We start from the raw sequence: 57,671 nt of genomic DNA, 5'->3' as shown, positions 1-57,671 counted from the left end.
TCCCCGACATCAAGAACCTCACCGACGAGCTGGCCTCGTTCCGGCCGACGCTGATCCTCGGGGTGCCCCGGGTCTTCGAGAAGGTCTACAACGCGGCCCGCGCCAAGGCGCAGGCGGACGGCAAGGGCAAGATCTTCGACCGGGCCGCCGACACGGCGATCGCCTACAGCCGGGCGCTGTCCACCCCGCAGGGCCCCTCGCTCGGGCTGAAGCTCAAGCACAAGCTCTTCGACAAGCTGGTCTTCGGCAAGCTGCGCGCGGTCCTCGGCGGCAGGGGTGAGTACGCGATCTCCGGCGGCGCCCCGCTGGGCGAGCGGCTCGGCCACTTCTACCGGGGCATCGGCTTCACGGTCCTGGAGGGCTACGGCCTGACCGAGTCGTGCGCGGCCACCGCGTTCAACCCGTGGGACCGGCCGAAGATCGGCACGGTCGGCCAGCCGCTGCCCGGCTCGGTGGTCCGGATCGCGGACGACGGTGAGGTGCTGCTCCACGGCGAGCACCTGTTCACCGGGTACTGGAAGAACGAGTCGGCGTCCGCCGAGGCGCTGGCCGACGGCTGGTTCCACACCGGGGACATCGGCACGCTCGACGAGGACGGCTACCTCGCGATCACCGGCCGCAAGAAGGAGATCATCGTCACGGCGGGCGGCAAGAACGTCGCCCCGGCGGTGATCGAGGACCGCATCCGCGCCCACGCCCTGGTCGCCGAGTGCATGGTGGTCGGCGACGGCCGCCCGTTCGTCGGCGCGCTGGTCACCCTGGACGAGGAGTTCCTGAGCCGCTGGGCCGAGGAGCACGGCAAGCCGGCCGGGTCGACGGCCCTGTCGCTGCGCGAGGACGCGGAGCTGCTGGCCGAGGTGCAGCGGGCGGTGGACGACGGCAACGCGGCGGTGTCCAAGGCCGAGTCCGTACGCAAGTTCCGGATCCTGCCCGCCCAGTTCACCGAGGAGGCGGGCCACATCACGCCGTCGCTGAAGCTGAAGCGGAACGTGGTGGCGAAGGACTTCGCGGACGAGGTGGAGTCGATCTACCGCGCCTGAGCGGTGTGAAGCGGAACGTACGGGAATGGGGCCCGCGCCATGGATGGCGCGGGCCCCATTCCCGTACTCACAGCAAGGTCCTGAGCTTCTCCGCCAGCAGGTCCCAGCGCCACTTCTCCTCGACCCAGGCGCGGCCCCGCTCCCCCATCCGCCGCCGCAGCTCCGGGTCGCCGAGCAGCGTCACGATCCGGTCCGCCGACTCCTCGGCGCTGCCGCCGCGCACCACCCACCCGGTCTCGCCGTCGAGCACCGCGTCCGGGGCTCCGCCCGAGTCCCCGGCCACCACCGGCAGCCCGGTCGCCGACGCCTCCAGGTAGACGATCCCGAGGCCCTCCACGTCGAGCCCGCCGCGCCGGGTGCGGCACGGCATCGCGAAGACGTCCCCGGCCCCGTAGTGCGCGGGCAGCTCCGCCCACGGCACGGGCCCGGTGAACCGCACCGAGTCCTCCACCCCGGTCTCCACCGCGAGGCGCTCCAGGTCCTTGGCGTACGGGCCGCCGCCGACGATCAGCAGCACCGCGTCCGGGATCTGCGCCAGGATCGCGGGCATGGCCAGGATCAGCGTGTCCTGGCCCTTGCGCGGGACCAGGCGCGAGACGCAGACGACCACCGGGCGGTCGGAGAGCCCGAGGCGGGCGCGGACCTTGTCGCCGCCGGAGGCCGGGTGGAAGGTCTTCTCGTCGACGCCCGGCGGCAGCTGCACCATGCGGGCGGCCGCGTCCGGGGTGAGGGCGGCGGCGATCCGGGAGCGGGTGTACTCCCCCAGATAGGTGATCGTGTCCGTGGACTCGCCGATCCTCCGCAGCAGCTGCCGTGAGGCGGGCAGCTGGGCCCAGCCGGCCTCGTGGCCGTGGGTGGTGGCCACCAGCCGCTTCGCGCCCGCGCGGCGCAGCGCGGGGGCCATCAGGCCGAGCGGGGCGGCGGCGCCGAACCAGACGGAGGTGCAGCCGTGTTCGCGGAGCAGGGCGGTGGCCCGGCGGGTGACGCGCGGGGTCGGCAGCAGCATCGTCGTCCGGTCGCGGACCACGGTGAACGGCTGCTCGGCGTCGAAGGCGGCGGTGGCCGCCGTACCCTCCTCTCCGCGCTTCCAGGTGGAGGCGTAGACGACGACCCGGTCGGGGTCCAGGCGCAGCGCCATGTTGTGCAGGAACGCCTGGATGCCACCGGGGCGGGGCGGGAAGTCGTTGGTCACGATCAAGGTCTTGTCCATCGCGGCTGACAGTACCGAACGGCCGCGCTTCACCGCTGACGCCCTCGCCCCCCGGCATCATGGGCCGCCGGACCCAGGTCGGAACGGTGAGGGCGGCGGCGATGACGGGACGACGGGCACCCACCGGCGTACGACTGCTGCCGTACGGACTCCTGCCGTGCGCGGCCTGGGCGCTGACCCGGGCCGCGCTGCTGCTCTGCGTGTTCGGGGTGTTCACCCTGGGCAGCCTCGATGTCACGGTGGACGTGTCGGTGATCTACCGGGGCTGGTACGACGTGCTGCTCACCGGCACGTACCCGCTGCACGACGTCACCTGGCAGTACCCGCCCGGCGCCGCCCTCGCGGTCCTCTCCCCCGCCCTGCTGCCCTTCTGGGAGTACGCGAGCGCCTTCTACGCCCTCGTGCTGCTCTGCGACGCGCTGGTGCTGGGGCTGCTCCTGTACGCGGGGCGGCGGCCGGGGATAAGGGCGGCGGGCGCGTGGGTGTGGATCGTGGGGGTGCCGCTGCTGGGGCCGACCGTGTACGCCCGCTACGACCTGATGGTGACGGCGGTCGCGGTGGCGGCCCTGCTGGCGGGGGTGCGCCACCCGCGGGTGCTGGGGGTGCTGGCCGCGTTCGGGGCGCTGCTGAAGGTGTGGCCGGCGCTGGTGCTGGTGGGGGTCCGGCGGGGGCGGCCGACCCGGGCGGCCTGGTCGGCGGCGGCGCTGACGGCGGCCGGGCTCGGTGTGGGCTTCGCGCTGTGGATGCCGGGGGCGTACGCGTTCCTGGCCTTCCAGCGGGACCGGGGCCTGGAGATCGAGTCGCTGGGGGCGCTGTACTTCCACCTCGCGCGGCACGTCGGCTGGGAGGGGCGGGTGGAGCTGCACTACGGCTCCATGGAGTTCCTCGGCCCGCATGTGGAGCCGGTCTCGACGCTGGCGCTGGGGCTCGCCGTGGTGGCCCTGGGCTGGCTGCTGGTGTGGCGGCTGCGGGCCCGTACGTTCGCGGCCCACACTCCGGCGCAGGCCGCGTTCACGGCGGTGCTGCTGTTCACCACGACGAGCCGGGTGATCAGCCCGCAGTACGTGGTGTGGCTGGTCGGGCTCGCGGCGGTCTGCCTGGCGTTCCGGGGCGGCGGGATGGTGCGGCCCGCCGTGCTGGTGCTGGTCGCGGCGGGGGTGACGGTGCTGGAGTTCCCGGTGTACTTCGCCGAGGTGGTGGCGAGCGACTCGTGGGGCGTGACGCTCCTGTTCGTACGGAACGGGCTGCTGGTGGCGGCCTCCCTGCTCGCCGCGCGGGAGCTGTGGCGGGAGACGGTGCCGGGGGCGCGGTCCGGGCCGGGCGCCGGTGCGCGTGCGGCGCGCGGGGATCAGCCGAGCCGGGAGCTCAGGTAGTCGCGCCAGTCGGCGGTGAACTCCTCGGGCGTCGTGGCGAGCACCGATCCCATCGCCTGCTCCACCGCCCCGTCCCGCCCGGGATGGGCCCCGACGGCCGCGTAGAAGGCGGTCAGCTTCTCCTTGCCCCACCGCTCCGCGATGAGCTCGCAGGCCATCCAGGCGCTCTCGTAGGCCCGGGCGAGCTCGGCGGGGTCGCCGTCGAAGCCGAAGTCCTTGTCGACGGGGAGTCCGACGGGTACGTCACCGGCCCGGACCGCGCCCGTCAGCTCCGGCGCGATGAGGTCGGGGGTGCGGTCCTCCCCCCGGTAGGCGGCCCAGTCGGCGAACCCCTCGGAGAGCCAGACCGGGGTGGCCGCGGAGGTGCTGGTCCGGGTGGCGACGTGGGTCGTCTCATGGGTCAGGACGACCCGCTGGCCGAAGCTGCCGAGCGAGGCGTAGGCCTCGGGGTTGACGATCACCCGGTCCGCGAGGGCCGGTCGCTTCCCGGTGGCACCGGCCTCGCCGGTGGTGACGGCGGCGATCCCCCGGTAGCTGGTCTCAGGGGAGCCCAGGAGCCCCGCCATTGACTCCACGGAGTCCGGGACGAGCACGACCACCCGGCGGGCCCAGGGGCGGGGCCAGGCGTCCGATACGGCGGGTACGGCGAGGTCGACGGTGTCCGCGACCTGGCGCAGCTCCTCCTCGGGCCTTCCGACGCCCAGGACGAGGCTGTGGGCGCCCCGGACGACCTCCACCTCCCCCTGGTGCCAGAGCTGGTCGGAGGCGCCCTTGGCGGGCCGGTCGGCGCTGACGTACCACCGATCCCCGTCCCGCATCAGCTCCAGGGTGCGGCGGGTGGCGATGGGCGCGGTGTCGTACCCGTCGATCCGGTAGCGCAGCTCCACCTCGGTGGTGGCCCACTCGCCGTCCTGCTCGGTGATGTCCTTGACCTCGTACGCCCAGGACTTCAGGGGTACGTCGGCGAGGTTGGCGAGCTCGGTGCGCTGGGCGGCCCGCAGCTTCACGGCGTCGGGGGCGAGGGTGTCGAGGTAGCCCGCCGGGTCCCGGGCGAGGACGGCGGCGGCGCGGCGCTCCAGGGTGGCGTCGATCTCGCGGACGGTGAGGGAGGTGGCGGCGTCCCGGTGGCCGGCCGGGGCCACGCAGGCGGAGGCGGTCAGCAGGGCGGCGAGCACCAGGCCCGCCGCACGCCGACGCCGCTGAGGGCGTCTCCCCCGCGCACCACGTCCTCGTACGGCCACCCTGCCGATCGTACGGTCAGATCCGGGCGGGCGGTCGGCAGGGCGGCCGGATCCGGGCGGTGGTCAGATCCGGGTGACCGAGGAGACGGGCATCATGCCGACGGGGTCGTAGCGGATCGGGGCGCCCGGGTAGGGGGCGTGGATGACCTGGCCGTTCCCCACGTACATGCCGATGTGGCTGGCGTCGGCGCGGTAGGCGACCAGGTCGCCGGGGAGGGCCTGGGAGAGCGGCACCATGCGGCCCGCGTACCGCTGGGCCTGCGAGGTGCGGGGCAGGCTCACCCCGGCCTGGGCGTAGGCCCACTGCATGAGCCCGGAACAGTCGAAGCCGGAGGGCCCGTTGGCGCCCCACACGTAGGGCTTGCCGAGCGCCTGGCGGACGGCGGCCACGGCGGACATCGCGCGGGCCGATCCCGGGGCGACGCCGGAGAGGTCGGGGGCGCCGTCGCGGCCGGAGCGCGAGGCCCGGTCGAAGGAGGCGCGGTCCTCGGCGGGCAGGGAGTTCAGCAACTGCCGGGCCTGGCGGAGCTTGGCCTCGACGGATCTCTTGTGGCGGGTGACGGCGGCCCGGTTGCGCTCCAGCTCGGTGAGGGCACGGTTCGCTTCGGAGCGCGTCTGGGCGACCTTGCGCTGGGCGTGCCGGAGCTTGTCCAGGGTCAGCGCCTGGCGTGCGCCGGCCCGGTCGAGGGCGGCCGCCCGCTCCAGGTAGGTGTCCGGGTCGGAGGAGAGCAGCAGCGCGAGCGCCGGGTCGATGGAGCCGGTGCGGTACTGGGCGCCCGCCATCGCGCCGAGGGAGTTGCGCATCCGGTTGATGGAGTCCTGGCCGCGGGCCGCCGCGTCCTGGGCGCGGTCCGCCTCGCCGCGCAGCCGCTCCACCCGCTCCCCGGCCTCGTTGAAGAGTTCGGTGGCCCGCTCGGCCTCGCCGTAGAGCCGGTCGACGGCGGCCTTGGCGCTCTCGCGGGTGTCCTTCGGGTCGGCGCTCGCCGGGGCCCCGGTCAGCGTCGCGGCCGCGGTGGCGGCTGCCGCCGAGATGACCGTGACGCGGACGCTCCGATTGAGGCCGGACTGTGTGGGACGGCGATGGGACACCACAGGAAGCCGCACTCCCTTCCGCTGACGCAGTTGACGCAGGAACGCGCGGCCCCATGCCGCCCGGGACGGGCGGACCGATGAGCGGGAGCCGCACAGCAGCCAGACAGTAATCGGACGACTACCGGGCGGCCAAAGACCTCGCCGGTGGCGGAAGGGGCGTCGAACAGCGCTGCCCCGCCGGTGACCTCGGTCTCCGGCGGGGCAGGGCGTCAGCGTGGGGTGGGGCGATTCCCTCGTTCGGGCGTCGCTCCGGTCGGGCGTGGCGTCAGATGCGGACGCCGAACTGGAAGGTGCCCATGTAGTCCATCGACTCGTAACGGACGACGGTGCCCGGCTTGGGGGCGTGCAGGATCTGGTTGTTGCCGGCGTAGAAGCCGACGTGCGACAGGCCGTTGAAGAAGACCAGGTCGCCCGGCTTGAGCTGGCTGCGGCCGATCTTCACGCCGTCGTTCTGCTGGGTGTACGTGGTCCGGCTGATGTTGACGCCGGCCTGGGCGAAGGCCCATTGGGTCAGCCCGGAGCAGTCGTAGGAGTTGGGGCCCGAGCCGCCGGAGACGTACGGCTTGCCGAGCTGGGTGGCGGCGGCGCTGAGGGCGGCGGCACCGCGGTTGGACGCGGGGGCCTCGTTGCCGAGCTCGACCCGCTCGCTGGAGGCGCGGCTGGCGCGGTTCTCCTCCTGCTGGATCTTCGCCCGCTCGGCCTGCGTCAGGCTGTTGAGCAGCCGCTGCGCGTCGGCCAGCTTGCCCTGGTACTTCTTCTTGTTCTCGCCGAGCGCCTTGCGGACGTCGGCGAGGTCGCCGAGCTTGTCCTGGGCCTCCTGGCGCTGCTGGGCCAGGGTGCGCTGCTTGGACTGGATCTTCTGCAGCGACTCCGTCTGCTTGACCGTCAGCTGGTCGAGCGCGGAGGCCTGGTCGAGGAAGCTGTCCGGGTCCGAGGCGAGGAAGAGGGCGACCGAGGGGTCGATACCGCCGGAGCGGTACTGCGCGGTGGCGATCGAACCCAGCTCGCCGCGGAGGCTGTTGAGCTCGTCCTGACCGCGGGCGACCTTGTCCTGCAGCGCGTCGACCTGCTTCTTGAGCTTGTCCTGCTGCTCCTTGGCCCCGTTGTACTTCTCGGTGGCCGCCTCGGCCTCGTGGTAGAGCTTGTCGACCTTCGCCTTGACTTCGCTCTTGCTCGGCTTGGGGTCGGCGTGGGCGGCCTGGGAGGACAGGGCCACGGCCGCGGCGGCGGTCGCGGTGAGCACGGTCACGCGGGTGCGGCTCGGCTGCTTGGGACGACGGTGGGACGCCACGAAGGCGAGCTCCTTCTTCCTCGAGCCGCCTACCGGGCTGTGGGGGACAAGATCCCCGGCTCCGTGCAGATCACGGACTAGGCGGTTCCTTCGCTGCCACCCCGGATGGGTGATCTACCGTGCGAAGGTTCGAGGCCTGACCCTAGTGACCATCTTGTGATCAGTTCAAATCCTCACAGGATTTTTCTTGTCACATCAGGCACTTCTTTACTCTCACCGCACCACGTGTAGCGATGACTTGACGGTACGTTCCCAAAAATCCGGCATGCCACACATGTCGTACATCTGTTTCTAGACGCGCGAAAGGCGCTTCAGGAGCAAGACGGACGCGACGGGCCGGGCACCGGCCTTGGCCACCCCGTCCGCGACCTCGCGGTCGGTGGAGACGACCACCACGGGCCGTCCCGGCGGTTCCGCGCGGGCCAGTTGACGGATCAGCTCGTCCGCGGTGACCCCCGCCTTGCTGAACAGCACCCGCACCCCGCGCGGCGGGGCGAGCAGCACCGGAGCGGCCAGTTCGGCGCCGTCGAAGACACAGGTCATCTCGGCGCCGGTCTGCGCGGCGAGCACCGAGAGGCCGCCCAGCAGCCGCAGCCGCTGCTTCTCCAGCGGCATCTGCGGATAGCCGGTCTTGGTGACGTTGTAGCCGTCCACGATGAGATGCGCCTGCGGGAGCGCCAGCAGCTGGTCGAGCAGCGCCGGATCGGTGTCCGAAAGCGCCCTGGCGGCAATGTCCTTGGGCGACATCCGACCCGGCTCCACCGCGTCCACGCTGTCGGCCGGGCGGGCCGTCACCGGGGGCAGGGCCAGCTCGCGCCGGAGCCCGGAGGCCGCGTCCAGGACCGTGTCGAGGAGCAGCCGCAGCCGCATGTCCTCCATCGAGCGCCCCTCGCGGGAGGCCCTTCGGCCCGCCTCCAGGGCCGCCTCGGCCTCACCGAGCCTGCTCTTGAGCCGGCGCGACTCGCTCTCGGCGGCGGAGAGCTGGGCGGCCGCCTCGGCCCGCTGGGCGTCGGCCTCGGCGGTGGAGCGGCGCAGGGCGGCCTCCCCGCGCTTCACCTCGCTCAGTGCGGAGCGCAGTTTGCGGTGGAGCGACTCGGACTCCTTGCGGGCCGCGTCCAGCTCGGTGCGCAGCCGCTCGGTCTCGCTGCGGGTGTGGGCGCGCGCCCGCTCCAGCTCCTCGCGCAGCTGCACCAGTTCGCGCCGGCTCTCCTCGTCCACCCGCTCCGCGTCGGCGCGCTGGACCTCCTCGCCGGCCGCCTCGACCAGCTTGACCCACCCCGTCGGGCGCAGCACATAGGCGGCGGCGGCCACATCGACGGGGTCGGCGGCGGCGGGCGGCGAACCCGCCTCCAGCGCACCGGCCAGCTCCGGCTGGGTCTGGCTCAGCCGCTCACCGATGCGCTGCCGGAAGAGAGGATCGCTCTCCAGGGCGGCGGCCATCGCGTTCCCGGCGAACTTGGCCCGCCGGGTCGGGGTGAACCGGGCATACTGCCGCAACTGGGCGGGGAGTTCGGCGACGGTGAGGCCGCCGAAGGCATCCGAGACCAGGGCGACGACCCGCCGTCGTACACCTTCGGGCAGCGGGCGGTCGAGCGCCTCTGCACCGCCGTCGGCCGCATCGGCCGGTTCGGCGCCGCTGGTCGGCTGATCCACCGTCCGTCACCCCATAGATATGTCTGTCGGTGCGCTCCCTCAGGAGGCGGCACCCGGCCTGTCCACCAGTTCGATCTGGTCCACCGCGTTGCACCAACGGCAGCGGACCGACTCGATGGTCTCACTGACCACCTCCCGCTCCTCGACACTGGACTCACCGGCCAGGTCGAGATGGACGTACTCCACGACCTTGGAGGAGCGCGTCACGTCGAAGCGCGTGAGATTGCCGCACAGGGTGCAGCGCCAGCGGGTCCCGTCGGTCGGCAGGGGAACCGTCGTCATCGTTGCGTCCTCTTTCGTCGTCTGGCGGAGAGCGCGCCGGGCGCGCCGCCGCGTCTCTTCCTGTCCTACGTCAAGGATCTCGCGGTGCGCCGTCGAACTGCGGAATTCCTGGCGTAACCCTACGGCCTCGCGTATAGGCATCGGCACGGCGAGGCGCTCCGTCCCGTTCTCCCCCGGTACGTCATGCTCTGCACATGATCGACGGGCGGCAGTTCGACTGGCGGGCCACGGCCGGGAGGGTCCGGGACAGCGCGGCGGGCGGGGCGCCGGTGACGTACGGGCTGATCGCCCTGTGCTGCGCGGTCTTCCTGATCAGCCCGCTCTCCGGATTCGGCGGCGCCGCCTACGGGAGCCAGGACGCGCTGCTCGCCGCGCAGGCCGGGTACTTCGAGCGGTGGGGGGTGATCCCGGCCGAGCTGTGGGAGGGCTCGGCGCGCGCCCTGCTCACGCCGTTCACCGCGCTGTTCGTCCACGGCAGCTGGCTCCACCTGCTGGGGAACCTGCTCTTCCTGTACGTGTTCGGGGCGATGGCCGAGGAGCGCATGGGCCGGGTGCAGTTCGCCCTCTTCTACGTGGGGTGCGGCTACCTGGCGCTGGTCTGCTACGCGGCGGTGCACGCGGACTCGGGGCAGACGCTGGTCGGCGCGTCGGGCGCGATCTCGGCGGTGCTCGGCGGGTTCCTGTACCTGTTCCCCAAGGCCCGGGTGACCAGCCTGTTCCCGTTCCTCTTCTTCCTGCCGCTGCGCTTCCCCGCCTGGATCGTGCTGGTCTTCTGGTTCGGTCTCCAGTGGGCGGCGGCCCAGGCGGCGGACGCCGGGCCGGGGGTGGCGTATCTGGCACATGTGGCGGGGTTCGCGGCCGGGTTCCTCTACGCCTGGGGGCGCTACCGGGGTGGGGCTAAGGTGAAGGTTCCAGCCACGGCCACCGAGGGAGACAGCCAGCCGTGATCACCGCGATCGTGCTCATCAAGACCAGCGTGGACCGGATTCCGGAGATCGCCGAGGCCATCGCCGCGCTGGACAGTGTCAGCGAGGTCTTCTCCGTCACCGGCACCTACGACCTGATCGCCATGGTCCGGGTCGCCAAGCACGACGACCTCGCCGATGTCATCCCCGGCCGGATCAGCAAGATCCCGGGCGTCGAGGGCACCGACACCCACGTGGCGTTCCGTACGTACTCCCAGCACGACCTGGAAGCGGCGTTCGCCATCGGCCTCGACGCGTAGGGCAAGCCTTTCGGCCGGGGAGGGGCGGTGCGCCCGTCCCCGGCCGAGGTGTTTCCGTACGTCCGTCCTCAGACCTGGGCGGCCGTGCCCCGGTCCGGGACGCAACGGCCGTCCTCGGTGCGGTACTTCCACTGGGCGCCATCGCTGACCAGCTCGGAGACCGCGCGCAGGAACCGCTCGATGTGCTCGTCCGGCGTACCGGCGCCGAAGCTGACCCGGATCGCGTTGAGGGACCGCTCGCCCGGCTCAGCCTCGGGGGCACCGCACTCGCCCGGGTCCTGCGGGTCGCTGCCGAGGAGGGTGCGCACCAGCGGGTGGGCGCAGAAGAGGCCGTCGCGGACGCCGATGCCGTACTCCGCGGAGAGAGCGGCGGCGAAGTGCGAGCTGTTCCAGCCGCGCACCACGAAGGAGATGACGCCGACCCGGGGGGCGTCGTCGCCGAAAAGCGAGAGCACCTGGACCTCGGGGACCTCGGCGAGCCCCTCGCGGACCCGGCTCACCAGCTCCTGCTCCCGGGCGACCAGGTTGTCGAAGCCCGCCTCGGTCAGGGCCTTGCAGGCGGAGGCGATGGAGTAGACGCCGATCACGTTGGGCGAGCCGGCCTCGTGGCGGGCGGCCGTGGTGTGCCAGTCGACGTCCACGCCGCCGTCGGCGCGCCGGGCGACCTTGCGGGAGGCGCCGCCGCCGGCGAGGTACGGCTCGGCCGCCAGCAGCCAGTCGGAGCGGCCGGCCAGGACGCCGGAGCCGAAGGGCGCGTACAGCTTGTGGCCGGAGAACGCGACCCAGTCGACGTCCAGTTCGGCGATGTCCACCGGGTGGTGCGGGGCGAGCTGGGCGGCGTCCAGGACGATCCGGGCACCGTGTGCGTGGGCGGCGGCGGCCAGTTCCTTCACCGGCCACAGCTCGCCGGTCACGTTGGAGGCGCCGGTGACGCAGACCAGGGCGGGGCCGTACGGGTCGCGGTCGGCGAGCGCCCGCTCCAGGGTCTCGACGGCCTGGGCCGGGGTGCGGGGCGCGTTGAGGTAGGTGACCTGGGCGTCGCGCCAGGGCAGCAGGGAGGCGTGGTGCTCGGTCTCGAAGACGAAGACCTGGCAGCCGGCCGGGATCGCGGCGGCCAGCAGGTTGAGGGAGTCGGTCGTCGAGCGGGTGAAGACCACCTGGTCGTCCGCGCGGCAGCCGAGGAACTCCGCGACGGTGCGGCGGCTGTTCTCGAAGAGGTCGGTGGAGAGCTGCGAGAGGTATCCGGCACCGCGGTGGACGCTGCCGTAGTACGGGGCGTACGCGGCGACGTCGTCCCAGACCCGCTGGAGGGCCGGGGCGCTGGCGGCGTAGTCGAGTGCGGCGTAGGTGACTTCACCGCCGGTGACGAGCGGAACGGTGACATCCTGGCCCAGAACGGGCAGCGGGGCACAAACCGACGGGTCGATGGCAGCGGTGGAGACAGACATGGCGAACTCCCGTAAAAGGCAGGCGAAATCCGGCGCCGGCGGGTACGCGGCAGCGCAGGAGAGGGAAGGAAAAGGGGTGCGCTGAAGAAGGGCGTTCAGCCCGGGGCAGGAAAAGCCCTGGGACGAGCCCTAACGCATTCGCTTGCTCACAAGAGGCTCCCTAGGGACCAGGACCCCGGGGGCTGGCGTCCACTGGACGCCGAGGGGCCCGCGCTTGCCGCAGACCTCGCTGCCTACGGCCTGGTCTTCACCCGGGGCACCCCGCCACGGACGGAGGGTTGCCGGACAGCGGGCCGGGGCCGTAGTCGCTGTCACTCATGACCTGCGCAGCATCTTGCCATATGTATGCAGACGCGCAAGGGCGCAGTCCGGCATCCGGACTGCGCCCTACGTCACACTCTGCGTCCCTCAGGCGTTACTGGCCGCCACCCACCGTTCCAGGGCGCGTTTGGCCGCCCCGGAGTCGATGGCCTCGGCCGCGACGAGGATCTTCGCCGCGATCTGCTCGGTCAGCGTGCCCGGTCCCGGGTCGAGCGCGACCAGCGCCGCCGCCGAGTTGAGCAGCACCGCCTCGCGTACCGCGCCGCCCTCGCCGTCCAGCAGGCGGCGGGCCACATCGGCGTTGTACGAGGCGTCGGCGCCGCGCAGCGCCTCCACAGGGACCAGCGGGAGGCCCACGTCGCGCGGGTCGAAGGGCTCCTCGCGCACCGTGCCGTCACGGACCACCCAGACCCGCGAGGTGGCGGTGGTGGTCAGCTCGTCGAGGCCGTCGTCGCCGCGGAAGACGAGCGCCGAGTTGCCGCGTTCCGCGAGGACGCCCGCGACGATGGGCGCCATCTTGGCGTCGGCCACGCCGATGGCCTGGGAGCGCACCTGGGCCGGGTTGGTGAGGGGGCCCAGGATGTTGAACGTGGTCTGCGCACCGAGCTCCCTGCGGGCCTTGGCGGCGTGCCGCAGGGCGGGGTGGAACTTCACGGCGAAGCAGAAGGTGATGCCCGCCGCCTCGGCGACCTCGACCACCCGTTGCGGGGTCAGCTCCAGGTTGACGCCGAGCTTCTCCAGTACGTCGGAGGAGCCGCTCGCCGAGGAGGCGGCCCGGTTGCCGTGCTTGACGACCTTGGCGCCGGTCCCGGCGATGACGATCGCGGACATGGTCGAGATGTTGACCGTCTTGGCGAGGTCGCCGCCGGTGCCAACGATGTCGACGGTGCGGCCCGGCACATGGATGGTGTTGGCGTGCGCGTACATCGCGCGCACCAGACCGGTGACCTCCTCGACGGTCTCGCCCTTGGCCCGCAGCGCCACCGCGAAGCCGGCGATCTGCGCGTCGGTCGCCTCGCCGCTCATGATGCGGTCCATCGCCCAGGCGGTCTCGTCGGAGGAGAGGTTCTCGCCGCGCAGCAGGGGGTTCAGCAGGCCGGGCCAGGAACGGTCCGCCACGCTGTCGCCGCCGTTCGGGGTCACAACGTTCATGGTCCGCTCCAGGGGTCCACAGCCGGTAAAGAGTCGGCTCCACCCTATCCAGCCGCCGGGACCGCGAAGAGCCCCGTCCATCGAATGGACGGGGCTCCCGCTGTGGCGAACAGTTCGGACGATCAGTGGTGGCCGTGGCCCTCGCTGATCTCCTTGTACTCCTCCGCGGTGGGCTTGGCGATCTGGTTGTTCTCGCCGAAGTAGCCCTTGCTGAGCTTGGCCCGGACCTTCTGTACCGGGGAGATCTTGCGCTTGACGCCGTTCTCGTCGACCTCGGGGCCGAGCTCGACCGGCTTGTACTGCTCGTGCGCGGTGAGCGTGTGCAGCTGCCCCGGGGAGAGCGGCTCGTGGATCTCCACGAACTCACCGTGCGGCAGGCGCTTGATGATGCCGGTCTCGCGACCGTGCAGCACCTTGTCCCGGTCACGGCGCTGGAGGCCCAGGCAGATCCGCTTCGTGACGATGAACGCGATGACCGGTCCGGCGAAGAAGAAGATCCGGACGAACCACGAGATGGCGTTCAGCGACAGATGGAAGTGCGTGGCCCACAGGTCGTTACCACCGCCGACGAGGCCGATGAAGTACGCCGTGATCCAGGCGACGCCGAGAGCCGTACGGGTCGGGGCGTTGCGCGGGCGGTCCAGGATGTGGTGCTCGCGCTTGTCCCCGGTGATCCAGGACTCGAGGAACGGGTAGACCGCGGGCAGCGAGAGCACCAGGCCGAAGAGGACCAGCGGGATGAACACACCCAGGTTGAGCGTGTGACCCCAGAAGACGATCTCCCAGCCCGGCATGACACGGACCAGACCCTCGGCGAAGCCCATGTACCAGTCGGGCTGGGCGCCGGTGGACACCTGGTCCGGGCGGTACGGGCCGAGCGCCCAGATCGGGTTGATCGTGGCGATGGCCGAGATGATCGCGATGATGCCGAAGACCAGGAAGAAGAAGCCTCCGGCCTTCGCCATGTAGACCGGCAGCAGCGGCATGCCGACGACGTTCTTGTTGGTCTTGCCGGGACCCGCGAACTGCGTGTGCTTGTGGTAGAAGACCAGGATCAGGTGGGCCACCAGCAGCCCGAGCATGATGCCCGGCAGCAGCAGGATGTGGATCGAGTAGAACCGGGCCACGAAGTCGTGGCCGGGGAACTCGCCGCCGAACAGGAACATCGAGATGTACGTACCGACGATCGGCACGGACAGGATCGCGCCCTGGGTGAAGCGGACACCTGTACCGGAGAGCAGGTCGTCCGGGAGGGAGTAGCCGGTGAAGCCGGTGAACATGCCCAGCACGAAGAGCAGGAAGCCGAACAGCCAGTTGACCTCGCGCGGCTTGCGGAAGGCGCCCGTGAAGAAGACGCGCATCATGTGCACGAACATGCCGGCCAGGAAGATCAGCGCGGCCCAGTGGTGGATCTGCCGGACGAGCAGACCGCCGCGGACCTCGAAGCTGATCTTCAGCGTGGAGGCGTAGGCCTCCGACATCCGGATGCCCTGCATGGGCTCGTACGGGCCGTGGTAGACGACCTCGTTCATGCTCGGCTGGAAGAACAGCGTCAGATACACACCCGTGAGGATGATGATGATGAAGCTGTAGAGCGCGACCTCACCGAGCATGAAGGACCAGTGGTCCGGGAAGATCTTGCGCATGTTGGCCTTGGCCAGGCCGTAGATGCCGAGCCTGCCGTCAGCCCAGTCGGCGACCCGCTCGCCCGCGGGTGCCTTGCGCTGTCCCGCCTGGCCGGCGGACGGGGTGGTTGTCTCAGTACTCATCCGCGCTCCCAGAAGGACGGGCCGACGGGCTCGTCGAAGTCACCGAGCGCTTCGAGGTTGCCCTCGCTGTTCACACCGATCCGCAGCTGCGGAAGCGGGTGGCCGGCCGGACCGAAGATGACGCGGGCGCCGTCGGAGAGGTCGAAGGTGGACTGGTGGCACGGGCAGAGCACGTGGTGTGTCTGCTGCTCGTACAGGCTGATCGGGCAGCCGACATGGGTGCAGATCTTGGAGAACGCGACGATGCCCTCGTGGGCCCAGTCGCGCTGGCGCTTGTCCTTGATGTCGTCCGGCTCGATGCGGACGATCATCAGGGCCGCCTTGGCGATCTGCGACTGGAAGTCGTGCGCGTCCTCCTCCAGGCCCTCGGGCATGGCGAAGGTCAGCGAGCCCACGGCGACGTGCTCGGGGCGCAGCGGCTCCATGGTGTTCATGTTGACGAGCAGCTTGCCCTTGGCCCACAGGGTGGACCGGAGCTTCTTCTCCGGCAGCGGACCGAGGTCGCGCAGCAGCACCACACCGGAGAGCGGCACCAGGGCCAGCGCGCCGAAGAGGGTGGTGCGGATGAGCTTGCGACGGCCGATCGCGGACTCCTGGGCACCGGCCTTGAAGTCGGCCATGACCTGGGCCTTGACTTCGGCCGGCGCCTCGATCGGGTGCCGTTCGGCCGGGACCTCGACGTCGGACATCAGGGTGCGCGCCCAGTGGACGGCGCCCGCGCCGATGAAGAAGAGGGCGAAGCCGAGCGTCAGTCCCAGGGAGAAGTTGAGCGCGCTCACATGGCCGAAGGGCCAGATGTAGACGATCTTGTCCACCGGGAAGATGACGTAGGCGGCGATGAAGCCCACCGTCGACAGCATCGAGAGGACGAACATGAACGCGACGGCCCGCTCGGAGCGGTTCGCGGCGCGTTCGTCGAGGTCCTGGATGCGCGGCTTGTGGGCCGGCAGCCCCGGGTCGGCGAACGGGTCGTCCGTACCCTCCACCGCGCCGTGCGCGGTCTCCTGCACCACGGGCAGGTTGTCTTCTGGAATCTGTTGGCTACTCATGACTTCTTGGCCTTAGCGGTGTGGGCCGCGACCCAAATGGCGATGGCGACGAGGGCGCCGAGTCCGAAGATCCAGGCGAACAGGCCTTCACTGACCGGACCCAGACCGCCGAGCTCGAGGCCACCGGGGCTCGCGGTCTCCTCGCCGTTCACGGTCTGGATGTACGCGATGATGTCCTTCTTCTGCTGCTCCGGCATCGTCGTGTCGGGGAAGGAAGGCATGGACTGCGGGCCGGTCTGCATGGCCTCGTAGATGTGCTTCGGGCTCACACCTTCGAGGTCAGGGGCGTACTTGCCCTTGGTGAGGGCACCGCCCTTGCCCGTGAAGTTGTGGCACTGGGCGCAGTTGTTGCGGAACAGTTCGCCACCCTTGGCGACGTCCGCGCCGGCCGGGTCGACCTGCTTGTCGTTCGGCGTGATCGGACCGGCGCCGAGCGACGCGACGTACGCCGCGAGCTGGTCGATCTCCGCCTGGGTGTAGATGACCTTCTTCTTCGGTACCTGGGCGCCCGGCTGCTGCGCGGGCATACGGCCCGTACCGACCTGGAAGTCGACGGCGGCGGAGCCCACGCCCACGAGGGACGGCCCGTCGGTGGTGCCCTGACCGCCGGTTCCGTGGCAGCTGGCGCAGCCTACGGTGTAGAGCTTCTTGCCCTCGTCGATGGCGAGGGACTGGGCGGTTTCATCGGCCTGCGCCTTGCCCGCAGGCGCAAACGCGGCGTACAGCCCCCCGGTAGCCGCCAGCGCGAGGAGTAGTACGACGACCGCCGCCAGCGGATGGCGTCGTCGTGCGGAGAGCTTTTTCACGGATTACCCCGGTGTCAGGATCTTCTGCGTCGATGGTGGGTGGGTGCGAGCCCGGTTACTTGATCATGTAGATCGTTGCGAACAGGCCGATCCACACCACATCCACGAAGTGCCAGTAGTAGGACACGACGATGGCTGCGGTGGCCTGGTCGTGGGTGAACCTCTTGGCTGCGTATGTCCTGCCGAGTACCAGCAGGAAGGCGATGAGGCCGCCCGTCACGTGCAGGCCGTGGAAGCCGGTGGTCAGGTAGAACACCGAGCCGTACGGGTCGGACGACAGGGAGAGCCCCGCGTCCTTGACCAGCTCGGTGTACTCCAGGACCTGGCCGCCGATGAAGATCGAACCCATCACGAAGGTGATGATGAACCAGGTGCGGAGCTTCTTCACATCGCCCCGCTCGGCGGCGAAGACGCCGAGCTGGCAGGTGAGTGAGGAGAGCACCAGGATCGTGGTGTTCGTGGCCGAGAACGGGAAGTTCAGATGACCGGCCATCTCCTTCCAGTAATCGGGTCCCATCACCGATCGCAGGGTGAAGTACATCGCGAAGAGGGCCGCGAAGAACATCAGCTCGGAACTCAACCAGATGATGGTTCCGACGCTGGTGAGGTTCGGCCGATTGACCGACGGGTGCGCGTGCCCGGTTTCTACTGTCGTTGCTGTCGCCACGACCGACATTATGTCGGTCGCTTATCCCGCCCTCACTCCGGGGGGTGCCGTTCGGTGTGTCAGTGCCGTGTGTCCTGCCCGAACGGCCCATCGAATCGGTGTCCTTACCGGTGCTGACGGGCGGTCGGGCGGAGTACGATCCGCGCATCGGTTCATGCCCCGAGAGCCCCGAAGACACAGCTGTCACGGAGGAACAATGCAGGCGACCGCCACGGTCCTGGTCTACAGCGACGACGCCAACATCCGCGAGCAGGTGAAGCTGGCGACCGGCCGCAGGCCCGCCGCCGACGTGCCACCGGTGCGGTTCCTGGAGTGCGCGACGCTTCCGGCCGTCCTGGCGGCCCTGGACGCCGGCGGGGTCGACGTCTGCGTCCTGGACGGCGAGACGGCCCCCATCGGCGGCATGGGCGTCTGCCGCCAGATCAAGGACGAGATCTTCCACTGCCCCCCGGTCCTGCTGCTGATCGGCCGCCCGCAGGACGCGTGGCTGGCCACCTGGAGCCGGGCGGAGGCCGCGGTGACGCTGCCGGTGGACCCGGTGGAGTTCGCCGACGCGCTGGCGGCGCTGCTGCGCGCCCGGCTCGCCGTGGAGGCCTGAGAAGGCCCTGTGAGCCCGTGAGGAGCGCCCCGCGGTGCGGGGCGCTCCTTCTGTGCTCCGTCAGACGTGCGGGCGCAGCCGTGCGGCCTGGAGCGTCTGCGGGCTGTCCGGCACGCCTTCGTTGAGGGCGCTGCCCTTCTGCCACTTCTCCCAGGAGAGGTTCCAGTCGCCGAACCCGTTGTCGAACGGGGTCATGGTCTCCCCCGCGCTGCCGACGACCTTCACGATGTCGCCCTGGCGCACGGTGTCGAAGAACCACTCGGCGTTGCCGGTGCTCATCCCGGTGCAGCCGTGGCTGACGTTGGCGTTGCCCTGGGAGCCGGTGGACCAGGGCGCGGCGTGCACGTACTCACCGCTCCAGGTCACCCGGGTGGCCCAGTAGACCGGCAGGTCGTACGACTCCGAGGAGCCGGCGGCGATGCCGATGCTCTCCCCGCGCATCCGTACGAACTGCTCCTTGGCGAGGATCACCTTGACGCCGTTGCGGGTGGAGAAGCCGGGCTTGCCGGTGGTGACCGGAATGGTATTGATCACTTCTCCGTTGCGCAGGACCGTCATGGTGTGGGTCGAGGCGTCGGTGAGGGCCTCGACGCGGTCGCCGGTGGTGATCTTCAGGGGCTTGGCCTCGGCCCCGTAGAGGGCGTTGGTCACCTTGATGCCCGTGAGGTTGGAGCGGACCTCGATGGTGGCGTTGGCGGGCCAGTACTCCTGGGGCCGGTAGTGGAGATTCTTGTCGTCGACCCAGTACCAGGCGCCGGTGGCGGCCGGGGTGGAGCGGACCTTCAGGGCGCGCTCGACGGTGGCCCTGGAGGCCTTGTCGGTGACCGGAGCGCTGAGTTCCGCCGTGATGGGCTGTCCGACGCCGTAGGTGCCCGTCTCCGGGCCGAAGGCGACCTTCAGCAGCTTCTTGGGCGAGGAGGTGTCGAAGGAGAGCGTACGGGTGCCGGGGGCGCCGTCCCCGTTCTCGGTGGAGACCCTGACGGTGTATCCGGTGCCGGCGGCCAGCGGGGCGGTGGAGCGCCACCGCCTGCCGTCGGCGGAGAGCTCGCCCGCCAGGTGGCGGCCCCCGGTGTCCACGGCGCTCACGTCGGTGATGCGGCCGTCGTCACCCTTGACGGTGACTTCCAGGGGCTTGTCGGGGTCGGCCTTCCGGTTCTTGGTGGGGCCGTTGAAGGAGACCTGGTCGCCCGCGTCGTACGGCTTCGTCGAGAGCGGGTTGCCGTCGGGCGAGCCACAGGCGGTCGCACCCGCTGCGAGGGTCACGACCAGCAGGGTGCAGCTCACTACGGTGCGCATGCGCGGCGTGTGGTTCATGCAGCCCACGCTAAGAAGATTCATCCGTTCCAGCGCGTTCTGTGACTGCAAACGAGCGAAGGGCCCGTGTCGCCTACTGCGACGCGGGCCCCTCGTGGGGTAGTGCGGTGTCACCCACCGGTGGGTGTCACTGGGTGCGGTTCTCACCCCGGTAGTACTCGAAGACCCAGCCGAAGAGGCCGATCAGGAGCAGCGGAGCCGAGAAGTACATCAGCCACCAGCCGAAGACGACGCCCATGAAGGCGAAGGCGCCACCGACGGCCAGGGAGAGCGGCTGCCAGCTGTGCGGGGCGAAGAACCCGAGCTCGCCCGCCTCGTCGGCGACATCTGCTTCCTTGTTGTCCTGGGCCATGGCGTCGACCCGGTTGGCCGTGAAGGCCAGGTAGAAGCCGATCATGACCGAGAGCCCGAAGGCCAGGAAGAGTGCCGTGGTGCCGACCGGCTCCTTCGACCAGACGCCGTACACGACGGCCATGCCGAGGATGAAGACGCTCAGCCAGATGAACAGCTGACCCTGGATCTTCACTTGCCTGCCTCCTTGCCGCCGGCGAGGGCCTTGTCCGACTCGGAGTGGTGCTCAAGCTGTTCGAGCGCCGCGATCTCCGGGTGGTGCAGGTCGAACGCCGGGGATTCGGAACGGATCCGCGGCAGGGTGATGAAGTTGTGGCGCGGCGGCGGGCAGGAGGTCGCCCACTCCAGCGAACGGCCGTAACCCCACGGGTCGTCGACCTCCACCTTCTTGCCGTACTTGGCGGTCTTCCAGACGTTGTAGAAGAACGGAAGCATCGACAGGCCGAGCACGAAGGACGCGATCGTGGAGATCGTGTTCAGCGCGGTGAAGCCGTCGGCGGCGAGGTAGTCCGCGTAGCGACGCGGCATTCCCTCGGCACCGAGCCAGTGCTGCACCAGGAAGGTGCCGTGGAAGCCGACGAACAGCGTCCAGAAGGTGATCTTCCCGAGCCGCTCGTCCAGCATCTTGCCGGTGAACTTCGGCCACCAGAAGTGGAATCCGGAGAACATCGCGAAGACCACGGTGCCGAAGATGACGTAGTGGAAGTGCGCGACGACGAAGTACGAGTCGGAGACGTGGAAGTCCATCGGGGGCGAGGCCAGGATGACGCCGGTCAGACCACCGAAGGTGAAGGTGATGAGGAAGCCGACGGCCCAGAGCATCGGTGTCTCGAAGGACAACGACCCCTTCCACATGGTGCCGATCCAGTTGAAGAACTTCACACCGGTTGGCACCGCGATCAGGAAGGTCATGAAGGAGAAGAACGGCAGGAGCACGCCGCCCGTCACATACATGTGGTGCGCCCACACCGTCACCGAAAGACCGGCGATGGCGATCGTCGCGGCGATCAGACCGATGTAGCCGAACATCGGCTTGCGGCTGAATACCGGGATGACCTCGGAAATGATGCCGAAGAACGGCAGGGCGATGATGTACACCTCTGGGTGTCCGAAGAACCAGAAGAGGTGTTGCCACAGCAACGCGCCGCCATTGGCGGAGTCGAAGATATGTGCCCCGAATTTCCGATCCGCCTCCAGCGCGAAGAGCGCGGCGGCGAGAACCGGGAAGGCGAGCAGGACCAGGACACCGGTCAGCAGGACGTTCCAGGTGAAGATCGGCATGCGGAACATCGTCATGCCGGGGGCGCGCATGCAGATGATCGTGGTGATGAAGTTGACCGAGCCGAGGATCGTGCCGAATCCGGAGAAGGCCAGACCCATGATCCACATGTCGGCGCCGATGCCCGGCGAGCGGACCGCGTCGTTCAGCGGCGCGTAGGCGAACCAGCCGAAGTCGGCGGCGCCCTGCGGGGTGAGGAAGCCGGCCACCGCGATGAGCGAGCCGAAGAGGTACAGCCAGTACGCGAACATGTTCAGCCGCGGGAACGCCACATCGGGCGCACCGATCTGCAGCGGCATGATCCAGTTCGCGAACCCGGCGAACAGCGGCGTCGCGAACATCAGCAGCATGATCGTGCCGTGCATCGTGAACGCCTGGTTGAACTGCTCGTTCGACATGATCTGCGTGCCGGGACGGGCCAGCTCGGCGCGCATGAAGAGCGCCATGAGTCCGCCGATGCAGAAGAACGCGAACGACGTGACCAGGTAGAGCGTACCGATCGTCTTGTGGTCAGTGGTGGTCAGCCACTTGATGACGACGTTTCCCGGCTGCTTGCGCCGAACCGGCAGCTCGTCCTCGTACGAGTCGTCTGCTGGAGCGGCACCCTGAGGTTCGTTGAGGATGCTCACAGTTGGTTCTTCTCCGCATTCCTGGCCGGGTCCGTCTGCTCGATGCCCGCCGGCATGTAGCCCGTCTGACCCTTTTCAGCCAGCTCCTTGAGGTGCTGCTGGTAACGCTCCGGGGAGACGACCTTGACGTTGAAGAGCATCCGGGAATGGTCGACGCCACAGAGCTCGGCGCACTTGCCCATGAAGGTGCCCTCCCTGTTGGGAGTGACCTCGAATACGTTGGTGTGGCCCGGGATGACGTCCTGCTTCATGAGGAACGGCACCACCCAGAAGGAGTGGATGACGTCACGCGAAGTGAGGACGAAGCGGACCTTCTCGCCCTTCGGCAGCCACAGGGTCGGACCCGGGTTGCCGTTCTGCGGGTTCCGGGTACCGGGGATGCCCGCGTCGTAGACGCCGGTGGCGTCCTGCGGGAAGTCCTTCTGGAACTTGTCCGGGATGGCCGCGAGCTCCTTGGGGACCTCGCTGCCCGCAGCGGGCTGGCCTTCCACCTTCTCGATGTAGTTGAAGCCCCAGCTCCACTGGTAGCCGACCACGTTGATGGTGTGGGCGGGCTTGTCGGAGAGCTCGAGGAGCTTCGACTCATCACGCGCGGTGAAGTAGAAGAGCACCGAGACGATGATGAGCGGAACCACTGTGTACAACGCCTCGATGGGCATGTTGTACCTGGTCTGCGGAGGTACCTCCACCTTGGTCCGGCTACGCCGGTGGAAGAAGACGCTCCACAGGATCAGCCCCCAGACAAGGACACCCGTGACGAGCGCTGCCGCCCACGAGCCTTGCCAGAGGGAGAGGATCCGAGGGGCCTCTTCCGTTACCGGGGTGGGCATACCGAGGCGGGGAAAATCCTCCCAGTTGTATGAACAACCGGAGGCCGTCGCCAGGACCAGGCCCGCAGTCAGCACCTGCGGCAGCTTCCGCCGCATCGGGCGCCGCGACGAGCGGTCGGAGCCGTTGGGACTCACGTAGCGCCTTCCCGAGAGTCTCGCCCGCACGGTCGGCGCGCCCGTCTCTCTGGTCGGTCGCCGTCCCTGTCGCGGGCAGGGGTTTGGATGTTTATGCGGACCAAACCCTACTGGACGCTATTTGGGGTCGCGCGGGGAGGGTGCCCAACGCGCCGCCCGACTCCCCGAAGGGGTGGAATCCGGGCCTCCGGGGGCCATCTGACGGCCTCTCTCCCGGCCGGGCGGGCAGCCGGGCGCCGGGGCGGGACCGGCTGCGGGCTAGCGTGGCGGCGTGCCCTACTTCGACACCGCCTCCGCCGCCCCCCTGCACCCCGTCGCACGCCAGGCGCTGCTTGCCGCGCTCGACGAGGGCTGGGCCGACCCCGCCCGCCTGTACCGCGAGGGGCGCCGCGCCCGGCTGCTGCTGGACGCGGCCCGGGAGGCCGCGGCGGAGGCGGTCGGGTGCCGTCCGGACGAGCTGGTCTTCACCTCTTCGGGGACGACCGCCGTGCACGCGGGAATTGCCGGGGCTCTTTCGGGGCGTCGGCGTGTCGGCCGCCATCTGGCCCTCTCCGCGGTCGAGCACTCCTCGGTGCTCCATTCGGCGGCGGCCCACGGGGCGGCGGGCGGATCGTTCACGGAGGTGCCGGTGGAGCGGTCGGGGGCCGTGGACCCGGCGGCGTACGCCGGAGCGCTGCGGGCGGACACCGCGCTCGCCTGCCTCCAGTCGGCCAACCATGAGGTGGGGACCGAGCAGCCGGTGGCCGAGGTGGCCGCGCTCTGCGCCGAGGCGGGGGTGCCGCTACTGGTGGACGCCGCCCAGTCGCTGGGCTGGGGGCCGGTGGCGGGCCGCTGGTCGCTGCTGACGGCGAGCGCGCACAAGTGGGGCGGGCCCGCCGGGGTCGGGCTGCTGGCGGTACGCAAGGGGGTGCGGTTCGCCCCGCAAGGCCCGGCCGGGGAGCGGGAGTCGGGCCGGGCGCCGGGGTTCGAGAACCTGCCGGCGATCGTGGCGGCGGCGGCCTCGCTGCGCGCGGTACGGGACGAGGCGGCGGCCGAGGCGGTGCGGCTGCGGGCGCTGGTCGGCCGGATCCGGTCGGTCGTGGCCGGGCGGGTGGGCGATGTGGAGGTGGTCGGTGATCCGGAGCGGCGGCTGCCGCATCTGGTCACCTTCTCCTGTCTCTATGTCGATGGAGAGACCCTCCTCCACGAGCTGGACCGGCACGGATTCTCCGTATCGTCCGGTTCGTCCTGCACCAGCAGCACCCTGGAGCCGAGCCATGTGCTCAAGGCGATGGGGGTGCTCTCGGAGGGGAACGTCCGGGTGTCGCTGCCGATGGGCACGGCCGAGGCGGACGTCGACCGATTCCTGGACGTGCTGCCCGGACTGGTCGCGGAGGTACGGGAGCGGCTCGGCGCCCCGGTCTCCGCTCCCCCCTCCCCCGCGCCGGTCGCGTCCCTGGTGGTCGACGCGCTCGGCCGGCGCTGCCCGATCCCGGTGATCGAGCTCGCAAAGGTGATCGGGGAGGTATCGGTGGGCGCCACGGTGACGGTGCTCGCCGACGACGAGGCGGCGCGGCTCGACATCCCCGCCTGGTGCGAGATGCGCGAGCAGGAGTACGTGGGCGAGGAGCCGGCGGACCGTGGCTCGGCCTATGTGGTCCGCCGGCTCAGCTGACCGGGTGCGCTACTTCAGGTGCTGCTGGACCTCGGCGGCGGCCTCGTGGCCGTACGCCTTGGTGAAGCGGTCCATGAAGTGGGTGCGGCGCAGGGTGTACTCCTGGGTGCCGACCGTCTCGATGACGAGCGTGGCGAGCATGCAGCCGACCTGGGCGGCGCGCTCCAGGCCGACGCCCCAGGCGAGACCGGAGAGGAACCCGGCGCGGAAGGCGTCGCCGACGCCCGTCGGGTCGGCCTTGGTGTCCTCCTCGGGGCAGCCGACCTCGATGACCGGATCGCCGACCCGCTCGATCCGCACACCGCGGGAGCCGAGCGTGGTCACCCGGTGGCCGACCTTGGAAAGGATCTCCTCGTCGCTCCAGCCGGTCTTGGACTCGATGAGCCCCTTCTCGTACTCGTTGGCGAAGAGGTACGTGGCGCCGTCCAGCAGGATGCGGATCTCGTCGCCGTTCATCCGCGCGATCTGCTGCGAGAAGTCCGCGGCGAACGGGATGTTCCGGGAGCGGCACTCCTCGGTGTGGCGGAGCATCGCCTCCGGGTCGTCCGCGCCGATCGAGACGAGGTCGAGGCCGCCGACACGGTCGGCGACGCTCTTCAGCTCGATCAGCCGGGCCTCGCTCATCGCGCCCGTGTAGAAGGAGCCGATCTGGTTGTGGTCGGAGTCGGTGGTGCAGACGAAGCGGGCGGTGTGCAGCACCTCGGAGATACGGACCGAGCCGGTCTCGACGCCGTGCCGGTCGAGCCAGGCGCGGTACTCGTCGAAGTCGGATCCCGCGGCACCCACGAGGATCGGCTTGGTGCCGAGCAGACCCATGCCGAAGCAGATGTTGGCGGCGACACCGCCCCGGCGCACATCGAGGTTGTCGACCAGGAAGGAGAGGGAGACCGTGTGCAGCTGATCCGCGACCAGCTGGTCGGCGAAGCGGCCGGGGAAGGTCATGAGGTGATCGGTGGCGATGGAGCCGGTGACTGCAATACGCACGGGGAGGCTTCTCCTGCGGAAGGCGAAGGGCCGAGGTGCGCCCTCCGGGACGGCGTGACAGTTCACGCTACCGGGTGAGCTCTCCGGCCGGGAAAAGGGAAAACTACCCGATAGTAGGGCTTTCTACCTGAGCGTGACCGTGGTTACGGTGCGGATATGTCGAAGCACACCGCATCGCGAGAGTCCCGAGAGTCCGAAGTGAGCCTGGCCGAGCTGCGCGGGGACTGCGCGCGCATGGCTCCGCACTGGACCGCCCCCGTGAAGACCGCCACCACGCCGGTGAAGCCGTCGCTGATCCACGGGGTGACGGTGCCGCCCGCGTCGGCGCGGCTGATCGACGCGATGTCGGAGTACGGGGACTGACGACTTCGGCGTACGGGGACTGACCACTGCGGCGCGTTTTTCGGCCGGAACCGTACGGGCTCCGCGCCCGGTTCGCCGTCGCGCGGGAACCGCATGCTCCTCCGCTCCGTCCCACCGGTGTCCCCGTCCGGGGGCACGCGGTAGTGGACGCGACGGCAACGCAGTCGAAGGAGCGATCCGGTGAGCACCGAGCGACCCGACAACGACGTGACCGGCCCCCGGCGGCGACGTCCGCCGCTCGCGGTGGCCTCGGTGGCGGCAGCGGTGCTGCTGGCCGGGGGCGGCGGGGCCTACTGGGCCTCCACCGCGTCCGGCGACGGCGGCGCGGCGGACAGCTCCGCCGCCCGCGGCAAGGCCCCCGTACTGGCGCTGGACGCCGCCGAGGCGGGTCCAGCCACACCCGGCGACCCGAGCACGCCTCCCCCCGGCATCGCACCGGGCGAACCGGATCCGAACGGTCCGCCCGTGGTCTACCGGGCGGCGGGCCAGCTCCCCGACGGTCCGGACGAGGCCGCGGTCCACCGGGCCACGGGCACGGTCGCCCCGGCGGAGGTCGCCCGGCTGGCGAAGGCGCTCGGCATTCCGGGGACCCCGCGCACCGAGGGCGCCTCCTGGGTGGTCGGCGACGAGGACGGGCCCGGCGCGCTCCTGAAGGTCACCAAGCAGGCCCCGGGCACCTGGACGTTCGCCCGCACCACCCCCGTGAAGCCCTGCGACCCGGGCAAGATGTGCGCGAACCAGAGCCCGCCGGAGGCGGGCGGGCAGCCGGTGAGCGAGAAGGCCGCGAAGGCCGCCGCGGCGCCCGTGCTCAAGGCCGTCGGCCAGGACGACGCGGCGCTCAACGCGGGCCAGCTCATGGGTGACGTACGCGTGGTGAACGCCGATCCGAAGGTGGACGGGCTGCCCACGTACGGCTGGTCGACCGGGGTGCAGATCGGCCCGGACGGCAAGGTGGCCGGGGGCAGCGGGCAGCTGAAGGCGCTGGAGAAGGGGGACACCTACCCGGCGATCGGGGCCGACGAGGCGTTGAAGCAGCTCAACGAGGCGAGCAGGGCCAAGGGGGACGGGGGCAAGGACATCGGCGGCTGCGCCACTCCCGTACCGCTGGAGGGTGAGCCGAAGCCCTCGGTCCTGGAGTGCGTGCCGCCGGACGGCAACCGGGCCCCGGTGGAGCAGACGGTCGAGGACGCGGTGTTCGGTCTGGCCCTGAGTTACGTCGACGGCCGGCAGACCCTCGTACCGTCGTGGCTGTTCAGCGTCCGCCAGGGTCCGGGCGGGCCTGAGAGCACGGTCACGCAGATCGCGGTGGCGCCGGAGTTCGTCGAGAAGCCCACGGCGCCGACACCTTCGGGCGACCGGAAGACGACCTCGTACGCGGCCGACGGCCGGACGCTCGAAGTGACCTTCTGGGGCGGTGTGTGCTCCACGTACACGGCGAGCGCCGAGGAGAGCCCGGGGCAGGTGCGGATCTCCATCGCGGAGAAGCCGCAGAAGAACGGCGCCTGCATCATGATCGCCAAGGAGCTGAAGCGGACGGTGACGCTGGATGCGCCACTGGGTGACCGCACGGTGATCGACGCGGCGAGCGGGGCGACGGTGCCGCGCAGCTGACGCGCCCGTACGACAGGAACACGACGGCGGCCCCGGGAATCACTCCCGGGGCCGCCGTCGTACGTCTCTGTTCTCGCAGCGGTTAGCTGAACGAGTCGCCGCAGGCGCAGGAGCCGGTGGCGTTGGGGTTGTCGATCGTGAAGCCCTGCTTCTCGATGGTGTCGACGAAGTCGATGGAGGCGCCGCCCAGGTACGGGGCGCTCATCCGGTCGGTGACGACCTTGACACCCTCGAAGTCCTTGACGACATCGCCGTCGAGCGAACGCTCGTCGAAGAAGAGCTGATAGCGCAGGCCCGAGCAACCGCCGGGCTGGACGGCGACGCGCAGCGCCAGGTCCTCGCGGCCTTCCTGCTCCAGCAGGCCCTTGACCTTGGCTGCGGCGGCGTCGGACAGGAGGATGCCGTCGCTCACGGTGGTGGTCTCGTCCGATACGGACATCTGCTTCTCTCCCGGGTTGTACGGACTGCTTGCCGACGGTTCAACCGCCTCAGCGCCGGATTCATTCCGGGCCAAGCGCTTGTCTGTTCCTTTTCATGCTCGCACACCCGGCCGCTCGGGGGATGCGTCACATCGACGCTATCGGCATCGTCAAAGTGACACGAAGAAGCTATGATAGATAACGTCAAATAGACGAAAAGGCGCGTTCGCAGAAGCGCAGAGCAGAACGCAGAGAAGAAAGGGTGCGTGACGTGACCACGGCCCAGCCCCTGGACGTACAGCCGACACCCCTCGCGCTGCTGCTGCTCGGCCGCGAGGCCGACCCGAGGAGCGAGCGAGGCGTCGAGTGCCCCGGCGACCTCCCCTCCCCCTCCGACCCGGACCTGGTCGCACGCGCCCGTGCGGCGAAGGAGAAGCTCGGGGACAGGGTCTTCGTCCTCGGCCACCACTACCAGCGCGACGAGGTCATCCAGTTCGCGGACGTCACCGGCGACTCGTTCAAGCTCGCCCGTGACGCGGCCGCGCGCCCGGAGGCGGAGTACATCGTCTTCTGCGGTGTGCACTTCATGGCCGAGTCGGCGGACATCCTGACCACGGACGCCCAGGCGGTCGTGCTGCCGGACCTGGCCGCGGGCTGCTCGATGGCCGACATGGCCACCGCCGAGCAGGTCGCCGAGTGCTGGGACGTGCTGACCGAGGCCGGGGTCGCCGATCAGGTGGTGCCCGTCTCGTACATGAACTCCTCCGCCGACATCAAGGCCTTCACCGGCAAGCACGGCGGCACGATCTGCACCTCGTCCAACGCGAAGCGGGCCCTGGAGTGGGCCTTCGAGCAGGGCGAGAAGATCCTCTTCCTCCCCGACCAGCACCTGGGCCGCAACACGGCCGTGCGGGACATGGGGCTGGAACTGAAGGACTGCGTCCTCTACAACCCGCACAAGCCGAACGGCGGCCTCACCGCCGAGCAGCTGCGCGACGCGAAGATGATCCTGTGGCGCGGCCACTGCTCGGTGCACGGCCGCTTCTCGGTCGAGTCGGTCGAGGACGTACGGGCCCGCATCCCCGGGGTCAACGTGCTGGTGCACCCGGAGTGCAAGCACGAGGTCGTCGCCGCGGCGGACTACGTCGGCTCGACGGAGTACATCATCAAGGCCCTGGAGGCGGCCCCGGCCGGCTCGAAGTGGGCCATCGGCACGGAACTGAACCTGGTCCGCCGCCTGGCGAACCGTTTCGCCGCGGAGGACAAGGAGATCGTCTTCCTCGACAAGACCGTCTGCTTCTGCTCGACGATGAACCGGATCGACCTGCCGCACCTGGTCTGGACCCTGGAGTCGCTGGCCGAGGGCAAGCTAGTCAACCGGATCGAGGTCGACCCGGAGACGGAGAAGTACGCGAAGCTCGCCCTGGAGCGGATGCTGGCGCTGCCGTAACGGGTGCCGCGTCCTACCGCCGGGAGCCCCGGTATGCCGCAGGTCGGCGTACCGGGGCTTTTCGCTGTTGAACAGCCCCTTCGGCCCCTTTCGGGCGGAGGGATTCTTCGCCGTACGACCCCCGCCCCCTCCTCCCCGTAACTACGCTGCTACTCACCGCAGCGAACGTTCACGCGGGTGGTACCGACAAGGCTGACCGGAATGTACGGCGAGGACGGTGGGGCGGGCATGAGTTACGAGGACCGTGGGGCGGGCATGGGCGACGAGGCGCGAGGTGCGGGGGTGGGGGCCGCAGCCGACCGGGGTCTGCCGCAGGTGGAGGAAGAGGTACGGAGCCGGCGCGCCGTCGCCGAATGTGACCCCGCCACCGGCCTGCCCGGCCTGGCCGCCGCCCTCGGTGAGCTCTCCGCGCTCCGTGCCGGGGCCGGGGACCGGGAAGGGGCGCTGGCCCCGGCGAAGGAGGCCGCGCGGATCTACGCCGAGCTCGGCATGAAGCGCCCGGACCGCTTCCAGGCGGAGCTGGCGCAGGCCATGGGGGCCCTGGGCGACCGCATCGCCGACACCGGGGACCGGGCGACCGCCGTGCCGTTCGCGAAGCAGTCCGTACGGCTCCAGCGGGAGCTGGTCGAGGAGGAGGAGCCAGGGGCGTCCGTGCCGGCGCTCGCGGAGTACCTGCTGAGCTACGCCGGGCATCTGGCAGGTGCCGGGGAGGCGGTAGAGGCCGTGCCCCTGGCCGAGGAGGCGGTCGGTCTCCTGCGGCGCCTCGCCGAGGAGGATCCCGAGGCCTTCCTCCCCCGGCTCGCCGCCGCCCTCCACGGCCTCGGCGGCCACCGTGCGACGGTGAGCGACACCTCCGGGGCGGTCGAGGCGGCCCAGGAAGCATGCGGCCGCCTCCGCGAGCTCGCCGCGCAGCGGCCGGGCGCCTTCCGTCCGGAGCTGGCCACGGCGCTGGACGGCCTGGCCGGTCACCTGGACAAGGCCGGCGATGTGGCGGCGGGTCTCCGGGCGGCGGAGGAGGCCGTCGCCCTGCACCGCGAGCCGGCCGCACAGCGCCCCGAGGCCTGCCGCCCGGGCCTCGCCGCCGCCCTCCTCACGCTTGCCCGGAGCCTGGCCTCCACCGGCGGGCCGGAGGTGGCGCTGCCACCGGCGCGGGAGGCCGTCGACCTGCTGCGGGAACAGGGGGACGCCTTCCTGCCCGACCTGGCCCACTCCCTCCAGGCGCTCGGCACGCACCTGGAGCGGAGCGGCGACGCCGAGGGGGCCGTGGAGGCGTTCTGGGAGGCGGTGGCCCTCCACCGGTCCCTGGCGCTGGAGAGCCCCGGCACCTCCGACGCCTCCCTGGTCTCCGCTCTGGACGACCTGACCCGGGCTCTCGCCGCCGGCGGCGAGCACGCGGCGGCGATCGAGGAGTACGACGAGACCGTCAAGGAGTTCGCCTCGGCCGACCCGGCGACCGCCCGGCGCCTGGGCGTCGAGCGGAGCGCCTTCCTGCTGCGCTGCCCCGCGCCCTGGCCCGCGACCGGGGTGGCCGAGCTGGTGACGTGGCTGGACGAGGATCCGGAGGCGAGCGGCGGCGCGGACACCGTGACCGTACGGGCCCGGCAGGCGCTGCGTTCGTACGGTGACATCGAGGCGGTGCACACGGCCTGGGAGGAGGAGACCTTCACCTCCGTACCGGACTGGCTCGCCCTGCCGCCGGAGACCCTGGACCTCGTCAGCTCCTGGATGTTCGCGCCGAACTGGCCCCGGTCACGCGACTTCTGGTCCCGGAACGCCGATGTCCTCGGCGGCGAGGAGACGGCGGTGGCCCTGGAGGAGCTGGCGATCCTGGACCCGCACGGCGCCCAGCGGCACGCCCTGCTCCGCGCCGCCGTCCTCGCCCACGGGGTGACCGCCGCCTACGATCCGCTGATCCTGTCGGAGCAGTTGGCGGAGTGGCTGGAGTGCGCGGACTGGAAGGAGTCGCGGGCCTACCTGCAGGAGCACCCGCGCCTCCTCGCCGTCCAGCCGCCCGACGACACCCCGCTGGCCCACGTCGCCATGCTCGACATCGGCCGCACCGAGGGCCTGGACGCGGCGTACCGCCTCGTGGAGGACCGCGAAGCCCTCCAGGCCTACGTGGACCGGGCGTTGGAGGCCGGGGACGGCACCGCGCTGATGCACGGCGGAGGCATCGAGGGCCAGGTCTTCCGCGACCGGCTCTCCTCGCTCACCCACGCCCAGGTGGCCCTGGTGCTCTCGGGCGGGACCGAGGGCTTCGACCCGGACGACCTGGCCGCGCTCCGCCACAAGTCCGACGAGGAGACCCGCGCCCGGCTGGTGAGGGAGACCGTCGCCCTGAGCGCCCGCCACCCCGAACCGCACGGGGAGACATGGCTCCGGATCATCCGGGCCCTCGGCGGGGACGCCTGACACACAGGGGCCTGCCCCGCGCGGGTGCGCGGGGCAGGCCCCTGTTCCGAACGGCAGGCGGCTACACGCCCGAGGGCTCCGTCTCGCGGGCCTCCTCCGGCTCCGGCTGCGCCGGGACGCCCGCCTTGGCCGCGCGCTTGGCGGCCTTCTTCTTGGCGCGGCGTTCCTTGCGGAGCTCGACCATCGCGTACAGGGTCGGGACCAGCAGCAGCGTCAGCAGCGTGGAGCTGATCAGGCCGCCGATCACCACGACGCCCAGCGGCTGCGAGATGAAGCCGCCCTCGCCGGTGACGCCGAGCGCCATCGGGAGCAGGGCGAAGATGGTCGCGAGTGCCGTCATCAGGATCGGGCGGAAGCGGTGGCGGCCGCCCTCGATGACGGCTTCGACGATGCCGAGGCCCCGGTCGCGGTACTGGTTGATCAGGTCGATCAGCACGATCGCGTTGGTGACCACGATGCCGATCAGCATCAGCATGCCGATCATCGCGGGGACGCCCAGCGGGGTGCCCGTGATGAGCAGGAGGGCCAGGGCGCCGGTCGCCGCGAACGGGACCGAGACCAGCAGGATCAGCGGCTGGATGAGCGACCGGAAGGTGGCCACCAGCAGCATGAAGACGATCGCGATGGCCGCCAGCATGGCGAGGCCGAGCTGCATGAAGGCTTCGTTCTGGTCCTCGCTGACGCCGCCGATGGTGGCGGTGGCGCCCTCGGGGAGGTCCAGGGCGTCGATCTTCGACGCGAGGGTGGTGCTGACCGCGCCGGTGTTGTCGCCGACGGGCTTGGCGGTGATGGTCGCCGCCCGCTGGCCGTCGATGCGGGTCATCGAGACCGGGCCGGGGACCAGTTCGACCGCGGCGATGTCGCCGAGCTTCACCGGGCCGAGCGGCAGGGCCTTCAGCTCGGCCATGGTGGCGGCCGGGCGGGCGGACTTGATGACGATGTCGCGCTCGGTGTCGTCCAGCGTCGCGGTGCCGGCCGGGGTGCCGCGTACGGCTCCGGCGACGATCCCGCCCAGGGTGGTGGAGTCGAACCCGGCGGCGGCCGCCTTGTCGTTGGCCGTGACGGAGATCCGCGGGACGCTCTGCGCCAGGTCGCTCTGGACGTCGGTGACGTCCTTGATCGTGGCGACCTCGGTGCGGACCGCCTCGGCGGCCTTCTTCAGGACGTCCCCGTCGGACGCCTTGACCACGACGCTCAGGTCCTGGGAGCCGAAGCCGTCGCCCGCAGCGATGGTGGTGTCACCGATGCCGTCGAGCTTGCCGAGGGCCTCGTCGATACGGTTCTGGGCGTCCTCGTAGTCCGCCGCGTCCTTCAACGTGACCTGGTAGGACGCCTGGTTGGAGCCCGTACCGCCGCCGAAGGCCGCCATGAAGCCGGAGGAGCCGACGGTGACCTGGTAGTCCTTGACGCCCTTGTCGTCGGTGAGGACCTGCTCGACCTTGCGGGCCGCCTCGTCGGCGGCCTGGAGGCTGGTGCCGGGTTCCAGCTCCTGCTTGACGGTGAGCACTTCCTGCTCGCCCGCGTCGAAGAAGTTGGTCTTGAGCAGCGGCACCATGGCGAAGGTGCTCAGCAGCACCGCGGCGGCGATCACCAGGCTGGTGACCCGGCGGCGGGTCGCGAAGCGCAGGACGGGGACGTAGATGCGCTGGAGCTTGCTGGCGGCTTCCTTCTCCTCCGCGAGGCGGCGGGCCTCCGCCGCGTCCTCGGGGGTGCCCTTGGGGGCGCGCAGGAACCAGTACGAGAGGACCGGGACCACTGTGAGCGAGACCAGCAGCGAGGCCAGCAGCGCGGCGGTGACGGTCAGCGAGAACGAGCCGAAGAGCTGGCCGACCATGCCGCCGACCAGCCCGATGGGCAGGAACACGGCGACGGTGGTGAGGGTGGCGGAGGTGACCGCTCCGGCCACCTCCTTGACCGCGGTGGTGATCGCCTCGTGGCGCTCCTCGCCGTAGCCGAGGTGCCGCTTGATGTTCTCCAGGACCACGATCGAGTCGTCGACGACCCGGCCGATCGCGATGGTCAGCGCGCCGAGCGTGAGCATGTTGAGCGACAGGTCACGGGTCCAGAGCACGATGAGCGCGAGGACGACCGAGAGCGGGATGGAGACCGCCGTGACCAGGGTCGAGCGGATCGAGGCGAGGAAGACCAGGATCACGAGGACCGCGAAGACCAGGCCGAGCGCGCCCTCGGTGGTGAGACCGGAGATCGACTTGGAGACGGCCGGGCCCTGGTCGGAGACGACCGTCAGCTCGGCGCCCGCTCCGAGGTCCTTACGGAGGTCGGCGAGCTTGTCCTTGACCCCGTCCGAGATGGCGACGGCGCTGCCGTCCTTGTCCATCGTGGCCATCACGGCGAGGCTCGGCTTGCCGTTCGTACGGGTGATGGAGACCGCGGTGGACGGCTCCTGCTTCACCTCGGCCACGTCACCGAGCCGGACCGGCTCGGCCGCCGTACCCGGTTCGCCGCCGCCCGCCGGGGCCTTCGCGACGATCTGGAGGTCCTCGATCTGCTTCAGGGAGGTGTAGCCGCCGCCGACCTGGATGGTGCGGTTCTTGCCCGCCTCGGAGAAGGAGCCGGCCGGCAGCGTGGCGCCGCCCGCCTGGAGCGCCTGGGAGAGCGCGCCCGCGTTCAGGCCGGCCTCGGCGAGCTTCTTGTCGTCGGGGACGACGGAGACCTGGAGCTCCTGCACCCCGTCCACCGTGACCTGGCCGACGCCCTCGATGTCCTGGAGGGCGGGGACGACCGTGCGGTCCAGCTGGGCGGCGAGCGCCTGCTGGTCCTTGTCGGAGGTGACGGCGAGGACCACGGTCGGGATGTCGTCCGTGGAACCGGCGATGACCTGCGGGTCGACGGTCGGGGGCAGCTGGGCGCGGGCCCGGTTGACCGCCTGCTGGATGTCCGCGACGAGCTGCTTGGTGCCCTCGTCGCCGAAGTCGAAGGTCGCCATGATGAGGGCGTTGCCCTCGCTGGCGGTGGAGGTGATGCCCTCGACGCCGTCGACGGCCTTGAGGGAGTTCTCCAGCGGCTCGACGACCTGCTTCTCCACCACATCGGGAGACGCACCCGGGTAGGGGGCCAGCACCGAGACCATCGGGAGCTCGATGGTGGGCAGCAGCTGTTGCTTGAGCTGCGGGATCGCAATCGCGCCGAAGACGAGCGCGACGATCGAGATCAGCCCGATCAGGGCCCGCTGCGCGAGGCTGAATCTGGACAGCCAGGACATGGGTGGGTCTCTCTTCTGTGGCGTGCGAGACGGATGGGCGGGAGAAGCGGGGACCCGAGGTCCGGAGTCCGGGATGCGTTCCGGGTTCGTTCCGGGTTCGTTCCGGGGGTCCGCGCGGGGGGACAAGCCGCCCGCTTATACGATCTCCGACCCGGTCCGCCCGTACGTCGGTCCCCGGGCTGCTTTCTTATGCCGCGCATACCGCAGGTGGAGTACGCCGTCTCTCCACCCTCCGCGTCCTGCGGCACCCCGTCACTCCACCCGAGGGCGTACCAGTCCCGATTCGTAGGCGATGACGACCAGCTGGGCGCGGTCCCGGGCCGCGACCTTCGCCATCGCCCGGTTCACATGGGTCTTCACGGTGAGCGGGCTGACCTGGAGCCGCTCGGCGATCCGGTCGTTGGAGTGCCCGCCCGCGACCAGCACGAGCACCTCCCGCTCGCGCACGGTGAGCGCGGCCAGCCGTTCCGCGTACTCCGCACTGTCCGGCCCCTCCCCCGAACTGCCGCCCTGGGCCAGGAAGGTGGCGATGAGCCCCTTGGTCGCCGCCGGGGAGAGCAGCGCCTCGCCGGCCGCGGCGATCCGGATCGCGTTGAGCAGCTCCTCCGGCTCGGCCCCCTTGCCGAGGAATCCTGAGGCTCCGGCGCGCAGGGCCTGGACCACGTACTCGTCGACCTCGAAGGTGGTGAGCATGACCACCCGGACCGCGGCCAGCGCCGGGTCGGCGCTGATCATGCGGGTGGCGGCGAGCCCGTCCGTGCCCGGCATCCGGATGTCCATCAGCACCACGTCGGCGCCGGTCGCCCGGGCCAGCTCCACGGCCTGGGCCCCGTCGGCCGCCTCCCCGACGACCTCCATGTCGGGTTCGGAGTCCACCAGTACCCGGAACGCGCTGCGCAGCAGCGCCTGGTCGTCGGCGAGCAGCACCTTGATGGGTGGCTGCGGTGCATCTGCGGACTGTGTCATCGGCGCTCCCCCGTCACGGCCGCCGGGCCGGGCGGTTCCGGTTCACCCGTGCGGGCCTCGATGGGCAGGATCGCATGGACCCGGAACCCGCCTCCGTAGCGAGGTCCCGCCGTGAGGGCGCCCCCGAGGGCGGTGACCCGTTCGCGCATGCCGAGAAGACCGTGGCCGCCGCCGTCCGGGGCGCCGGTGCCGCTGCCGTCTGCCGGGTCGCCGCCGCCGCTCTCCGTCCCCGCGCGCCGGGCGGCGCTCCCCCGGCCGTTGTCCAGCACCGTGATCTCGGCGGTGACTCCCACCCGTACGACGCTCACCTCGGCCCTGGCTCCGGCGCCCGCGTGCTTGCGTACGTTGGTCAGGGCCTCCTGGATGACCCGGTAGGCGGCCAGGTCGACGGCGGCGGGGAGCTTCGGGCCCCGGTCGGCGCCGGCCACCTCGACGGGGAGCCCGGCGTTGCGGAAGGTGGTCACCAGCTCGTCCAGGACCGCGAGGCCGGGGGCCGGTTCGGTGGGCGCCTCGGGGTCGCCGGACTGGCGCAGCAGCCCGACGGTGACGCGGAGCTCGTTGAGCGCGGAGCGGCTGGCGTCGCGTACGTGGGCGAGCGCCTCCTTCGCCTGGTCGGGGCGCTTGTCCATGACGTGGGCGGCGACCCCGGCCTGGACGTTGACCAGGGCGATGTGGTGGGCGACGACGTCGTGGAGGTCCCGGGCGATCCGCAGCCGCTCCTCGGCGACGCGGCGGCGGGCCTCCTCCTCGCGGGTCCGCTCGGCCCGCTCGGCGCGCTCCCGGATCGCGTCGACGAAGGCGCGCCTGCTCCGTACGGCGTCCCCGGCGGCCGACGCCATCCCGGTCCAGGCGAAGACGCCGAGGTTCTCCTGGCTGTACCAGGGCGTCGAGCCGAAGACCATCGCGGCCACCGTCAGCACCCCCATGGTCAGCAGGCCGACCCGCCAGGTGGTGGGGCGGTCGGTGCGCGAGGCGACGGTGTACAGCGCGATGACGGTGCTCATCACGACCGGGGCCGGCGGGTCCATGAAGATGTACTCGGTGGCCGTGAGACCGCCGGTCACCGCGAGGACCGCCATGGGGTGGCGCCGGCGCAGGACGAGGGCCGAGGCGGCCAGGACCATCAGCAGCACGCTGAAGACCTCGGGGGTTCGGGTCCCGAACGTCGGCCCGTGGCCCTTGCCCGGGTCCGCGAACGAGCCGCAGATCATCGCGATCAGGACACAGAACGCCAGGGTCGCGTCGAACGCGAGGGGGTGGTCCCGAAGCCAGCGGCGGGCGCGCGCGAACCCGGAGGGGAGGGTGGTCACGTCCAGCAACGGTACGGCGTGTCGCGTACGGATCGGTCTCCGCGGTGTGCCGATACGACCACGGGACCGTACGGGGGAAGGCCGCCGCGTACAGCACTGTGCCCCGCGCCGGGCAGGCCGGACGCGGGGCACAGATGCGTGAGTGCTGGTGGAGCAGGTACGTCTAGTTCGGGATGAGCCCGTCGTCGCTGAGCATGGCGCGCACCTCTTCGAGGGTCGCGTCGGGCCCCGGCAGGATCAGCTCCGACGGCTCCAGGGAGTCGTCGGGCAGCGGGGTGCCGAGCTCGCGCACCTTGTCGAGGAGCGCGTGGAGCGTGTTGCGGAAGCCGGGGCCGTCCCCGCTGTCCATCTCCTTGAGCAGGACGTCGTCGAGCTCGTTGAGTTCGACGAAGTGACTGTCGGCCAGCTTGACCTGGCCTTCCCCCATGATCCGTACGATCATGACGCCGCCCTCACTACTGCTTGTCGAACTTGTGCGGAGACTGCTGCGACTGCGGTGTGCCGTCCTGGGCACCGCCCTCGATCGCCTGCTGCGAGGACGAGGAGCCGCCGGCCAGCTCGGCCTTCATACGCTGCAGCTCCAGCTCCACGTCCGAACCGCCGGAGATCCGGTCCAGCTCGGCGGCGATGTCGTCCTTCGCCGTGCCGGTCGGGTCGTCCAGGGCACCGGAGGCGAGCAGCTCGTCGATGGCGCCGGCCCGCGCCTGGAGCTGCTGCGTCTTGTCCTCGGCCCGCTGGATCGCCAGGCCGACGTCGCCCATCTCCTCGGAGATGCCGGAGAAGGCCTCGCCGATCCGGGTCTGCGCCTGGGCGGCCGTGTAGGTCGCCTTGATGGTCTCCTTCTTGGTGCGGAAGGCATCGACCTTGGCCTGCAGCCGCTGGGCCGCGAGGGTGAGCTTCTCCTCCTCGCCCTGCAGCGTCGTGTGCTGCGTCTCCAGGTCGGTGACCTGCTGCTGAAGGGCGGCACGCCGGGACAGCGCCTCACGCGCCAGGTCCTCGCGGCCCAGTGCCAGCGCCTTGCGGCCCTGGTCCTCCAGCTTGGACGACTGGCCCTGCAGCTGGTTCAGCTGCAACTCCAGCCGCTTGCGGGACGTCGCCACATCGGCGACGCCGCGGCGCACCTTCTGAAGCAGCTCCAGCTGCTTCTGGTACGAGTAATCCAGGGTCTCGCGCGGATCCTCGGCCCGGTCAAGGGCCTTGTTTGCCTTCGCGCGGAAAAGCATCCCCATACGCTTCATGACACCGCTCATGGGCTTCGCGCGCCCCCTTCTGACGGACTGAGCTCCAGCACTCCCGATAGAACCCACAGTACGGGCCCTGTCTCTATTACCGCACTGTTCGAGTCCCGATGTGCTCCTCCCCAAGGACGACTGCGCCCCATCGCCGCTCCCGCCCAGGGTGTAGGTGACGGTCAGGGAAACCGGCGGCAAACGCCCCTTCTGCCCCTGTCGGGGCGCTTCTCGGCAGGCGTCCGTTGCCGGATCGTTCCCGCCCGGGTCGACGAGCCCGTCCGCCGACCCCGTACCCTTGGGTTTTGTGTTCCGTAGCCGTGCCAAGGAAGAGAAGGTCCCCACCGACAAGGTGACGGCGGACCTCTCCAAGCAGCCCCGCGACCCGCAGTCCCCCAAGGGTCGCCCCACCCCCAAGCGCAGCGAGGCCCAGACGCAGCGTCGGCGTGCTTCCAGCGCGCCGACCGACCGCAAGGCGGCCACCAAGCGCCAGCGCGAAGCGCGCCGCGCCGACCTGGCCAGGCAGCGTGAGGCGCTCGCCTCGGGCGACGAGCGTTATCTCCCGGTCCGTGACAAGGGCCCGGTGCGGCGCTTCGTCCGTGACTTCGTGGACTCGCGCTTCTGCATCGCCGAGTACTTCCTGCCGCTCGCCGTGGTCATCCTGATCCTCAGCGTGATCCAGGTGCAGAACATCCAGAGCATCTCGCTGCTGCTCTGGATGGGCGTGATCATCCTGATCGTGATCGACTCCATCGGTCTCTCGATCCGCCTGAAGAAGCAGCTGCGGGAGCGTTTCCCGGACACGCCCAAGCGCGGCGCCGTCGCCTACGGCCTGATGCGCACGCTCCAGATGCGCCGTCTGCGGCTCCCGAAGCCGCAGGTCAAGCGCGGAGAGCGGCCCTGAGCACGGAAACCTCCGGCTCCACCGGGGTCTGTACGACGAGCCCGGGCGGCGTGCGTGACACGGTCCGCCAGGAGCTCGTCGCCCGGCAGCTGGACGAGCAGATAGCCGGGCGGTTCCCGGTCGGTCAGCGGCTGCGCATCCTGGACGTCGGGATGGGTTCGGGCGTCCAGGCGCTGCGCCTGGCGCGGGCCGGTCACTCGGTGACCGGTCTGGAGTCGGACGCCGAGCTGCTGCGTACGGCCCGCGAGGCTCTGGCGACCGAGCCCGAGGGCATCCGGGAGCGGGTCAAGCTGATCGAGGGCGAGGGCCGGGAGACCGGCGTCCACTTCCTGCCGGGCAGCTTCGACGTGGTGCTCTGCCACGGCGTCCTGATGTACGTCGAGGAGCCCGACCCGATGCTGGCCGGGCTGGCCCGGATGCTGGCGCCGGGCGGCCTGCTCTCCCTGCTCGTACGGAACGCCGACGCCCTCGCGATGCGCCCCGGGCTCACCGGTGACTTCGGTGCGGCCCTGGAGGCCTTCGACACCGCCACGTACACCGACCGGCGCGGCCTGACGGTGCGTGCCGACCGGCTCGAAGCGCTGCGGGCCACCCTGGCCGGGATCGCCGCCCCGCTGCACGCCTGGTACGGCGTGCGGGTCTTCACGGACAACGTGGCCGACGGGACCGAGCTGCCCGCCGAGGAGCTGGAGCGGGTGCTGACCTTGGAGGACCGGGCGGGGCGGACCGATCCGTACCGCTCCGTCGCGGCACTGCTGCATCTGTGCGGGGTGCGCGGCTAGCAGCCGGGCAACGTCCGTGCCGTGCGTACCGCCGGACGTCGTACGTGTCGTACGTACAGGTGGGGCCCTGGTCGGGCCCTCGTTCGGCCCATCAGTACAGGCACCCGAAAGGGTGGTGGCACCAGACTCCGGATATGGACGCTTCCCCCTCCCGCCGCTCCGTGCGGCGCCTGCTGCTCCCCCTGTCCGCGGGTGCCTGTGCGCTCGCCCTGGCGGCCGGCTGCTCCGACGCGAACCCGGCGGCGGCGCCCGCCCCGGAGGCCAGCCCCTCCGGTACGGCCCAGGGCTCCGCGACCCGTGCCACCACCGATCTCCAGAGCGCCTACCAGGCCGTCATCAACGATGTGCTGCCCTCGGTGGTGCAGATCGACGCGTCGGACAGCCTCGGTTCCGGGATCGTCTACGACGACAAGGGTCATATCGTCACCAACGCCCATGTGATCGGCGACGAGAAGAAGTTCAAGGTCACCGTCGCCACCGGGGAGGCCGTGCTCAACGCCTCGCTGGTCTCCTCCTACCCGGAGCAGGACCTGGCCGTGATCAAGCTGGACGAGGTGCCCGACGGACTGAAGCCCGCGAAGTTCGGCGACGCGGAGAAGGTCGAGGTGGGGCAGATCGTGATGGCGATGGGCTCGCCGCTCGGCCTCTCCAGCAGCGTCACGCAGGGCATCGTCTCGGCGCTCGGCCGCACCGTCAGCGAGAGCCGGGCCGGCGGCGGTACGGGCGCGACGATCGCCAACATGGTGCAGACCTCCGCGGCCATCAACCCGGGCAACAGCGGCGGGGCGCTGGTCAACCTCGACAGCGAGGTGATCGGCATCCCGACCCTCGCGGCGACGGACCCGCAGATGGGGGACAGCGCGGCGCCGGGCATCGGCTTCGCGATCCCCGTCTCGATGGTGAGGACGGTCGCCGGCCAGATCATCAAGGACGGCCGGGTCACCGACTCGGGGCGGGCGGCACTGAACATCACCGGCCGTACGGTCGTCGACGACTCCTACCGGCCGGCCGGGGTGGCGCTGGTGAGCGTCGAGGAGGGCGGCGCGGCCGACGAGGCCGGGCTGCGGGCCGGGGACATCATCACGAAGATCGACGACACCGGGGTCACCACCATCACCTCGCTCTCCGAGGCCCTGGCGAGCGACAAGCCGGGCGACAAGGTGACCGTGACGTACACGCGGGACGACGACAGCAGGACGGCCGAGGTCACGCTCGGGGAGATCTGAGGGGCCCGGAGGCCAAAGGAGGGCGGGCGGTACGGGGAGTCCCCGTACCGCCCGCCCTCCTTCTTCGTCCTAGGCGCCGTCGGCCTGCAGGCTCATCGGGCCGTAGATCTTGGTCGCGTCCTCGAAGAGCGTCACCTGGGCGGCACCGCCCTCCAGGAGCTCCTTCCAGTACTCACCGATCCAGGACTCCGCGTCGCCCTGGGTGGTGAACTCCTCCGGCTGCAGGGCCGGCTCCGTCTCCGTACCGTCGGACTTCTCGAACCGCCACGTCCACGCCATGTCCGCCTCCTGGGTCACGTTGCTGCCCGAAGCCTAGCCGGGCGCGCACCGCGCGGGGGGACGCGGGAGGATCAAGGTGTGGAACTCACTCTGCTCGGCACCGGAGCCCCCGACGGGCTGCCCCGCCCTTCCTGCCCCTGTGCGGCCTGTGCGACGGCCCGCGGCCCGTGGGCGCGGGCCGCGACGGCCCTGCTGGTCGACGACGCGCTGCTCCTCGACCTGACCCCGGGAGCGGTGTTCGCGGCCGCCCGCGCCGGGCATTCGCTGGGCGCGGTGCGCCAGGTGCTGCTGACCCATCCGCACGACGGGCCCGCCGTCGAACTGCCGCCCACGCTGCCGCCGGCCGGGCGGGTGCCGGACGGCCAGGTGTTGACGCTGATCAGCGGGCACCGGGTGCGGGCGGTGCCGATGGACGCGCCGGGGACCGGTTACGAGGTGAGCTCCCCGGACGGCGAGCGGCTGCTGTACCTGCCGCCCGGGGCCGCGCCCTCCGGTCTCGACGGGCGGGCGGAGCGGCCGTACGACCTGGTCGTCTGCGATGTGATCGGACGGCCCGACGCGGTGGCGCGGCTGCGGGCGGTCGGCGCGGTGGGTCCGGCCACCGAGGTGATCGCGGTCCACCTGGACCACGACGCCCCGCCGGGCGCGGCACTGGAGCGGCGCCTCGCGGCCGCCGGGGCGCGGGCGGTGCCGGACGGGACGACGCTGGTGGTCGGCGAGTACCCGGTGGTGCCGGACGTGCCGCGCCGGGTGCTGGTGACGGGCGGCGCCCGGTCGGGCAAGTCGCTGGAGGCCGAACAGCGGCTGGAGACGTTCCCGGAGGTCGTGTACGTGGCGACCGGCGGGCGGCGCGAAGGGGACCCGGAGTGGGCGGCCCGGGTGGGGCTGCACCGGGAGCGCAGGCCGGGCGCGTGGCGGACGGAGGAGACCTGCGAGGTCGGGGAGCTCCTGGGCGCGGACGGGCCGCCGCTGCTGATCGACTGCCTGTCGCTGTGGCTGACCGACGCGATGGACCGGGTGGACGCCTGGGAGGACGTGCGGTGGCGGGAGGGCGGCGAGACGGCGTTGCGGGCGCGGGTCGCGGAACTGGTGGGTGCGGTGCGCGGGACCCGGCGCCAGGTGGTGCTGGTGACCAACGAGGTGGGTTCCGGGGTGGTCCCGGCGACCCCGGCGGGGAGGCGGTTCCGGGACGAGCTGGGACGGCTGAACGCGGCGGTGGCGGCCGAGTGCGAAGAGGTGCTGCTGGTGGTGGCGGGGCAGGCGGTGGTCGTACGGGGGTGAGGCGAGCCGCCTTGGTCGTGTCGGGGGGTGGGAGTGCTGCGGGGTGAGGGAAGCCGCCCTGGTCGCGCTGCGGGGTGAGGCGAGCCGCCTTGGTCATGTTGCGGGGTGGGAGTGCTGCGGGGTGAGGGGGCGTCAGTGCTCGGGGCCCCGGTCCGTCCGGGCCGACCGGTACTGTTCCCGGCAGGGACCCGCCGCCGGGTTCCCGGACCGGAACCCGACGTGACGACCCGCGAGGCAGACCTCCGTGAACCTGGACGACTTCTCCGACCTGATCGAACGCCCCGACGGGGGTGTCCGGCGCGACGCCGAGGAACGGCGGGAGCGGCTGACCGTCCCGCCGGGGGCGCTGGGCCGGCTCGACGAGCTGGGCGAGTGGCTCAGCGCCGCGCAGCAGTCCGTACCGGTCAAGGCCGTCGGGCAGCCGCGGGTGGTGCTCTTCGCCGGTGACCACGGGGTGGCGGAGCTGGGCGTCTCCGGGCGCGCGGCGGGCAGCACCCACGAGCTGGTCCGGGCGGCCCTCGACGGGGCGAGCCCGGTGGCGGTGCTGGCCCGGCGGTTCTCGGTGCCGGTGCGGATCGTGGACGCGGGGATCGACTGCGACCTTGAGCTGCTGCCCGAGTCCGTCGTACGGCACCGGGTGCGGCGGGGTTCGGGGCGCATCGACATCGAGGACGCCCTGACCGCCGAGGAGGCCGAGCAGGCCGTCCGGCTGGGCATGGCGATCGCCGACGAGGAGGCCGACTCCGGCACCGATCTGGTGGTGCTCGGCGACCTGAGCGTCGGCGGGACCACTGCCGCGGCCACCCTCGTCGCGGCGCTCTGCGGTACGGACGCCTCCGTGGTGACCGGGCGCGGCGGTGCGGGCATCGACGACCTGGCGTGGATGCGCAAGTGCGCGGCGATCCGGGACGCGCTGCGCCGGGCCCGGCCCGTGCTGGGTGACCAGCTGGAGCTGCTGGCCACGGTGGGCGGCGCCGATCTGGCCGCGATGACGGGGTTCCTGCTGCAGTCGGCGGTGCGCCGGATGCCGGTGATCCTGGACGGGGTCGTCGCGGCGGCCTGTGCGCTGGTGGCGCAGCGGGCGGCGTTCCGGGCGCCGGACTGGTGGCTGGCCGGGCAGGTCAGCGGGGAGCCCGCGCAGGCGAAGGCGCTGGACCGGATGGCGCTGACCCCGCTGCTGGACCACGGGGTCACGGTGGGCGAGGGGGCCGGTGCGCTGCTGGCCCTGCCGCTGGTGCAGGCGGCGGCCGCGCTCGCGGCGGAGCTGCCGGAGCGTACGCCGGTGGCGGCCGAGGACGAGGCGGAGACCGCCACCGAGGACGAGACCGAGGCCGACGTGAAGGCCCTCGACGCGACCTGAGCGGCCGGGGGGGGGCGATGCGGGACCACGGTTCACGCCCGCCGCCCCCATGTCCGTAATGCACCATATGATCACCTCTCATGGGAGAGGTTCGATCGGCCGAAGAGACAGCCCGGCGCAGCACCGTCCGGTCCCGGCGCAGCGCCACGTTCGCCATCTGGTACCTGCGCGTCGTCTCGTTCATCAATTTCCTGAGCGCGGTCTGGGTCACCCTCGGCCAGGACCTGCGGCGCCACAACACCGAGAACTACTTCACGCCCTACCTGCTCACCGCGGGTTTCTCCTCCGGGGTGATCGCCCTGTTCCTGGCGGTCACGATGCGGCGGCGCAAGCGGGCCGCGTGGATCGTGAACCTGGTCCTGGGCGGGCTCGTCCTGATCGCGCTGGTCCTCGCGTTCTTCTTCGCGGAGATCCGGCAGCACGCCCAGAACTGGGTCTCGCTGGCGCTGACGGCCGCCTTCGTCGTAGCCCTGCTGCTGGGACGGCGGGAGTTCTACGCCAAGGGCGACCGCTCCAACCCCAGACTGGCGGCCCTGGTCGCCGTGGTGGGGCTGCTGGTCACCTCGCTGGTCGCGACAGCCCTGGTCACCGTCACCAACACCGCCCACGACGACTACCGCTCCACCTTCCTGGACCGCTGGCGCTACGGGGCGCTGCGGCTGGTCTCGGTCGCCGCCGACGACTCACGCTTCCCCGGGATCACCACCCCGGGCTGGGTCAACGTCGTCATCAACATCCTCTCGACGCTGCTGCTGATCGCCGTCGTGTACGCCGCGTTCCGCTCCCGCCGGGCCGTCGACGCGCTCACCCCCGAGGACGAGGCGAAGCTCCGCGCCCTGCTGGACAAGCACGGCGACCGGGACTCGCTCGGCTACTTCGCGCTGCGCCGGGAGAAGAGCGCCGTGTGGTCGCCGACCGGGAAGGCCGCCGTCGTCTACCGGGTGGTCGGCGGGGTCTCCCTCGCCTCCGGCGACCCGATCGGTGACCCGGAGGCCTGGCCGGGCGCGATCGAGCCGTGGCTGGCGGAGGCCCGGGAGCACGGCTGGATCCCGGCCGTGATGGGTGCGAGCGAGGAGGCGGGCACGGTCTACGCCCGGCACGGCATGGACGCGTTGGAGCTGGGTGACGAGGCGATCGTAGAGACGGCGGACTTCACACTCGACGGACGGGCGATGCGCGGGGTGCGCCAGGCCTACAACCGGGTCAAGCGCGCCGGCTACGAGGTGACGATCCGGCGCCACGCGGACATCCCCGAGGCCGAGATGGCCGAGCTGGTCCGGCGCGCCGACGACTGGCGCGACGGGGAGACCGAGCGCGGCTTCTCCATGGCGCTCGGCCGGCTCGGCGACCCGGCGGACGGGCAGTGCGTGATGCTGGAGTGCCGGAACGCGGCCGGGAACGCGGCCGGGGCACCCGGCGGACTCCGTGCGGTCCTCAGCTTCGTCCCCTGGGGCCCCCACGGCCTCTCCCTGGACCTGATGCGCCGTGACCGGGAGGCGGAGAACGGCCTCATGGAGTTCATGGTCATCCAGCTCCTCCAGCGCTCCGGCGAGATCGGGATCACTCAGGTCTCGCTCAACTTCGCCATGTTCCGGTCCGTCTTCGAGAGGGGATCGCGGCTCGGCGCGGGACCGGTGCTGAGGCTGTGGCGTGCGCTGCTGAGCTTCTTCTCGCGCTGGTGGCAGATCGAGTCGCTCTACCGGGCCAACGCCAAGTACCGACCGATCTGGGAGCCACGTTTCATGCTGTTCGAGAAGAGCGCCGACCTGGCGCGCATCTCCATCGCGGCGGGCCGCGCCGAAGGGTTCCTGGAAGCGCCGGGGCTGCCGAAGTGGCTGCACCGCGCGCGTCTCGGCGCACATAGATGAGCCGCCTCCCGGCGCTGCGCCGGGCCGCGCGGCGGGAGTGGGGCCCGCTCGTCACCACCGTACGGAACGGGCTCCACGACCACGGCGTCCGGGCGCTCGCGCTGACGTGGGCGGCGGTGGCGCTGACCGCGGCCGTCCAGGTGGTGCAGAACCAGGCGTGGGGCTACGGGCCGGTGCAGGACCTGGGGGCGGTGCGGGCCGAGGACCCGGTGTGGCTCGCCCTGCTGCGTACCCCGCTGTCGCTGTTCGTGCCCGCGCTCGACCTGCCGGTGTGGGGTGCGCTGGCGCAGATCCTGCTGGTGTTCGGCATCGCGGAGGTGTGCCTGGGGCGGTGGCGCACGCTCGCGATCGCGTACGTCGCCACGCTGGCGGGGACGCTGTACGCCCGGGTCGGCATCGCGCTCGGCCCGGACGCGTTCCTCGGGCTGCCCGCCTCGGACGCGCAGGTGGTGGACACCGGCCCCTCGGCGGCGGTGGTGGGGCTCGCGGTCTACGTGTGCCACGCCTACCGGGCCTGGTTCACCGGGGCCCTGGTGGTCGTCGCGATGGTGGTGGAGGTCCTCGTCAAGGACAACCTGGCGGGCCGGGAGCATCTGGCCTCCATCGCCGCCGTGCTGGTGGTGTGTGCCGTACGGGAGTGGCTCGGGCGGCGGCGGGAGGGGCGAGGTCAGGGCTTGCGGGAGGGCGGCAGCGGGACCCGGTCCGGGGCGCCGCCGATGAGGTCCTGAAACTTCCGGCGCGGGCCCGCCCAGCGCACATCGTGGTGGTAGGCGCGCAGCACCGCCCTGGAGCGGGCGCGATGGCGGTTGCGGTAGAAGCGCTTGGCCCAGGGCGAGGTGGGGCGGGCCAGGCGCAGGGCGCCGATCAGCGCGACGAACGGGACGAGGGTGCCCAGCACCGCCATCCGGGTCTTGCCCTTGAACAGCGCGATCAGGACGAAGCAGAAGTTGACGGCGTACGAGGCGATGACGCCGAGCCTGCTCTGCTGCTCCTCGTCGTCCACGTCGTCGACGCCGAGCGGCGAGAACCCCGCCAGGACCAGCACCACCAGGGAGACGGTCAGGACGACGACCTCCACGCTCTGGCGGCCCTCCTCGGTCCAGTACACATCGTCCAGATGCAGGATCAGCGCGAACTCGTCCAGCACCAGACCGGCCCCGACCCCGAAGATCACCGCGCAGACCCCGGCGGCGATCCCCTGCCGCCCGGCGGCCACCGCGCCGAAGCCGCCGATCACGGTCAGCACGACCCCGGGCACCACGTGGTGGATGTGCACCCCGCCCGGGGTGATGTTGCGGAACGGGCCCTTCCCCGCGCGGATCATCCGCGTGATGGTGCGGGTGATGGCGAAGGTCAGCACGAAGGCGGCCAGCGCGAGGAGCAGGGGGAGCTTGCCCGGCTCGACGATGTTGGTGTGCCACCAGTTACCCATGCCACCCGCTCCCGATCTGCACAGCCTTGCGGCTTTTCTGACGTTTCAGCCAATCTATCCGCGCACGGGAGCGGCTAACCTGCCCGCGGTGACCTCCCTGAACAGCCACGGCCTCCGTTTCGCCTTCGGCACCCTGACCGTGCTGCCCGTCCGCGTGACCCGCTGGGACCGCGCGACCGCCCGCTCCGGGATGCTCTGCGCCCCGCTCGCCGGGCTCGTCGTCGGCCTGCTCGCCGCCGCCCTCGGCTCGCTGTCCCTGCTGGCCGGTTCGGGACCGCTGCTCGCGGCGGTCGCCTCCGCCGCGGTGCCCGCCGCCCTCACCCGGGGGCTGCACCTGGACGGCCTCGCCGACACGGCGGACGGCCTCGGCAGCGGAAAACCGGCCGAGGACGCGCTGCGGATCATGAAGCAGTCCGACATTGGGCCGTTCGGTGTCATCACGCTCCTGCTGGTCCTGCTGGCCCAGGTCGCGGTCCTCTTCGAGCTGTACGGGGAGGGCTGGGCGCACGGGGCGCTCGGGGCCGTCGTCGCGGCCGTCGCCGCCCGCCTCGCCCTCACCCTGGCGTCCCGTCAGGGCGTCCCGGCGGCCCGGCCGGAGGGCCTCGGCGCGGTGGTCGCCTCCACGGTCCCGGCCGGGTGGGCGCTGCTCACGGCGGCGGTGACGGTGGCGCTGTGCGCGGCGGCGGGCGCGTCGTTCGGCCCTTACGAGGCACTGCACCACGCCCTCGCCGTGCTGGGCGCCCTGGCCGCCGCCGAACTCCTGCTGCGCCACTGCGTACGGCGGTTCGGCGGGGTGACCGGCGATGTGTTCGGCGCGGTGGCGGAGACGGCGGCGACGGCGGCCCTGGTGGCGCTGGCGCTCGGCCCCTGACCGACGTACCACCGGTCGGGAACCGGCCCGCGTACGGCCGGAACCGACCGCCTTACCGGTCGGGAACGGCCCGCCGCCGTAACCCCCGGCGAACGGCGCGCGTAGGCTCATTCCCGGCACATTGCGGAGGCGTCTACGATGCGCCGGGCACGGTCGGCCCACCCCTCGACCGAACTCGAACTCAACGGAAGCGAGATTTCACCACCGTGACTGCTCTCACTCTCAGCACTGCCGGTGCGGCGACGCTGCGCGCCGACGCACTCGTCGTCGGCGTCGCGAAGGGCGCTGGATCCAAGTCGGGGGACCTGGTCCTCGCACCGGGCGCCGAGGCCGTGGACAAGGCGTTCGACGGAAAGCTCGCCGCCGTTCTCGCGACCCTGGGGGCCGTGGGTGCCGAGGGCGAACTGACCAAGCTGCCCGCGCCGTCCGGCCTCAAGGTCCCGGTCGTCATCGCGGTCGGGCTCGGTACGGTCCCGGACAAGGAGGACGCGTACGACGCGGAGACCCTGCGCCGCGCCGCGGGCACCGCCGCCCGTGCCCTGTCCGGCTTCAAGAAGGCCGGCTTCGCGCTGCCCGCCGCGTCCGTCGAGGACGCCGCGGCCGTCGCCGAGGGCGCCCTGCTCGGCGCGTACGCCTTCACCGCCTACCAGGGCGGCGAGAACAAGCTCGCCCCCAAGGACGCGAAGAACAGCGGCCCGAAGCTGCCGCTCGCCGAGGTGGCCCTGGTCGGCGCCAAGCCGCGCGACAAGGCCTACAAGGCGGCCGTCGAGCGTGCCCTGGCCCTGGCCGAGGAGATCAACCGCGCCCGCGACCTGATCAACACCCCGCCCAACGACCTCTACCCCGAGTCCTTCGCCGCCGTGGCCACCGCCGCCGGCAAGGAGCACGGCATCAAGGTCCAGGTGCTGGACGAGAAGGCTCTGGTCAAGGGCGGCTTCGGCGGCATCCTCGGGGTCGGCCAGGGCTCCGCGAACGGCCCGCGCCTGGTGAAGCTCGCCTACACCCACCCGAAGGCGGAGAAGACCCTGGCCCTTGTCGGCAAGGGCATCACCTACGACTCGGGCGGCATCTCGCTCAAGCCGGCCGGCCACAACGAGACGATGAAGTGCGACATGAGCGGCGCCGCCGCCGTGTTCGCCGCCGTCGTCACGGCCGCCCGCCTCGGCCTGAAGGTCAATGTGACCGGCTGGCTGGCGCTCGCCGAGAACATGCCGTCCGGCAACGCCACCCGCCCCGGTGACGTGCTGCGCATGTACAGCGGCAAGACCGTCGAGGTCCTCAACACCGACGCCGAGGGCCGGCTCGTCCTGGGTGACGCGCTGACCCGCGCCTCGGAGGAGAAGCCGGACGCGATCGTCGACGTGGCGACCCTGACCGGTGCGATGGTGCTGGCGCTCGGCAACCGCACCTTCGGGATCATGGCCAACGACGACGCCTTCCGTACGTCGATCCACGAGATCGCCGAGGAGGTCGGCGAGGCCTCCTGGCCGATGCCGCTCCCCGCCGACCTCCGCAAGGGCATGGACTCCCCCACCGCCGACATCGCCAACATGGGCGAGCGCATGGGCGGCGGCCTGGTGGCCGGCCTGTTCCTGAAGGAGTTCGTGGGCGAGGGCATCGCCTGGGCGCACCTGGACATCGCTGGCCCGGCCTTCCACGAGGGCGCTCCGTACGGCTACACGCCCAAGGGCGGCACCGGCTCCGCGGTCCGCACCCTGGTGCGCCTCGCCGAGCGCACCGCCGACGGCGACCTGGGCTGAGTGCCCGACGTGTACGGCCCCGGGCATAGGTCCGGGGCCGTACGTGTTGTCCGGGCGGAACCGGTTACAAGGAGACAGGGTTTCGCTCTCGACGAACACCGGCCGAATCCGTAGGTATCTACGCAGCAGTAACCCTCCGGGACGGACGATCATCCGTCCCGGACCCGGGCCCCGCGTCCCGCCCACCGTCGACAAGTGCGAAGATGGGTTCTCGGCAGGACAGGGCCCCCACCACAGGGCCGAAGACAAAGCGGCCGAACACCAGCCGACCGGCCGGTCACACCCCAGCGACGGGGCCCGGCGTACGGCGCACATGCATGGAGGACGTGACGTGGCGAACGACGCCAGCACCGTTTTCGACCTAGTGATCCTCGGCGGTGGCAGTGGCGGTTACGCCGCGGCCCTGCGCGGAGCGCAGCTGGGCCTGGACGTCGCCCTGATCGAGAAGGGCAAGGTCGGCGGCACCTGCCTGCACAACGGCTGCATCCCCACGAAGGCGCTGCTGCACGCGGGCGAGATCGCCGACCAGGCCCGCGAGGCGGGCCAGTTCGGTGTCAAGGCGACCTTCGAGGGCATCGACATCGAGGCCGTCCACAAGTACAAGGACGAGGTGATCTCGGGCCTGTACAAGGGTCTCCAGGGTCTCATCGCCTCGCGCAAGGTCCACTACATCGAGGGTGAGGGCAAGCTCTCCTCCCCCACCTCCGTCGACGTGAACGGCCAGCGCATCCAGGGCCGCCACGTGCTGCTGGCGACCGGCTCCGTGCCGAAGTCGCTGCCCGGCCTGGAGATCGACGGCAACCGCATCATCTCCTCGGACCACGCGCTGAAGCTGGACCGCGTCCCGAAGTCCGCGATCGTGCTGGGCGGCGGCGTCATCGGCGTCGAGTTCGCCTCGGCGTGGAAGTCCTTCGGCACCGAGATCACCATCGTCGAGGGTCTCAAGCACCTCGTCCCGGTCGAGGACGAGAACAGCTCCAAGCTTCTTGAGCGCGCGTTCCGCAAGCGCGGCATCAAGTTCAACCTCGGTACGTTCTTCGAGAAGGCCGAGTACACGCAGGACGGCGTCCGCGTCACCCTCGCCGACGGCAAGACCTTCGAGGCGGAGCTGCTGCTCGTCGCGATCGGCCGCGGCCCGGTCTCGCAGGGCCTGGGCTACGAGGAGGCCGGGGTCGCGATGGACCGCGGCTATGTCCTGGTCGACGAGTACATGCAGACCAACGTTCCGACGATCTCGGCCGTGGGCGACCTCGTCCCGACCCTCCAGCTCGCCCACGTCGGCTTCGCCGAGGGCATCCTGGTGGCGGAGCGTCTCGCCGGTCTCAAGACCGTCCCGATCGACTACGACGGCGTGCCGAAGGTGACGTACTGCCACCCCGAGGTCGCCTCCGTGGGTATCACCGAGGCCAAGGCCAAGGAGATCTACGGCGCGGACAAGGTCGTCGCCCTCAAGTACAACCTCGCGGGCAACGGCAAGAGCAAGATCCTGAAGACCGCGGGCGAGATCAAGCTCGTCCAGGTCAAGGACGGTGCCGTGGTCGGCGTCCACATGGTGGGCGACCGCATGGGCGAGCAGGTCGGCGAAGCCCAGCTGATCTACAACTGGGAGGCGCTGCCCGCCGAGGTCGCCCAGCTCATCCACGCCCACCCGACGCAGAACGAGGCGATGGGCGAGGCTCACCTGGCACTGGCAGGCAAGCCCCTCCACTCGCACGACTGATCCCCCGGTCCCGGGCGCGACGACCGACCACTTCCGCATTTTCGTAAGGAGCAACTGAAACCATGTCGGTTTCCGTAACCCTTCCGGCGCTCGGCGAGAGCGTCACCGAGGGCACTGTCACCCGTTGGCTGAAGGCCGAGGGCGAGCGCGTCGAGGCCGACGAGCCGTTGCTCGAGGTCTCGACCGACAAGGTCGACACCGAGATCCCGGCCCCCGCGTCCGGTGTTCTGACCTCCATCAAGGTCGCCGAGGACGAGACCGTCGAGGTCGGCGCCGAGCTGGCCGTCATCGACGACGGCTCCGGCGCACCGGCCGAGACCGAGGCCCCGGCCGCGTCCACCGAGCCGGCCGCCACCCCGGCTCCGGCCGCCGAAGAGGCGCCCACCGCCCCGTCGACCGAGACCGAGGCTCCGGCCGAGGCTCCGACCGCCGAGGCCGCCACCGGCGGTTCGTCCGCCGAGGGCACCGACGTCACCCTCCCGGCGCTCGGCGAGAGCGTCACCGAGGGCACCGTCACCCGCTGGCTGAAGGAGGTCGGCGAGGAGGTCGCGGAGGACGAGCCCCTCCTCGAGGTCTCCACGGACAAGGTCGACACCGAGATCCCTGCCCCGGTCGCCGGTGTGCTGCTGGAGATCGTGGTCGCCGAGGACGAGACCGCCGAGGTCGGCGCCAAGCTCGCCGTCATCGGTGCTCCGGGCGCGGCCCCCAAGCAGGAGGCCCCGAAGGCCGAGGCTCCCAAGCAGGAGGCCCCCGCGGCTCCCGCCCCGGCCCCCGCCGCCCCCGCGGCTCCGGCAGCTCCGGCACCGGCTCCGGCCGCTCCCGCCCCGGTCGCGCAGGCCCCGGCGGCTCCGGCCGCCCCGGCCCCCGCTCCGGCGCAGCCCGCCCCCGCCGCCCCGGCACCGGCAGCCACCCCGGCCGCCGCGCCCTCCGGTGACGACGGCGCCTACGTCACGCCGCTGGTCCGCAAGCTCGCGTCCGAGAACAACGTGGACCTGGGCTCGGTCAAGGGCACCGGCGTCGGTGGCCGTATCCGCAAGCAGGACGTCGTCGCCGCCGCGGAGGCCGCCAAGGCCGCCGCCGCTGCTCCGGCGCCCGCCGCTGCGACTGCTGGAGGCCATGCCGCCGCTGCAAAGGCGCCGAAGCTGGAGGCCTCCCCGCTGCGCGGTCAGACGGTCAAGATGACCCGCATGCGCAAGGTCATCGGCGACAACATGATGAAGGCGCTGCACTCGCAGGCCCAGCTGACCTCGGTCGTCGAGGTCGACATCACCAAGCTGATGAAGCTGCGCAACCAGGCGAAGGCCTCCTTCGCCGCCCGTGAGGGCGTCAAGCTGTCCCCGATGCCGTTCTTCGTGAAGGCGGCGGCCCAGGCGCTGAAGGCCCACCCGGTCATCAACGCCCGGATCAACGAGGACGAAGGCACCATCACGTACTTCGACGCGGAGAACATCGGCATCGCCGTGGACGCGGAGAAGGGCCTGATGACCCCGGTCATCAAGGGTGCGGGCGACCTGAACATCGCCGGTATCTCGAAGAAGACCGCCGAGCTGGCCGGCAAGGCCCGCGGTGGCGGCCTGACCCCGGACGACATGTCCGGTGCCACCTTCACCATCAGCAACACCGGTTCGCGCGGTGCGCTCTTCGACACCGTCATCGTGCCGCCGAACCAGGCAGCCATCCTGGGTATCGGCGCCACGGTCCGCCGCCCGGTGGTCATCGACCACCCGGACCTCGGCGAGACCATCGCGGTGCGCGACATGACGTACCTCGCGCTCTCCTACGACCACCGTCTGGTGGACGGCGCGGACGCCGCCCGTTACCTGACGGCGGTCAAGGCGATCCTGGAAGCCGGTGAGTTCGAGGTCGAGCTCGGCCTCTGAACGCTCCGGCTGTAACCAGCCTCACCAGCGGCGCCCCCGTCCGGAACTCTTCCGGGCGGGGGCGCCGCCGTATTGTCTAAACACCACGGGCAGCGACCGCCACCGTGATGATGTAGGCACCACCGGTCCGCCCTGAAGGAGCACCTCATGACCCCGCCCGTCGTCCACTCGCTGCGCGAACAGATCCGCGAGCACATCGTGGAGGGGATCGTCAGCGGGCGCTGGAAGCCGGGTGAGCGGATCGTGGAGCGCCGCATCGCCACCGAGCTGGAGGTCAGCCAGACGCCCGTGCGCGAGGCGCTGCGCGAGCTGGAGACGCTCCGGCTGATCGAGTCGGCCCCCAACAAGGGCGTGAGGGTCCGCAACCTCACCGCGGCCGACCTGGAGGAGAGCTACCCGGTACGGGCGGGCCTGGAGCAGATCGCGGCGGAGCTGGCGGCCCCGCTGCTGGGCCAGGACTGCTCGGCGCTGGCCCCGCACGTGGCCGCGCTGTACGAGGCGGACCGGCTGGCCGACGGCGAGGCGCAGGTTCGGCACACGGTCGGCTTCCACCGGGAGATGGTCCGGGCCGCCGGGAACGCGGTGCTGCTGCACACCTGGGAGGGGCTGGGCATCGAGGTGTTCACGGCCCTGTCGATCCGCTGGCTGGGCACGGTACAGAAGTCGTACGCGGAGGAGCACCAGGCCCTCATCGACGCGTTCCTCGCCGAGGACCCGCAGATCGGGGCCTTGGTGAAGGCGCATGTGCTGGGCTGCGCGCCCCGGGCCTGAGCCTCTCCGCGAGCTCCGATCATCTGGCGTGTGACCTGCTCTTCCGTGCAGGTCAGCGCCCTTTTTGCGGCCTTTTTCGCGTCACTCCGTGCCCTGTTTCGAGGCACCCCATGCCACTTTTCTTCGTATCGAGAAGTTTTGCCTTCAATCCTTTGATCGATCATCGATCAGCGACTTACAGTTCACTCCGCGGGCCCACCGGCCCCATCGCTCTGTCCTGCCAGATAGAGCCTTCTCCACCCCCCTCCTCTCCGGAAGGCGGCGATCATGACCGACCCCGTAGGAAAGCTTCCGAGCGAGCTCGACCAGCTCCCGGACCGTGACCCCGAGGAGACCGCCGAATGGGCGGCCTCCCTGGACGCCGTCACCAAGGCCGCCGGCCCGCACCGGGCCGCGTACCTGATGCGCCGCTCGCTGCAGCACGCCGAGGGCGCCGGTCTCGCGCTGCCCAAGCTGCTGGAGACCGATTACGTCAACTCCATCCCCACCGCCGCCGAGCCCGAGTTCGACGGTGACCTGGAGATGGAGTCGAAGATCACCGCGTGGAACCGCTGGAACGCGGCCGCGATGGTGACCCGTGGCGCCCGGTACGGGGTGGGCGGCCACATCGCCACCTTCGCCTCGGCGGCCTGGCTCTACGAGACCGGCTTCAACCACTTCTTCCGCGGCAAGGAGGGGGACGGCTCCGGCGACCAGCTCTACATCCAGGGCCACGCCTCCCCCGGCATCTACGCCCGCGCCTTCCTCGACGGCCGGCTCAGCGAGGCGCAGCTCGACAACTTCCGCCAGGAGGCGGGCGGCGAGGGTCTGCCCTCCTACCCGCACCCGCGGCGGCTGCCCTGGCTGTGGGAGTTCCCCACCGTGTCGATGGGCCTCGGCCCACTCTCGGCCATCTACCAGGCGCGCTTCAACCGCTATCTGGCCAACCGCTCCATCAAGGACACCGCCAACTCGCACGTCTGGGCCTTTCTGGGCGACGGCGAGATGGACGAGCCCGAGTCGACCGCGGCCCTCGCGCTGGCGGCCCGTGAGCAGCTCGACAACCTGACCTTCGTCATCAACTGCAACCTGCAGCGCCTCGACGGCCCGGTCCGCGCCAACTTCCGCGTGGTCCAGGAGCTGGAGGCGCAGTTCCGCGGGGCCGGCTGGAACGTCGTCAAGACGCTGTGGGGCAACGCCTGGGACGAGCTGTTCCAGCTGGACACCACGGGTGCGCTGCTGCGCCGCCTGCGCGAGGTCCCGGACGCCCAGTTCCAGACGTACGCCACCCGTGACGTCGCCTACATCCGCGACCACTTCTTCGGCGCCGAGCCCGCCCTCGCCGAGCTGGCGAAGCTGCTCACCGACGCGAAGATCGCCGAGTGTTTCTACACCTCGCGCGGCGGCCACGAGGCCCGCAAGGTGTACGCGGCGTACAAGGCGGCCGTCGAGCACAAGGGCGCGCCGACCGTGATCCTGGCCCAGACGGTCAAGGGCTACACACTCGGCAAGGGCTTCGAGTCCAAGAACGCCAACCACCAGATGAAGAAGCTGTCGATCGACGAGTTCAAGAGCATGCGCGAGCTGCTTGGCCTCCCGATCCCCGACAGCGCCTTCGAGGACGGTCTCGTCCCCTACGGCCACCCGGGCGCCGACTCCCCCGAGGTCCGCTACCTCCAGGAGCGGCGTGCCGCTCTCGGCGGTCCCGCCCCGGCCCGCCGGATCCACGCCTCCGCGCCGCTGCCGCAGCCCGAGGAGCGCGCGTTCAAGGCCCTCTACAAGGGGTCCGGCAAGCAGGAGATGGCCACCACCATGGCGTTCGTCCGCCTGGTGAAGGACCTGATGCGGGACAAGGAGACCGGCAAACGCTGGGTGCCGATCGTCCCGGACGAGGCCCGTACCTTCGGTATGGAGTCCCTCTTCCCCTCCGCCGGCATCTACTCGCCGCTGGGCCAGACGTACGACCCGGTCGACCGTGACCAGCTGATGTACTACAAGGAGGCCAAGGACGGCCAGATCCTCAACGAGGGGATCACCGAGGCCGGGGCCATGGCCGACTTCATCGCCGCCTCCACGTCGTACGCGACGCACGGCGAGACGATGATCCCGTTCTACATCTTCTACTCGATGTTCGGCTGGCAGCGGACCGGCGACCAGATGTGGCAGCTCGCCGACCAGCTCGGCAAGGGCTTCATCGTCGGCGCCACGGCGGGCCGCACGACGCTGACCGGTGAGGGCCTCCAGCACGCGGACGGCCACTCGCACCTGATCGCGGCCACCAACCCGGCCTCGCTCAACTACGACCCGGCGTTCGCGTACGAGGTCGCGGTGATCGTCAAGGACGGTCTGCGGCGGATGTACGGCCCCGATGCCGAGGACGTCTTCTACTACCTGACGGTCTACAACGAGCCGAAGCCCCAGCCCGCGATGCCCGAGGGCGTCGAGGAGGGCATCGTCAAGGGCCTCTACCGCTTCAAGGAGGGCACGCCCGCGAAGGCGGACGCGCCACGCCTGCAGCTGCTCGCCTCCGGCACGGCGATCCACTGGGCCCTGGAGGCCCAGGAGCTGCTGGCCGCCGACTGGGGTGTCACGGCCGACGTCTGGTCCGCCACCTCGTGGGGCGAGCTGCGCCGCGACGCGCTGGAGGCCGACGAGGCGCTCCTGCGCGGTGAGGTGCAGGTCCCGTACGTGACGCAGGCGCTCTCCGGTGCGCCGGGCCCGGTGCTCGCGGTCAGCGACTGGATGCGCCAGGTCCCGGACCAGATCAGCCAGTGGGTGGAGCAGGACTGGTCCTCGCTCGGCACGGACGGCTTCGGCCTCTCCGACACCCGCGCGGCGGCCCGCCGCCACTTCGGGGTCGACGCCCAGTCGATCGTGGTGGCTTCGCTGGCCCAGCTGGTCAAGCGTGGCGAGGTCCCTGCCTCGGCGGTCAAGGAGGCCCGGGAGCGGTACGGCCTCTGAGCCACCGGCCCGACCCGACCCCCGGTCGTCGGGGCGGAAGTGCCCGACAGCGCTTCCGCCCCGGCGGCCGGGGGTTTCGGCGTGGGCGGCCGGGGGGCACGGCATACGCGGCCCGGACGTCACGGCGTGGGCGGCCGGGGGTTTTCGCTGCCGCCACAATGGGCGCATGCGTGCTGCCCGGCTGATCAAGATGGTGCTGCTCCTGCAGTCCCGCCCCGCGA

At 71.1% G+C, this 57,671-nt stretch carries 49 protein-coding genes and 1 riboswitch (2 of these 50 only partly in view); of the genes, 24 read left to right on the top strand and 25 right to left on the bottom strand.

What is annotated here, in order from left to right:
* On the top strand, positions 1–1,040 hold the 3' portion of the coding sequence (locus IE264_RS04590; protein ID WP_015608044.1) for an AMP-dependent synthetase/ligase. It extends 757 nt beyond the left edge of the window; the window shows 1,040 of its 1,797 coding nt (coding positions 758–1,797); its start codon lies beyond the left edge, outside the window; its stop codon occupies positions 1,038–1,040.
* A 67-nt stretch (positions 1,041–1,107) separates the two neighbouring features.
* On the opposite strand, the gene IE264_RS04585 is transcribed toward IE264_RS04590, so the two are convergent.
* A complete protein-coding gene (locus IE264_RS04585) occupies positions 1,108–2,250 on the bottom strand; it encodes a glycosyltransferase family 4 protein (protein ID WP_032759535.1) in 1,143 nt (380 codons plus the stop codon).
* A gap of 101 nt (positions 2,251–2,351) precedes the next feature.
* On the opposite strand from IE264_RS04585, the gene IE264_RS04580 reads away from it, so the two are divergent.
* Positions 2,352–3,623 (top strand): glycosyltransferase family 87 protein, encoded by a 1,272-nt coding sequence (locus IE264_RS04580; RefSeq protein ID WP_032759517.1) that lies wholly within the window; start codon positions 2,352–2,354, stop codon positions 3,621–3,623.
* Here the strand turns inward: IE264_RS04580 and IE264_RS04575 are convergent.
* The 5 genes from IE264_RS04575 to IE264_RS04555 all read right to left on the bottom strand — a co-directional run bounded on the left by IE264_RS04575 (position 3,599) and on the right by IE264_RS04555 (position 9,182).
* Entirely contained in the window at positions 3,599–4,864 is a 1,266-nt protein-coding gene (locus tag IE264_RS04575; protein WP_078657588.1) for a hypothetical protein, read from the bottom strand. The genes IE264_RS04580 and IE264_RS04575 overlap by 25 nt on opposite strands.
* Positions 4,865–4,927: 63 nt before the next feature.
* Positions 4,928–5,956: a C40 family peptidase gene (locus tag IE264_RS04570; protein WP_032759519.1), complete on the bottom strand. Its 1,029-nt coding sequence runs from the start codon at positions 5,954–5,956 to the stop codon at positions 4,928–4,930.
* A 265-nt stretch (positions 5,957–6,221) separates the two neighbouring features.
* Complete coding sequence (locus IE264_RS04565; protein WP_015608049.1) at positions 6,222–7,247, bottom strand: C40 family peptidase; 1,026 nt, start codon at positions 7,245–7,247, stop codon at positions 6,222–6,224.
* A gap of 291 nt (positions 7,248–7,538) precedes the next feature.
* On the bottom strand, positions 7,539–8,900 hold the full coding sequence (locus IE264_RS04560) for an NYN domain-containing protein (protein ID WP_015608050.1): 1,362 nt from the start codon (positions 8,898–8,900) through the stop codon (positions 7,539–7,541).
* A gap of 39 nt (positions 8,901–8,939) precedes the next feature.
* The gene (locus IE264_RS04555; RefSeq protein ID WP_015608051.1) at positions 8,940–9,182 is read right to left on the bottom strand and encodes a hypothetical protein; all 243 of its coding nucleotides are present in this window, start codon (positions 9,180–9,182) and stop codon (positions 8,940–8,942) included.
* A gap of 194 nt (positions 9,183–9,376) precedes the next feature.
* Here IE264_RS04555 and IE264_RS04550 point away from each other — a divergent pair, with 194 nt between their 5' ends.
* Positions 9,377–10,129, top strand: coding sequence for a rhomboid family intramembrane serine protease (locus IE264_RS04550; protein WP_032759520.1), 753 nt, complete (start codon positions 9,377–9,379; stop codon positions 10,127–10,129).
* On the top strand, positions 10,126–10,407 hold the full coding sequence (locus tag IE264_RS04545; RefSeq protein WP_007451244.1) for an Lrp/AsnC family transcriptional regulator: 282 nt from the start codon (positions 10,126–10,128) through the stop codon (positions 10,405–10,407). Before IE264_RS04550 ends, IE264_RS04545 begins: the two co-directional genes overlap by 4 nt.
* A gap of 68 nt (positions 10,408–10,475) precedes the next feature.
* On the opposite strand, the gene IE264_RS04540 is transcribed toward IE264_RS04545, so the two are convergent.
* From IE264_RS04540 to ctaE, 6 genes are all read right to left on the bottom strand, one after another.
* A complete protein-coding gene (locus IE264_RS04540; RefSeq protein ID WP_015608053.1) occupies positions 10,476–11,855 on the bottom strand; it encodes an aminotransferase class V-fold PLP-dependent enzyme in 1,380 nt (459 codons plus the stop codon).
* A 205-nt stretch (positions 11,856–12,060) separates the two neighbouring features.
* Positions 12,061–12,178, bottom strand: a riboswitch (SAM riboswitch).
* Between the two features lie 85 nt (positions 12,179–12,263).
* Positions 12,264–13,328, bottom strand: a complete 1,065-nt coding sequence (gene trpD / locus IE264_RS04535; RefSeq protein ID WP_032759521.1) for an anthranilate phosphoribosyltransferase — start codon at positions 13,326–13,328, stop codon at positions 12,264–12,266.
* Positions 13,329–13,450: 122 nt separating this feature from the next.
* Entirely contained in the window at positions 13,451–15,097 is a 1,647-nt protein-coding gene (gene qcrB / locus IE264_RS04530; RefSeq protein ID WP_015608055.1) for a cytochrome bc1 complex cytochrome b subunit, read from the bottom strand.
* On the bottom strand, positions 15,094–16,146 hold the full coding sequence (gene qcrA, locus IE264_RS04525; RefSeq protein ID WP_015608056.1) for a cytochrome bc1 complex Rieske iron-sulfur subunit: 1,053 nt from the start codon (positions 16,144–16,146) through the stop codon (positions 15,094–15,096). The genes qcrB and qcrA overlap by 4 nt, the downstream gene beginning before the upstream one ends.
* Complete coding sequence (gene qcrC, locus IE264_RS04520) at positions 16,143–16,952, bottom strand: cytochrome bc1 complex diheme cytochrome c subunit (RefSeq protein WP_015608057.1); 810 nt, start codon at positions 16,950–16,952, stop codon at positions 16,143–16,145. Before qcrC ends, qcrA begins: the two co-directional genes overlap by 4 nt.
* Positions 16,953–17,007: 55 nt before the next feature.
* A complete protein-coding gene (gene ctaE, locus IE264_RS04515) occupies positions 17,008–17,628 on the bottom strand; it encodes an aa3-type cytochrome oxidase subunit III (protein WP_015608058.1) in 621 nt (206 codons plus the stop codon).
* A gap of 187 nt (positions 17,629–17,815) precedes the next feature.
* Between ctaE and IE264_RS04510 the strand changes: the two genes are divergently transcribed.
* Positions 17,816–18,217 (top strand): DNA-binding transcriptional response regulator, encoded by a 402-nt coding sequence (locus IE264_RS04510; RefSeq protein ID WP_015608059.1) that lies wholly within the window; start codon positions 17,816–17,818, stop codon positions 18,215–18,217.
* Positions 18,218–18,277: 60 nt separating this feature from the next.
* Here the strand turns inward: IE264_RS04510 and IE264_RS04505 are convergent, their stop codons facing one another.
* From IE264_RS04505 to ctaC, 4 genes are all read right to left on the bottom strand, one after another.
* Entirely contained in the window at positions 18,278–19,531 is a 1,254-nt protein-coding gene (locus IE264_RS04505) for a L,D-transpeptidase (protein ID WP_032759522.1), read from the bottom strand.
* Between the two features lie 127 nt (positions 19,532–19,658).
* Entirely contained in the window at positions 19,659–20,057 is a 399-nt protein-coding gene (locus IE264_RS04500; RefSeq protein WP_015608061.1) for a cytochrome c oxidase subunit 4, read from the bottom strand.
* Positions 20,054–21,790 carry an aa3-type cytochrome oxidase subunit I gene (gene ctaD, locus IE264_RS04495; RefSeq protein WP_015608062.1) on the bottom strand — a complete coding sequence of 579 codons (1,737 nt, stop codon included), beginning with the start codon at positions 21,788–21,790 and terminating at the stop codon, positions 20,054–20,056. The genes IE264_RS04500 and ctaD overlap by 4 nt, the downstream gene beginning before the upstream one ends.
* Positions 21,787–22,755 carry an aa3-type cytochrome oxidase subunit II gene (ctaC, locus tag IE264_RS04490; RefSeq protein WP_031122126.1) on the bottom strand — a complete coding sequence of 323 codons (969 nt, stop codon included), beginning with the start codon at positions 22,753–22,755 and terminating at the stop codon, positions 21,787–21,789. Before ctaC ends, ctaD begins: the two co-directional genes overlap by 4 nt.
* A 271-nt stretch (positions 22,756–23,026) precedes the next feature.
* Between ctaC and IE264_RS04485 the strand changes: the two genes are divergently transcribed.
* Positions 23,027–24,409, top strand: coding sequence for a cysteine desulfurase/sulfurtransferase TusA family protein (locus tag IE264_RS04485; protein ID WP_032752889.1), 1,383 nt, complete (start codon positions 23,027–23,029; stop codon positions 24,407–24,409).
* A 9-nt stretch (positions 24,410–24,418) separates the two neighbouring features.
* Here the strand turns inward: IE264_RS04485 and IE264_RS04480 are convergent, their stop codons facing one another.
* Positions 24,419–25,393: a carbohydrate kinase family protein gene (locus tag IE264_RS04480; RefSeq protein WP_015608065.1), complete on the bottom strand. Its 975-nt coding sequence runs from the start codon at positions 25,391–25,393 to the stop codon at positions 24,419–24,421.
* Positions 25,394–25,549: 156 nt separating this feature from the next.
* Here IE264_RS04480 and IE264_RS04475 point away from each other — a divergent pair, with 156 nt between their 5' ends.
* Together IE264_RS04475 and IE264_RS04470 are read left to right on the top strand one after the other, a co-directional pair.
* A complete protein-coding gene (locus IE264_RS04475; RefSeq protein WP_015608066.1) occupies positions 25,550–25,756 on the top strand; it encodes a hypothetical protein in 207 nt (68 codons plus the stop codon).
* 180 nt (positions 25,757–25,936) lie between these two features.
* Positions 25,937–27,367 carry a hypothetical protein gene (locus IE264_RS04470; protein ID WP_032752891.1) on the top strand — a complete coding sequence of 477 codons (1,431 nt, stop codon included), beginning with the start codon at positions 25,937–25,939 and terminating at the stop codon, positions 27,365–27,367.
* Positions 27,368–27,449: 82 nt separating this feature from the next.
* On the opposite strand, the gene IE264_RS04465 is transcribed toward IE264_RS04470, so the two are convergent.
* Entirely contained in the window at positions 27,450–27,806 is a 357-nt protein-coding gene (locus tag IE264_RS04465) for a HesB/IscA family protein (RefSeq protein ID WP_015608068.1), read from the bottom strand.
* Positions 27,807–28,057: 251 nt separating this feature from the next.
* Between IE264_RS04465 and nadA the strand changes: the two genes are divergently transcribed.
* A complete protein-coding gene (nadA, locus tag IE264_RS04460) occupies positions 28,058–29,236 on the top strand; it encodes a quinolinate synthase NadA (RefSeq protein ID WP_032752892.1) in 1,179 nt (392 codons plus the stop codon).
* A gap of 201 nt (positions 29,237–29,437) precedes the next feature.
* Positions 29,438–31,648, top strand: coding sequence for a tetratricopeptide repeat protein (locus IE264_RS04455; protein WP_415923898.1), 2,211 nt, complete (start codon positions 29,438–29,440; stop codon positions 31,646–31,648).
* Between the two features lie 61 nt (positions 31,649–31,709).
* Here IE264_RS04455 and IE264_RS04450 read toward each other — a convergent pair whose 3' ends face one another.
* The 5 genes from IE264_RS04450 to IE264_RS04430 form a co-directional block, all read right to left on the bottom strand.
* Entirely contained in the window at positions 31,710–34,871 is a 3,162-nt protein-coding gene (locus tag IE264_RS04450; RefSeq protein ID WP_032752893.1) for an efflux RND transporter permease subunit, read from the bottom strand.
* 252 nt (positions 34,872–35,123) lie between these two features.
* A complete protein-coding gene (locus IE264_RS04445) occupies positions 35,124–35,837 on the bottom strand; it encodes a response regulator (RefSeq protein WP_032752894.1) in 714 nt (237 codons plus the stop codon).
* Positions 35,834–37,147 (bottom strand): sensor histidine kinase, encoded by a 1,314-nt coding sequence (locus IE264_RS04440; RefSeq protein WP_032753352.1) that lies wholly within the window; start codon positions 37,145–37,147, stop codon positions 35,834–35,836. The genes IE264_RS04445 and IE264_RS04440 overlap by 4 nt, the downstream gene beginning before the upstream one ends.
* Before the next feature lie 163 nt (positions 37,148–37,310).
* Positions 37,311–37,589, bottom strand: coding sequence for a PspA-associated protein PspAA (gene pspAA, locus IE264_RS04435; RefSeq protein WP_032752895.1), 279 nt, complete (start codon positions 37,587–37,589; stop codon positions 37,311–37,313).
* Positions 37,590–37,602: 13 nt separating this feature from the next.
* Positions 37,603–38,385, bottom strand: coding sequence for a PspA/IM30 family protein (locus IE264_RS04430; protein WP_032752896.1), 783 nt, complete (start codon positions 38,383–38,385; stop codon positions 37,603–37,605).
* 298 nt (positions 38,386–38,683) lie between these two features.
* Here IE264_RS04430 and IE264_RS04425 point away from each other — a divergent pair, with 298 nt between their 5' ends.
* The 3 genes from IE264_RS04425 (at position 38,684) to IE264_RS04415 (ending at position 41,288) form a co-directional block, all read left to right on the top strand.
* Positions 38,684–39,280, top strand: a complete 597-nt coding sequence (locus IE264_RS04425; protein WP_032752897.1) for a DUF3043 domain-containing protein — start codon at positions 38,684–38,686, stop codon at positions 39,278–39,280.
* 89 nt (positions 39,281–39,369) lie between these two features.
* Positions 39,370–40,062, top strand: a complete 693-nt coding sequence (locus IE264_RS04420) for a class I SAM-dependent methyltransferase (protein ID WP_078657322.1) — start codon at positions 39,370–39,372, stop codon at positions 40,060–40,062.
* Positions 40,063–40,196: 134 nt separating this feature from the next.
* Positions 40,197–41,288 carry a S1C family serine protease gene (locus IE264_RS04415; RefSeq protein WP_032752900.1) on the top strand — a complete coding sequence of 364 codons (1,092 nt, stop codon included), beginning with the start codon at positions 40,197–40,199 and terminating at the stop codon, positions 41,286–41,288.
* 69 nt (positions 41,289–41,357) lie between these two features.
* Here IE264_RS04415 and IE264_RS04410 read toward each other — a convergent pair whose 3' ends face one another.
* Positions 41,358–41,567 carry a hypothetical protein gene (locus tag IE264_RS04410; protein ID WP_031122139.1) on the bottom strand — a complete coding sequence of 70 codons (210 nt, stop codon included), beginning with the start codon at positions 41,565–41,567 and terminating at the stop codon, positions 41,358–41,360.
* Positions 41,568–41,645: 78 nt separating this feature from the next.
* On the opposite strand from IE264_RS04410, the gene IE264_RS04405 reads away from it, so the two are divergent.
* From IE264_RS04405 to IE264_RS04390, 4 genes are all read left to right on the top strand, one after another.
* A complete protein-coding gene (locus IE264_RS04405) occupies positions 41,646–42,848 on the top strand; it encodes a bifunctional adenosylcobinamide kinase/adenosylcobinamide-phosphate guanylyltransferase (protein ID WP_032752902.1) in 1,203 nt (400 codons plus the stop codon).
* Between the two features lie 244 nt (positions 42,849–43,092).
* On the top strand, positions 43,093–44,208 hold the full coding sequence (gene cobT / locus IE264_RS04400; RefSeq protein WP_032752904.1) for a nicotinate-nucleotide--dimethylbenzimidazole phosphoribosyltransferase: 1,116 nt from the start codon (positions 43,093–43,095) through the stop codon (positions 44,206–44,208).
* 80 nt (positions 44,209–44,288) lie between these two features.
* Positions 44,289–46,076: a phosphatidylglycerol lysyltransferase domain-containing protein gene (locus tag IE264_RS04395; protein WP_032752905.1), complete on the top strand. Its 1,788-nt coding sequence runs from the start codon at positions 44,289–44,291 to the stop codon at positions 46,074–46,076.
* Entirely contained in the window at positions 46,073–46,804 is a 732-nt protein-coding gene (locus IE264_RS04390; RefSeq protein WP_032752907.1) for a hypothetical protein, read from the top strand. The genes IE264_RS04395 and IE264_RS04390 overlap by 4 nt, the downstream gene beginning before the upstream one ends.
* Here the strand turns inward: IE264_RS04390 and IE264_RS04385 are convergent.
* Complete coding sequence (locus tag IE264_RS04385; protein WP_032752909.1) at positions 46,744–47,508, bottom strand: hypothetical protein; 765 nt, start codon at positions 47,506–47,508, stop codon at positions 46,744–46,746. The two genes, IE264_RS04390 and IE264_RS04385, sit on opposite strands and share 61 nt — an antisense overlap.
* Positions 47,509–47,596: 88 nt before the next feature.
* Between IE264_RS04385 and IE264_RS04380 the strand changes: the two genes are divergently transcribed.
* The 7 genes from IE264_RS04380 to IE264_RS04350 all read left to right on the top strand — a co-directional run.
* Positions 47,597–48,379, top strand: coding sequence for an adenosylcobinamide-GDP ribazoletransferase (locus IE264_RS04380; RefSeq protein WP_032752911.1), 783 nt, complete (start codon positions 47,597–47,599; stop codon positions 48,377–48,379).
* Between the two features lie 206 nt (positions 48,380–48,585).
* On the top strand, positions 48,586–50,139 hold the full coding sequence (locus tag IE264_RS04375; protein WP_015608086.1) for a leucyl aminopeptidase: 1,554 nt from the start codon (positions 48,586–48,588) through the stop codon (positions 50,137–50,139).
* Between the two features lie 331 nt (positions 50,140–50,470).
* Complete coding sequence (lpdA, locus tag IE264_RS04370) at positions 50,471–51,859, top strand: dihydrolipoyl dehydrogenase (protein WP_031122147.1); 1,389 nt, start codon at positions 50,471–50,473, stop codon at positions 51,857–51,859.
* Between the two features lie 62 nt (positions 51,860–51,921).
* Positions 51,922–53,739 carry a 2-oxoglutarate dehydrogenase, E2 component, dihydrolipoamide succinyltransferase gene (gene sucB / locus IE264_RS04365; RefSeq protein ID WP_032752913.1) on the top strand — a complete coding sequence of 606 codons (1,818 nt, stop codon included), beginning with the start codon at positions 51,922–51,924 and terminating at the stop codon, positions 53,737–53,739.
* Between the two features lie 147 nt (positions 53,740–53,886).
* Positions 53,887–54,510 carry a GntR family transcriptional regulator gene (locus tag IE264_RS04360; protein ID WP_032752915.1) on the top strand — a complete coding sequence of 208 codons (624 nt, stop codon included), beginning with the start codon at positions 53,887–53,889 and terminating at the stop codon, positions 54,508–54,510.
* 267 nt (positions 54,511–54,777) lie between these two features.
* Positions 54,778–57,450 (top strand): pyruvate dehydrogenase (acetyl-transferring), homodimeric type, encoded by a 2,673-nt coding sequence (gene aceE, locus IE264_RS04355; protein WP_032752917.1) that lies wholly within the window; start codon positions 54,778–54,780, stop codon positions 57,448–57,450.
* A 166-nt stretch (positions 57,451–57,616) separates the two neighbouring features.
* Positions 57,617–57,671, top strand: partial view of a helix-turn-helix transcriptional regulator gene (locus IE264_RS04350; RefSeq protein ID WP_032752919.1) — the 5' end (the start) only. 929 nt of this gene lie beyond the right edge of the window; only the first 55 of its 984 coding nucleotides appear in the window; its start codon is at positions 57,617–57,619; its stop codon lies off the right edge, out of view.

The sequence above is a fragment of the Streptomyces microflavus genome (genome assembly GCF_014650075.1).
Classification (GTDB): Bacteria; Actinomycetota; Actinomycetes; order Streptomycetales; family Streptomycetaceae; genus Streptomyces; species Streptomyces microflavus.
The sequence above is the reverse complement of the archived record's forward strand: the minus strand, read 5'-3'. Positions and strand labels throughout refer to the sequence as shown.

What these genes read in the sequence shown, in the direction of transcription:
- IE264_RS04445 (WP_032752894.1), bottom strand. Translation starts at nt 35,837, where the DNA reads ATGACACAGTCCGCAGATGCACCGCAGCCACCCATCAAGGTGCTGCTC.
- aceE (WP_032752917.1), top strand. Translation starts at nt 54,778, where the DNA reads ATGACCGACCCCGTAGGAAAGCTTCCGAGCGAGCTCGACCAGCTCCCG.
- qcrB (WP_015608055.1), bottom strand. Translation starts at nt 15,097, where the DNA reads ATGAGTACTGAGACAACCACCCCGTCCGCCGGCCAGGCGGGACAGCGC.
- pspAA (WP_032752895.1), bottom strand. Translation starts at nt 37,589, where the DNA reads ATGATCGTACGGATCATGGGGGAAGGCCAGGTCAAGCTGGCCGACAGT.
- IE264_RS04510 (WP_015608059.1), top strand. Translation starts at nt 17,816, where the DNA reads ATGCAGGCGACCGCCACGGTCCTGGTCTACAGCGACGACGCCAACATC.
- IE264_RS04360 (WP_032752915.1), top strand. Translation starts at nt 53,887, where the DNA reads ATGACCCCGCCCGTCGTCCACTCGCTGCGCGAACAGATCCGCGAGCAC.
- IE264_RS04385 (WP_032752909.1), bottom strand. Translation starts at nt 47,508, where the DNA reads ATGGGTAACTGGTGGCACACCAACATCGTCGAGCCGGGCAAGCTCCCC.
- IE264_RS04430 (WP_032752896.1), bottom strand. Translation starts at nt 38,385, where the DNA reads ATGAAGCGTATGGGGATGCTTTTCCGCGCGAAGGCAAACAAGGCCCTT.
- IE264_RS04390 (WP_032752907.1), top strand. Translation starts at nt 46,073, where the DNA reads ATGAGCCGCCTCCCGGCGCTGCGCCGGGCCGCGCGGCGGGAGTGGGGC.
- IE264_RS04395 (WP_032752905.1), top strand. Translation starts at nt 44,289, where the DNA reads ATGGGAGAGGTTCGATCGGCCGAAGAGACAGCCCGGCGCAGCACCGTC.
- ctaE (WP_015608058.1), bottom strand. Translation starts at nt 17,628, where the DNA reads ATGTCGGTCGTGGCGACAGCAACGACAGTAGAAACCGGGCACGCGCAC.
- IE264_RS04505 (WP_032759522.1), bottom strand. Translation starts at nt 19,531, where the DNA reads ATGAACCACACGCCGCGCATGCGCACCGTAGTGAGCTGCACCCTGCTG.
- IE264_RS04410 (WP_031122139.1), bottom strand. Translation starts at nt 41,567, where the DNA reads ATGGCGTGGACGTGGCGGTTCGAGAAGTCCGACGGTACGGAGACGGAG.
- IE264_RS04550 (WP_032759520.1), top strand. Translation starts at nt 9,377, where the DNA reads ATGATCGACGGGCGGCAGTTCGACTGGCGGGCCACGGCCGGGAGGGTC.
- trpD (WP_032759521.1), bottom strand. Translation starts at nt 13,328, where the DNA reads ATGAACGTTGTGACCCCGAACGGCGGCGACAGCGTGGCGGACCGTTCC.
- IE264_RS04555 (WP_015608051.1), bottom strand. Translation starts at nt 9,182, where the DNA reads ATGACGACGGTTCCCCTGCCGACCGACGGGACCCGCTGGCGCTGCACC.
- sucB (WP_032752913.1), top strand. Translation starts at nt 51,922, where the DNA reads ATGTCGGTTTCCGTAACCCTTCCGGCGCTCGGCGAGAGCGTCACCGAG.
- IE264_RS04450 (WP_032752893.1), bottom strand. Translation starts at nt 34,871, where the DNA reads ATGTCCTGGCTGTCCAGATTCAGCCTCGCGCAGCGGGCCCTGATCGGG.
- IE264_RS04475 (WP_015608066.1), top strand. Translation starts at nt 25,550, where the DNA reads ATGTCGAAGCACACCGCATCGCGAGAGTCCCGAGAGTCCGAAGTGAGC.
- IE264_RS04585 (WP_032759535.1), bottom strand. Translation starts at nt 2,250, where the DNA reads ATGGACAAGACCTTGATCGTGACCAACGACTTCCCGCCCCGCCCCGGT.
- qcrA (WP_015608056.1), bottom strand. Translation starts at nt 16,146, where the DNA reads ATGAGTAGCCAACAGATTCCAGAAGACAACCTGCCCGTGGTGCAGGAG.
- IE264_RS04465 (WP_015608068.1), bottom strand. Translation starts at nt 27,806, where the DNA reads ATGTCCGTATCGGACGAGACCACCACCGTGAGCGACGGCATCCTCCTG.
- IE264_RS04415 (WP_032752900.1), top strand. Translation starts at nt 40,197, where the DNA reads ATGGACGCTTCCCCCTCCCGCCGCTCCGTGCGGCGCCTGCTGCTCCCC.
- IE264_RS04455 (WP_415923898.1), top strand. Translation starts at nt 29,438, where the DNA reads ATGTACGGCGAGGACGGTGGGGCGGGCATGAGTTACGAGGACCGTGGG.
- IE264_RS04540 (WP_015608053.1), bottom strand. Translation starts at nt 11,855, where the DNA reads ATGTCTGTCTCCACCGCTGCCATCGACCCGTCGGTTTGTGCCCCGCTG.
- IE264_RS04580 (WP_032759517.1), top strand. Translation starts at nt 2,352, where the DNA reads ATGACGGGACGACGGGCACCCACCGGCGTACGACTGCTGCCGTACGGA.